General features: G+C 71.0%; 36 protein-coding genes, 3 tRNA genes and 3 pseudogenes (1 of these 42 cut by a window edge). 26 read left to right on the top strand and 16 right to left on the bottom strand.

What is annotated here, in order from left to right; translation table 11 throughout:
- The 4 genes from IPL40_12985 to IPL40_13000 form a co-directional block, all read left to right on the top strand.
- Positions 1–2,459, top strand: partial view of a cation-translocating P-type ATPase gene (locus IPL40_12985; protein MBK8482066.1) — the 3' portion only. 283 nt of this gene lie to the left of the window's left edge; only the last 2,459 of its 2,742 coding nucleotides appear in the window; its start codon lies beyond the left edge, outside the window; the stop codon is at positions 2,457–2,459.
- 258 nt (positions 2,460–2,717) lie between these two features.
- A tRNA-Arg gene (locus tag IPL40_12990) sits at positions 2,718–2,791 on the top strand.
- A gap of 203 nt (positions 2,792–2,994) precedes the next feature.
- On the top strand, positions 2,995–4,170 hold the full coding sequence (locus IPL40_12995; GenBank protein MBK8482067.1) for a GAF domain-containing protein: 1,176 nt from the start codon (positions 2,995–2,997) through the stop codon (positions 4,168–4,170).
- A 113-nt stretch (positions 4,171–4,283) separates the two neighbouring features.
- Positions 4,284–9,224 carry a hypothetical protein gene (locus tag IPL40_13000; GenBank protein ID MBK8482068.1) on the top strand — a complete coding sequence of 1,647 codons (4,941 nt, stop codon included), beginning with the start codon at positions 4,284–4,286 and terminating at the stop codon, positions 9,222–9,224.
- A 50-nt stretch (positions 9,225–9,274) separates the two neighbouring features.
- Here IPL40_13000 and IPL40_13005 read toward each other — a convergent pair.
- Both IPL40_13005 and IPL40_13010 read right to left on the bottom strand, forming a co-directional pair.
- Positions 9,275–9,364: transfer RNA gene (locus IPL40_13005), tRNA-Ser, on the bottom strand.
- Between the two features lie 47 nt (positions 9,365–9,411).
- Positions 9,412–9,837, bottom strand: coding sequence for a hypothetical protein (locus IPL40_13010; protein ID MBK8482069.1), 426 nt, complete (start codon positions 9,835–9,837; stop codon positions 9,412–9,414).
- 376 nt (positions 9,838–10,213) lie between these two features.
- Between IPL40_13010 and moeB the strand changes: the two genes are divergently transcribed.
- A complete protein-coding gene (gene moeB, locus IPL40_13015) occupies positions 10,214–11,422 on the top strand; it encodes a molybdopterin-synthase adenylyltransferase MoeB (GenBank protein ID MBK8482070.1) in 1,209 nt (402 codons plus the stop codon).
- A gap of 148 nt (positions 11,423–11,570) precedes the next feature.
- On the opposite strand, the gene IPL40_13020 is transcribed toward moeB, so the two are convergent.
- Positions 11,571–11,644: transfer RNA gene (locus IPL40_13020), tRNA-Asp, on the bottom strand.
- A gap of 263 nt (positions 11,645–11,907) precedes the next feature.
- Here IPL40_13020 and IPL40_13025 point away from each other — a divergent pair.
- The 4 genes from IPL40_13025 to IPL40_13040 all read left to right on the top strand — a co-directional run bounded on the left by IPL40_13025 (position 11,908) and on the right by IPL40_13040 (position 18,560).
- Complete coding sequence (locus IPL40_13025; GenBank protein MBK8482071.1) at positions 11,908–12,894, top strand: phosphatase PAP2 family protein; 987 nt, start codon at positions 11,908–11,910, stop codon at positions 12,892–12,894.
- A gap of 22 nt (positions 12,895–12,916) precedes the next feature.
- Positions 12,917–15,169 carry a hypothetical protein gene (locus IPL40_13030; protein ID MBK8482072.1) on the top strand — a complete coding sequence of 751 codons (2,253 nt, stop codon included), beginning with the start codon at positions 12,917–12,919 and terminating at the stop codon, positions 15,167–15,169.
- A 134-nt stretch (positions 15,170–15,303) separates the two neighbouring features.
- On the top strand, positions 15,304–17,484 hold the full coding sequence (gene glgX, locus IPL40_13035; GenBank protein MBK8482073.1) for a glycogen debranching protein GlgX: 2,181 nt from the start codon (positions 15,304–15,306) through the stop codon (positions 17,482–17,484).
- A 44-nt stretch (positions 17,485–17,528) separates the two neighbouring features.
- Entirely contained in the window at positions 17,529–18,560 is a 1,032-nt protein-coding gene (locus tag IPL40_13040; protein ID MBK8482074.1) for an LptF/LptG family permease, read from the top strand.
- Here IPL40_13040 and glnE read toward each other — a convergent pair.
- Positions 18,521–21,604: a bifunctional [glutamate--ammonia ligase]-adenylyl-L-tyrosine phosphorylase/[glutamate--ammonia-ligase] adenylyltransferase gene (gene glnE, locus IPL40_13045; protein MBK8482075.1), complete on the bottom strand. Its 3,084-nt coding sequence runs from the start codon at positions 21,602–21,604 to the stop codon at positions 18,521–18,523. The two genes, IPL40_13040 and glnE, sit on opposite strands and share 40 nt — an antisense overlap.
- Positions 21,605–21,644: 40 nt before the next feature.
- A complete protein-coding gene (locus IPL40_13050) occupies positions 21,645–22,433 on the bottom strand; it encodes a hypothetical protein (GenBank protein MBK8482076.1) in 789 nt (262 codons plus the stop codon).
- A 244-nt stretch (positions 22,434–22,677) separates the two neighbouring features.
- On the opposite strand from IPL40_13050, the gene IPL40_13055 reads away from it, so the two are divergent.
- From IPL40_13055 to IPL40_13075, 5 genes and pseudogenes are all read left to right on the top strand, one after another.
- Positions 22,678–23,013 (top strand): SCP2 sterol-binding domain-containing protein, encoded by a 336-nt coding sequence (locus tag IPL40_13055; protein ID MBK8482077.1) that lies wholly within the window; start codon positions 22,678–22,680, stop codon positions 23,011–23,013.
- Positions 23,014–24,034: 1,021 nt separating this feature from the next.
- Positions 24,035–24,766 (top strand): annotated as a pseudogene (locus tag IPL40_13060) (hypothetical protein).
- A 246-nt stretch (positions 24,767–25,012) separates the two neighbouring features.
- A pseudogene (locus IPL40_13065) lies at positions 25,013–25,321 on the top strand (hypothetical protein).
- A 345-nt stretch (positions 25,322–25,666) separates the two neighbouring features.
- Positions 25,667–26,254, top strand: a pseudogene (locus tag IPL40_13070) (RCC1 repeat-containing protein).
- Positions 26,255–26,513: 259 nt separating this feature from the next.
- The gene (locus IPL40_13075) at positions 26,514–29,489 is read left to right on the top strand and encodes a PQQ-binding-like beta-propeller repeat protein (GenBank protein MBK8482078.1); all 2,976 of its coding nucleotides are present in this window, start codon (positions 26,514–26,516) and stop codon (positions 29,487–29,489) included.
- A gap of 107 nt (positions 29,490–29,596) precedes the next feature.
- Here IPL40_13075 and IPL40_13080 read toward each other — a convergent pair whose 3' ends face one another.
- The 3 genes from IPL40_13080 to IPL40_13090 all read right to left on the bottom strand — a co-directional run bounded on the left by IPL40_13080 (position 29,597) and on the right by IPL40_13090 (position 33,505).
- Complete coding sequence (locus IPL40_13080; GenBank protein ID MBK8482079.1) at positions 29,597–31,345, bottom strand: chitobiase/beta-hexosaminidase C-terminal domain-containing protein; 1,749 nt, start codon at positions 31,343–31,345, stop codon at positions 29,597–29,599.
- Positions 31,346–31,441: 96 nt separating this feature from the next.
- Positions 31,442–32,323 (bottom strand): outer membrane beta-barrel protein, encoded by an 882-nt coding sequence (locus tag IPL40_13085; protein MBK8482080.1) that lies wholly within the window; start codon positions 32,321–32,323, stop codon positions 31,442–31,444.
- A 36-nt stretch (positions 32,324–32,359) separates the two neighbouring features.
- Positions 32,360–33,505, bottom strand: coding sequence for a hypothetical protein (locus IPL40_13090; protein ID MBK8482081.1), 1,146 nt, complete (start codon positions 33,503–33,505; stop codon positions 32,360–32,362).
- Positions 33,506–33,675: 170 nt separating this feature from the next.
- On the opposite strand from IPL40_13090, the gene IPL40_13095 reads away from it, so the two are divergent.
- The 3 genes from IPL40_13095 to IPL40_13105 all read left to right on the top strand — a co-directional run bounded on the left by IPL40_13095 (position 33,676) and on the right by IPL40_13105 (position 36,913).
- Positions 33,676–34,038 (top strand): hypothetical protein, encoded by a 363-nt coding sequence (locus IPL40_13095; GenBank protein ID MBK8482082.1) that lies wholly within the window; start codon positions 33,676–33,678, stop codon positions 34,036–34,038.
- A gap of 80 nt (positions 34,039–34,118) precedes the next feature.
- A complete protein-coding gene (locus IPL40_13100; protein ID MBK8482083.1) occupies positions 34,119–35,549 on the top strand; it encodes a UTP--glucose-1-phosphate uridylyltransferase in 1,431 nt (476 codons plus the stop codon).
- Positions 35,546–36,913, top strand: coding sequence for an RsmB/NOP family class I SAM-dependent RNA methyltransferase (locus tag IPL40_13105; protein MBK8482084.1), 1,368 nt, complete (start codon positions 35,546–35,548; stop codon positions 36,911–36,913). The genes IPL40_13100 and IPL40_13105 overlap by 4 nt, the downstream gene beginning before the upstream one ends.
- Positions 36,914–37,159: 246 nt before the next feature.
- On the opposite strand, the gene rpsU is transcribed toward IPL40_13105, so the two are convergent.
- The 3 genes from rpsU to rplM are packed head-to-tail and all read right to left on the bottom strand — an operon-like array spanning position 37,160 to position 38,353.
- Positions 37,160–37,483, bottom strand: coding sequence for a 30S ribosomal protein S21 (gene rpsU / locus IPL40_13110; protein ID MBK8482085.1), 324 nt, complete (start codon positions 37,481–37,483; stop codon positions 37,160–37,162).
- Between the two features lie 37 nt (positions 37,484–37,520).
- Positions 37,521–37,916, bottom strand: a complete 396-nt coding sequence (gene rpsI, locus IPL40_13115) for a 30S ribosomal protein S9 (protein ID MBK8482086.1) — start codon at positions 37,914–37,916, stop codon at positions 37,521–37,523.
- Positions 37,916–38,353, bottom strand: a complete 438-nt coding sequence (gene rplM / locus IPL40_13120) for a 50S ribosomal protein L13 (protein ID MBK8482087.1) — start codon at positions 38,351–38,353, stop codon at positions 37,916–37,918. Before rplM ends, rpsI begins: the two co-directional genes overlap by 1 nt.
- A gap of 518 nt (positions 38,354–38,871) precedes the next feature.
- Between rplM and IPL40_13125 the strand changes: the two genes are divergently transcribed.
- Entirely contained in the window at positions 38,872–41,166 is a 2,295-nt protein-coding gene (locus IPL40_13125) for a PEGA domain-containing protein (GenBank protein MBK8482088.1), read from the top strand.
- Between the two features lie 22 nt (positions 41,167–41,188).
- Here IPL40_13125 and IPL40_13130 read toward each other — a convergent pair whose 3' ends face one another.
- Complete coding sequence (locus IPL40_13130; GenBank protein MBK8482089.1) at positions 41,189–41,992, bottom strand: heme exporter protein CcmB; 804 nt, start codon at positions 41,990–41,992, stop codon at positions 41,189–41,191.
- Positions 41,976–42,812, bottom strand: coding sequence for an ABC transporter ATP-binding protein (locus IPL40_13135; protein MBK8482090.1), 837 nt, complete (start codon positions 42,810–42,812; stop codon positions 41,976–41,978). Before IPL40_13135 ends, IPL40_13130 begins: the two co-directional genes overlap by 17 nt.
- 193 nt (positions 42,813–43,005) lie before the next feature.
- Between IPL40_13135 and IPL40_13140 the strand changes: the two genes are divergently transcribed.
- The 6 genes from IPL40_13140 (at position 43,006) to IPL40_13165 (ending at position 53,813) form a co-directional block, all read left to right on the top strand.
- Entirely contained in the window at positions 43,006–43,326 is a 321-nt protein-coding gene (locus tag IPL40_13140) for a hypothetical protein (protein MBK8482091.1), read from the top strand.
- A gap of 142 nt (positions 43,327–43,468) precedes the next feature.
- Complete coding sequence (locus IPL40_13145; protein ID MBK8482092.1) at positions 43,469–44,605, top strand: mannose-1-phosphate guanylyltransferase; 1,137 nt, start codon at positions 43,469–43,471, stop codon at positions 44,603–44,605.
- A gap of 88 nt (positions 44,606–44,693) precedes the next feature.
- Positions 44,694–46,115: a phosphomannomutase gene (locus tag IPL40_13150; GenBank protein ID MBK8482093.1), complete on the top strand. Its 1,422-nt coding sequence runs from the start codon at positions 44,694–44,696 to the stop codon at positions 46,113–46,115.
- The gene (locus IPL40_13155) at positions 46,112–47,341 is read left to right on the top strand and encodes a thioredoxin domain-containing protein (GenBank protein MBK8482094.1); all 1,230 of its coding nucleotides are present in this window, start codon (positions 46,112–46,114) and stop codon (positions 47,339–47,341) included. Before IPL40_13150 ends, IPL40_13155 begins: the two co-directional genes overlap by 4 nt.
- Positions 47,342–47,372: 31 nt before the next feature.
- Positions 47,373–51,950: a hypothetical protein gene (locus tag IPL40_13160; GenBank protein MBK8482095.1), complete on the top strand. Its 4,578-nt coding sequence runs from the start codon at positions 47,373–47,375 to the stop codon at positions 51,948–51,950.
- 30 nt (positions 51,951–51,980) lie between these two features.
- Positions 51,981–53,813, top strand: coding sequence for an aminopeptidase P family protein (locus IPL40_13165; GenBank protein ID MBK8482096.1), 1,833 nt, complete (start codon positions 51,981–51,983; stop codon positions 53,811–53,813).
- Between the two features lie 22 nt (positions 53,814–53,835).
- On the opposite strand, the gene IPL40_13170 is transcribed toward IPL40_13165, so the two are convergent.
- From IPL40_13170 to IPL40_13180, 3 genes are read right to left on the bottom strand one after another with little or no spacing between them, the layout of a single operon-like run.
- Entirely contained in the window at positions 53,836–54,123 is a 288-nt protein-coding gene (locus IPL40_13170; GenBank protein ID MBK8482097.1) for a YqjK-like family protein, read from the bottom strand.
- Positions 54,120–54,518 carry a phage holin family protein gene (locus tag IPL40_13175; protein MBK8482098.1) on the bottom strand — a complete coding sequence of 133 codons (399 nt, stop codon included), beginning with the start codon at positions 54,516–54,518 and terminating at the stop codon, positions 54,120–54,122. The genes IPL40_13170 and IPL40_13175 overlap by 4 nt, the downstream gene beginning before the upstream one ends.
- A complete protein-coding gene (locus IPL40_13180; protein ID MBK8482099.1) occupies positions 54,518–54,838 on the bottom strand; it encodes a DUF883 domain-containing protein in 321 nt (106 codons plus the stop codon). Before IPL40_13180 ends, IPL40_13175 begins: the two co-directional genes overlap by 1 nt.
- Positions 54,839–54,982: 144 nt before the next feature.
- On the opposite strand from IPL40_13180, the gene IPL40_13185 reads away from it, so the two are divergent.
- Together IPL40_13185 and IPL40_13190 are read left to right on the top strand one after the other, a co-directional pair.
- On the top strand, positions 54,983–55,669 hold the full coding sequence (locus IPL40_13185) for a hypothetical protein (GenBank protein MBK8482100.1): 687 nt from the start codon (positions 54,983–54,985) through the stop codon (positions 55,667–55,669).
- 81 nt (positions 55,670–55,750) lie between these two features.
- The coding region (locus IPL40_13190) for a glycosyltransferase (protein MBK8482101.1) at positions 55,751–56,639 on the top strand (889 nt) is incomplete at its 3' end.

Consider the following 56,639-nt stretch of genomic DNA (forward strand, 5'->3'; position numbering starts at 1 on the left):
TGGTCGGCCTGCTCCAAGAAAAACGCGCGGAGCGCGCCCTTGCCGCGCTGCGCGACCTCACGAGTCCGCAGGCCAGGGTGCGGCGCGACGGCGTCCTGCGCTGCGTCGACGCGACCGAGCTCGTCCCGGGCGACATCCTGGTGCTCAGCGAAGGTGACCGCGTCGCTGCCGACGCACGCCTGCTCGAAGGCCACGCGCTCGAGGTCCGCGAGGCGATGCTGACCGGCGAGGCGCTGCCGGTCGGCAAATGCCATCGAGGCGCGCTCGATGCCGCCACCGCACTAGCCGAACGCAGCAACATGCTCTGGATGGGCACCGAGGTCGTGCAGGGCCGCGGCAGCGCCTTGATCGTCGCCACCGGCATGGACACCGAGCTGGGCAAGATCGCCGGCATGCTCGGCGCGATCAGCAGCGAGCCGACGCCGCTGCAGAGCTACCTGGCGCGCTTCGGCCGCTGGGTCGTCTGGGCCTGCGTCGCCGTGTCGGCGGTGGTCTTTGCGGTCGGGCTGGCGGCCGGGCGACAGACCTTCGCCGAGCTGCTGCTGACGGCGGTCAGCCTCGCGGTCGCCGCCATCCCCGAGGGCCTGCCGGCGATCACCACGATCGTCCTGGCGCTGGGCACCCAGCGCATGGCTCGACGTCAGGCGCTGGTGCGGCACCTGCCCGCCGTCGAAGGCCTCGGCGCGGCGCAGATCATCTGCACCGACAAGACCGGTACCCTGACGCAGAACCTGATGACGGTGCGCCGGATCGCGACCGCCGGACTCACCTACCAGGTGAGCGCGGAGACGGCCGACGAGATCAGCGCGTTCCACCTGATCAGCGAGCACAACACCAGGGTCCGCGTCATCCCACGCGATCACCCCGCCCTCTGGCAGCTCGTCGAACACGCGGCTCATGTGCGCGATGTAACGCTGGCGCGCGAGGCCGGCGAGATCGTCGTGCGCGGCGGCAACCCCACCGAGGTCGCGCTCGCGCGCCTCGCCCTGGAAGCCGGCATGACGGGGCTCGGACCGCGCGCGGTGCTGCATGACCTCACCTTCACCTCGACGCGCAAGCTAGCCACCCTGGTCGTGGCCGACGGCGACCGGCCGCGCGCGCTGGTGCGCGGGGCGCCCGAGGTGATCCTGGCGCGGGCCCAGCGCACGCTGCGGGCCGATGGCAGCTCGACGGCGCTGACGGCCGCGGAGCGCGAGCGCCTGCTGGCGCAGACGACGGCCTGGGGGGCTGAGGCCATGCGCGTGGTCGCGCTCGCTGCGCGGGAGCACGCACCCGAGGTGCTCGAGGACTGGGAATGCGAGCTGACCCTGCTCGGCCTCGTCGCGCTCGACGACCCGCCGCGGCCCGAGGCCCGCGCGGCGATCGCGCGCGCGCATCAGGCCGGCATCATCACCATGATGATCACCGGCGACCTTCCGGCAACCGCGCGCTCGGTCGCGCGGGAGCTCGAGCTCACGGCACCGCAGTCGGCCGATGCGGAGGGCACGCTGCTCAGCGGCGCCGAGCTCGATGCGCTCGACGACGAGGCGTTGGCGGCGCGCCTCGACACCCTGCGCATCGTCGCCCGCGCCACCCCCGCCCATAAGCTGCGCGTGCTCGAGGCGTTGCAGGCCCGCGGCAAGGTCTGTGCGATGACGGGCGACGGCGTCAACGACGCACCCGCGGTCAAGGCCGCCGGCATCGGCGTCGCGATGGGCCGCACCGGCACCGAGGTGACCAAGGCCGCGGCCGATCTCGTGCTCGCCGACGATAACTTCGCGACGATCGTCGCCGCGGTCGAAGAGGGCCGGGCGATCTTCAGCAACATCAAGAAGTTCATCTTCTTCCTGCTCTCCTCCAACGCGGGCATCGTGCTCACCGTCTTTGCGGCCGGGCTCTTCGGTTGGGCGCCACCCCTATCGCCGACCCAGATTCTGTGGATCAACCTGATCACCAATGGGCTGCCCGCGCTGGCGCTCGGCTTGGAGCCGACAGAGCCGGGGCTGATGGCCGCTCCGCCTCGCGACCCGCAGGCCCCGGCGCTCGACGCCAGGGCCTACTGGCGGATGCTGGTCATCGGCATCCTGATGGCAGGCGCGGCGCTGACGACCTTCGCTCTGCTCGCCGGCCAGCCGCACACCCTGCATGCCCCGACGCATCGCCTGGCGCAGACGGGCTGCTTCGCGACCCTCAGCCTGACGGCGCTCTTCCACGCGTTCAATTGCCGCTCGACGACGGCCTCGAACTTCGAGTTGGGCTGGTTCTCCAATCGCCCGCTCTGGGCGGCAATCCTCTTCAGCCTCGCCCTGCTCGGCCTCGCGATCTACGTGCGACCGCTGCAGCCGATCTTTCACACCCGCGCCCTGCCCTGGGATGACCTCGGAGCGCTGGCGGCGATCAGCAGCCTGCCGCTCGTGCTGGTGGAGTCAATCAAGCTCGCCGCCTGGGCGCGGCGCCGGTGCTTGACCACGGCGAAGTGATGATGCTACGAGTTTTCCCGGCGGTGGCTGACGACTGCCGTCGCAGCCCGGCACGCGCCCTCGCACTGCGACGGCAGCCGAGAAGGGGCCGGCGCTCAGGTCATCGGCCCGCGTGAGCGTGTCCCCGTTGTGCGGTGCTGTGGCTCGCGCGCTGCATCGTGAGGATCGGCGACGGCATCGCAGAGTGACAGGGCAGGAGGCGTCGCGGCTAGGCGCGGTCGACACACAAGTCGCAGCACACAAGTCGCAACACGATAGGCACCCGTAGCTCAGTTGGATAGAGCATCGGTCTACGGAACCGAGGGTCGGGCGTTCGAATCGCTCCGGGTGCACCCAGCCAGCATAATTCGGCACGGATGGTCATTAGACACGACGCCTCGCCAGGCAGCGCCGCCAAGCAGCCCTGAGGGGCGCGGGGTAGCGAGGTAGCGGTGTAGCGGCCGTAGCGGCCGACTGGGTGGCGCCGCTGGCACCACCGAAGCTCGCCCGACCCGCGGGCGACACCCTTGGTTCTTGAGCCCGAGGAGCTGCTAACGTGTCGCGCCCCAAGCTCGGCGAGCTGCTGCTGCAAAATGGGCTGATCACGGCCGAGCAGCTCAGCACGGCGCTGCACAGCCAGGTGGTCAACGCTGGGCGCCTGGGCTCGAACGTGGTCGAGCTCGGCTTCACCTCGGTCGACGCGCTCTCCGACGTGCTGGCCTTCCAGCTTGGGGTGCCCGCGGTCGGGCCCAGCGATCTCACCGCACCCGATCCGCGGGTCCTGAGCGCGATCCCGGCGACCGTTTGCGGCAAGTACAAGCTGCTCCCTTTTCGGCTGCTCGGCCAAACCCTGCAGGTGGCGCTGCTCGATCCGCTGCGCGAGGACGTGCTCGACTACCTTCGCGCCGGGCTGCGCGTGCAAATCCAGCCCTTTGTCGCCCCTCAGCTCCGGCTGCTCTATGCCCTCGAGCGCCACTACGGCATCCCGCGTCCCAAGCGCTTTCTGCGGCAACCAGGCTCGCCCGAACCGCGCGACGAGCGCCGCACCTATCTTCAACCGACAGTTGCCGCCCCGGAGACCACGCCGGTCGTCGCCGCAGCGCCACCCACGCCCCGGCCGCGCGCCCCGGGTGGCTCCGTCAGCGGCAGCTTCGAGCTCGTCTACCTCGACGAGGTGCCGCGAGCCTGCGCAGACGATGCCTTCGACGTCGAGGTCGAGCTGCCGACGAAACCCGCCGCAGCCAGCAGCGCCGGCGACCCGCTGCTCGCTCGCATCGACCAGGCCACCGCTCGCGACGAGCTGATCAAGGCCATGGTCGAGCCCGTCAACGCGAGCGTGACGCTGAGTCTCCTCTTGCTCGTGCGCAATGAGATGGCCGTCGGGCTGGCGGCGTGGGGCGGGGCCTCGTCGCAGAAGCAGGTGCGCAGCCTCGTCGTGCCGATCAACACGGCCTCACTGCTACAGCGCGCCACCGCCGAGCACACCCCGCTCCGCGCGATGGCCGGCGAGGACGGCATGCAGGCCATGATCGCGACCTATCTGCAGGCGCCCACGCCGCAGGCCTGCTGCGTGGTGCCCGTGATGCTGCTGGAGCGCGTGATCAACCTGATCTGTGTCCAGAGCAAGACGCCGCTGAGTGACGGCAACGTCGAGCTCCTGCAGCGCGTCGCAGAGCGGGCCGCGCTGGCCTACGAACGCCTCGTCCGGGGCAACCAACGCACCGGCGACTGACGGCGAGCCAGCGACCAGCGTCGCGCGGCCTGCCGCTCAGGGAGCAACTGGAGCCGCCGAGCAGCGTCCGATCGAGCTTGCTGGCTCGCGGGCATTCGCTTAGCGTGGAACGCATGGCGCCATTGCCTTCCGGCGAGGATTCGCCACCAGCGGCAACTTCGGCGCCCGCGCCGCCGGCCTCGGCCAGCGCACAGCTGCTCCCGGGCTGGTGGCATGAGCGGCGCGAGATCTTCCGCCACGAGGCCGCTTACCTGACGCCTCGCCAACCCGAGCGCGCCGCCCTGATGTGGCTCGAAGCGGTGGGCGCCGCGCCGGCAGGGCTCGATGCTACGGCAGCCGTGGTGACCGACCTCGAGCAGGCGTTGACCCTGGGCGCGACCAACAGCGGCTTGCTCGGCCGCGCGCGCCGGTTGCTGATGCAGCAGGGCGACTACCGGCGTGCGCTGGCTGTCGGCCAACGTGAGCTCAGCGGTGGCGGCGAGAGCGAGGTCCGCGCCGCGCTGCTCTTCGAGCTGGCAGCCCTCGAGCGCTACGCCTTGGGTCGACCCCAGCGCGCGCTGGCGCTGCTGCGTCAGGCGCTGCGCCTCCAGCCCACCCATGTGCCTGCGCTGCTCCGCGTCGTCGCGCTGGGCCGCGAGCTCGCGCTCGACGAAGACACCGTCGGGGCGCTCAAGCAGCTCGCCAACTGCCTCAACGAACCGGGCGCGCGGGCCCAGCTACTCTACGCAGCGGGGACCTTGCTCGAGACGCGCCTGCAGCAGTCAGAGGCGGCCGGCAGCGCCTACCGCCGCGCGGTCGACGTGGATCCGCGTCACGCACCGACGCTGCTCGCGCTGGCTCAACTCCATGAGCGCAATGGCGAATGGGCAGGCCTCGCCCGCGCTCTCGAGCGACTGGCCGATGTCGTGCGCGATAGCAGCCTGCGCGCGCGCCTGTGGCAACAGGGCGGTGCGCTGCATCTCGACCTGACGGGTGACAGCGACGCGGCGCGGCGCCTTCTGGCCCGCGCGGCGCGCCTGATGCCCGACGATGCCGCGCTGCTGCAGCGGCTCTCCGAGGCCTACGAGCTCAAGGGCCAGGGACGTGAGCTGCTCGAGACCTTGCGGCTGCTGCTCGTTCACACCCCCGATCGACAGGGCCGCGCGGCATTGCTGACGCGCATCGGCGATTTTCTGCACGAGCAGCAGCGCGATGCCGAAGGGGCGATCGTGGCCTACCGCCAGGCCCTCAGCGAGGTGCCGGGTTACCTGCCTGCCCTGCAGTCCCTCGCGACCCTGCATCGACAACGCGGCGACTTCGAGCCGCTGGTCGCCATCGCCAATCCCGAGACGGAAGGGACGCTCCCTGCCGAGGCGCGCGCCGTGCGCTACGTCGAGCTGGCCGAGGTGCTCGATCAAGAGCTCGGTCGCAGCGACGAGGCGATCGCGGCCTACCGCCGCGCGCTCGAGCTGCTGCCGGGCCTGCACGTCGCTTTCGTCGGGCTGGCGGCGCTGCTGCGACGCGTCGAGCGCCATGACGCCCTGATCGAGCTGCTGGGGCAGCAGGCGGCCGCGAGCCACGATCCCGCGACACGCACTCACCTCCTGCTGCAACAGGCGCGGCTGCAGACCGACGCGCAGCGCAACCCGGGGGCCGCGATCGGCACGCTCGCCGCGATACCGGAAGACGACGGCGGCCGCCTCGTCGCGCTGGAACGGATCGAGATTTACGCCCGAGCCGGGCGCGACCACGAGCTGCTGCCGCTGCTGCTCGAGCAGGCCGAGGCGACGCGCGACGCCGCCGAAGGCGAGGGTTGGCGCTTGCTGGCCGCCCGCCGACTCGAGCGGCTCGACGAGAGCGAGCAGGCGCTGGCGCTCTACCGCGAGGTGCTCACCCGCAACCCGGGAAGCCTCGCCGCCGTGCATGGGATTGGCCGCCTCCTCCACCGCCGCGGAAGCTGGCAGGAGCTGGTGGCGCTGCACCACCATGAGTTGAACCAGCAACCCACGCGCCCCGACGCCCCGCTCCTGCTCTGCCGCATCGGTCGCCTGCTCGCCGAGCGGCTCGGCGAGCACGCAGCCGCCATCGACGCCTACGCGCGCGCGCTGGCCCACGATCCGACCTACACCCCGGCGCTCGTGGCGCTCGAGCGGCTGGCGCGCAGTGAGCAGCGCTGGGGCGAGCTCGTCACCGTGCTCGAGCAGTATGCGGCCGCGCGGCACGACGCCGCGAGCGCGGCGGCGGCGCTCTGCCGTGCGGCCGAGGTCGCGGGCTGGCAGCTCGGCGACAGCGCGCGTGCGGCGCAGCTCTTCGCGGCCGCGCTGCAGCGCCACCCCGACGCCCCCTCGAGCGCCTACTGGGGTCTGTTGCGGCTCCAGCTTCGCCACGGCTGGTGGAGCGAAGCCGCCGAGCTGCTGCTCTCGCTGCTCGAGCGCGCCGGCAGCGAAGAGGAACGCGGGCTGTGGGCGTTGCAGCTCGCGCGGCTCCGGGAGCTGCAACTGGAGCAGCCGCCCGATGCCGCCCTCTACGCCCAGGCCGCGGTGGCCTTCCCGGGTGCGCTGCACGAGGAGCAGGCACGGGTTCAGGCGCGCCTCGGCGCGGCCGCGTTGGCCGAATGGCTCGCCACCGAGGTCGCGGGCATTGCGGATCCGTACCTTGCTGCCGCCTACCTGCTCGAGGCTGCGCACCATGACGAGCTGCAGGCCGAGAGCGGCGCCGGCGCCGCCGCAGCGCTCGTGCTCGTGCGCCAAGCCCACGAACGGCGGCCGACCGACCCGGCCGTGATCTGGTGTCTCGAGCGCAACCTGGTGCGGCTCGAGCGCTGGGCCGAGGTCGCCAAGCTGCGCGAGCACGAGGCGCAACTCGAGCTCGACCGCGCCGGCAGGGTGCAGGGGCTCGCCCACGCCGCCAGCGCGCACGTGCTCGCCGCTGCGCCCGCCGATGCGGAGCGCCTGGCGCGCGAATGCCTCAACCTCGATGCTCGCTGGTTGCCCGCGCTGCTGCTGCTGGCGGCGCTGGCGGAGCAGCGCGATGACGGCGCCGCCCTCGCCGAGCTGCTCGACCGCGCGGCGGAGGCCTGCGTCGACCCGGCCAACCGGCGCAGCTTCAGCCTCCACGCCGCGTGGCTATGGGAAGAGCGGCTTGGCGATTCGGCGCGCGCCCTGAACAGCCTGGCCGCCAGCCTGGCCGACGACCCTGGCGACGTCCAGGTCTTCGCCGAGGCTGAGCGCCTCCTGACCCAGCGCGGCGACGACGACGAACTATCGCGACGCTACCAACGCGCGATCCGCGCCTGCGGCGACGGCGAGCGCAAGGCCGAGCTGCTAGCGCGGCATGCGCGCCTGTTATCGGCTCATCCTGCTGCGGACAGCGCCAACCGGCAGCGTCTCGACCGGGCGCTCACCGAGCTCGGTTCGCTGCTCGAGCTGCGCCCGGACGATACCGAGACGCTGAGCGCGTTGGCGGCGATTCAGAGTCGCCAGCATTATTGGTCGGATGCTGCCGCCACGCTCGCGCAGCTCGCCGCCTGCAGCAGCGACCCAACCTTGCGCCGGCGCGCGTGGATCGAGCAGGCGCGCCTGTGGCTGAAGGAGCTGCACGAGCCAGAGCGAGCGCGTGCGGTGCTGGAGGAGGCCGAGCACGTGTTCCCGGACGACCTGGAGCTGGTGCAGCTCAGGCTCGAGCTCGCCAGCACGCTGGGCGAATGGGACGCGGCGCGGGCGTTGCTCGAGCAGCTCGTCGAGCGCGGCAGCGACGAGACCCGGCGCTGGGCCAAGCTCCGGCTGGCTCAGATCGTGCGCATCGGCCTGCAGGACCAGGCGCTCGGCGAACGCGGCGAGCAGGACTCGGTGCGCGAAGCGGCCCACCACGAGGACGCGCTCCAGGCGCTGCGCGCGCTCTATCCGGCGACCGAGGAGCGCCGTCGCCTCCTGACCCTCGCCGAGCGGCTGGTCGACGAAAGCGAGCCGCACGAGGCCTGGCTGCTCCGCCGCCTGATCGCGCGCATAGCGCTCGAGGACCTGAACGAACCCGGGCGGGCGCTGCCTCAGCTCCAAGCGGCGCTGCAGCCGCTCGAGGGCGGCGCCCAGAATTTCACGGCCGCCGAGGGCGCAGAGCTCCACCTCTTGATGGCGCAGGCGTTGGAGCAGCAAGGCGAACGCGAGGCAGCCGCGCAGCAGTACCGCCATGTGCTCGACGGTGACCCGACGCAGGGCGCCGCCCTGCATGGTCTGGTGCGCAACGCCGCCTCGGAGATCGCGGCCGCGGCCGCGGCCCTGCTCGTGCTGCTGGAAGCGGCCACGATCGAAGAGCAGGCGCTGCTCGCCAGCTTCAGCGCCGCCGAGGCGCGCCCGCGCATCGTGGCCGCCGAGCCGCCCCAGCCCGAGCGGCGAATGGACGCGCTCCAAGAGCTGCTCAAGACGCTGGTGCCGGCGCTGGAGGAGGTCTTCGGCGCGGCCGGCGCCGCGCCAGAGCTCGCTCCGAACCACCCGGTCACCCTGGCGGTGCTTCAGCTTGCCACCTCGCTCGGCATCGGACCCGTACGTGTCGCCCTCGTCGCGGAGGCGGGGGCCAACCCGGGGATCGGTCATCCGCTGCCGCTGCGCTTGGATCGCGCGCTGAGCGCGCAGCTGGAGAGCCCGGCCTTTCGCTTCTGGGTCGGGCGTGCGCTCGTGCGCGGCGCGGGCGGTGGCGCGGTGGCGTTGCAGCTCGACGACGACCGCATCGCGGAGATCTTCGCCGCGCTGCAGGGCAGCCGGGGACTGTCGCCGCGGGCCGCGCAGCTGCGGCAGGTCATTGGCCACCTGCTGCCACGCAAGACACGCCGTCACTTGGCCCAGCTCGCCACCGAGGCCGCCGACCCGCAGATGTGGTCACGCTATCGCCGCCGACTGGAACGCTGGGCCGACCGCGTCGCGCTGGTGCTCAGCCGCGATCCCGGCGCAGCGCTCGGGGCCCTCGCGGCGTCCCAGGGCCTGCTTCCGGCGGCGCTGAACGGGCAGACCGAGCTCGCCGCCTTGATGCGCTTCGCGGTCTCGGAGGATTACGCGCGGCTCTTCCGGTCGATGTGGACCTGAGCTGCGGTCGATGTGGACCTGAAGCGCGCTCGAGGTGGCCTGAGCTGCGGCGGAGAGAGAGGGATTCGAACCCTCGGTGGGGGTTTACCCCCCACGCCGGTTTAGCAAACCGGTACCTTCGGCCACTCGGTCATCTCTCCACGCCCGCCGAGCGCAAGCACAGCCCTGCAGGCCGCCCGTTGGTAGCTCATGGCGTTCCAAAAGACAACCCCGGAGCCGGCGCCGGAGGCAGGCGCGTCGGGTGGCGCACGCTGAGCAGCGAGAGCCAGCCCTCGCCCTCTTCCCCGGCGGCGCTGCGACCACGCCGGGCGCCCTGCTCGGCCGCCCTTCCGCAGTCCAGCGGGCCGACCGGCCAGTAGCTGCCGAGGCATACCCCAGCGGGCCGGGCTCGCTCCTCGGTGGCACCCGAAGCGTTGGACGCCCTGACCGGCGTCGAGGGTGACGACGCCAACTCGGCGCGGGCGGCTACCGGTGCGGTCTCCAGCCAGACGCGGGCGTGGGCCGGGGCGCTGGCGAAGATCAGATGGGTGAGGGCAAGGGCGAGCGCGCCCAGGAGCGCGGCGGAGCCTCGGTGCGAAAAGGGCACCGATCGGCGGGCGGCCGGGTAACACATGCTTGAATCCCTCCCAGTGTTCAAGGAGCCGTGGGGAAGCGCCTGCGGCCACCGCAAGCTCGCGCGGCGACCGGAGCGTGGGCCGCGGTAAAGCAGCACCCGTGCCAGCGCAGCAAGGCCTGCCCGATCGTGGCCACGGAATCGTCTTCTTTGGCTTTTTCTCGAAAGCCGCGCTCGGATCCGTCGGGCCGTTGCCACCCTTGCGTAGGAAACGCTGGGATAAGCAACCGAGCCGTCGGGGGCGGGCCCTGGTCGCGAGCGGCGCAGGCCCGGTGCGCCGTCGGAGCTAGCGCGGAGCCAGCGCGGAGCCGGCGCGGAGCTTTGCAACCCGCAGGAATGTCCCCTAGGGTAGGCGCCGCGCGCGAGGCCGGCGGCCATGGCCCTGCCGGCGCGCGACGCATCGAGGGTCAGGACGATGGACGCAGGGGCAGCGGAACTCACGCGCGACGAGCTGCTGCGCTACGGCCGGCAGCTGATCCTTCCCGAGGTCACTGCCGCCGGACAGCGGCGCCTCAAGCAGGCGCGCGTGCTCTGCGTCGGCGCGGGCGGGCTGGGCTCACCGCTCGCGCTCTACCTCGGCGCAGCGGGCGTCGGCACGCTTGGCCTCGTCGATGGCGACGTGGTCGAGTTGACCAACCTCCAGCGGCAGATCCTCTACGACAGCAGCGACCTCGGCCGACCCAAGCTCGACGCCGCCTGCGCACGCCTGCGGGCGCTCAACCCGGCGATCACCGTCGTGCCGCACGCGCTGCGCCTGGTCCGCACCAACGCGCTTGGCTTGCTGCGCGACTACGACGTGATTGCCGACGGCTCGGACAACTTCGCCACGCGCTACCTAGTCAACGACGCTGCCGTCCTCCTCGGCAAACCCAACGTCTCGGGGAGCGTCTATCGCTTCGCCGGGCAGCTCAGCGTCTTCCACCCGGGTCGCGGGCCCTGCTATCGCTGTCTCTTCCCCGAGCCACCACCGCCCGGGCTCGTGCCCTCCTGCGCCGAGAGCGGCGTCCTCGGCGTGTTGCCGGGCATCATCGGCGCGATGCAGGCGCTCGAGGTGCTGAAGCTGCTGCTCGCAGAGGGCGAGCCGCTGATCGGTCGGCTGCTCTTGCTGGACGGACTGGGCGCGCGCTGCCGTGAGCTCGCCATCGCGCGCAATCCCGCGTGTGCGCTTTGCGGGGACGCGCCGACGATCACCGCGCTCGACGACAACTACGAGGCGCTCTGCGGCCAGGCCAGCGGCAGCTGCGCGGCGGCGGCGTCGTCGCCGCCGATTGCCTACTGCGAGGTCGAGGCGCTGTGCAAGGCGCGCGCGACGGGTGAGACGCCTGCGCTGCTCGATGTGCGCGAAGCGCATGAACACGCGCTCGTGCGGCTTCCAGAGGCCACGCTGATCCCCCTGGGCCAGCTCCCCGCGCGGCTGCACGAGCTCGCTCTCGAGCGCAGCTACGTCATCTATTGCCACCACGGGACGCGGGCCGAGCGGGCCTTCCACCTGCTGCGCCAGGCGGGCTTCACGGGCCTTCGCGTCCTCGCCGGCGGCATCGACGCCTGGGCCGCGCGCATCGATCCGACACTGCCGCGCTATTGAGGGGCCGCGCTATTGAGGCGATTCGACGCTGCCGCGCGAAGCGATCGCCGCCATCGAGTCGCCCTGCCGGCGCCGAGATGAGATGAGATTGAACGTCGTTGAGCTGAAAAAAATATCCCCCGCGGTTTGAAACCGGCGGGGGATAAAGCGGGGCGGACGGGACTCGAACCCGCGGCCTCCGGCGTGACAGGCCGGCGTTATAACCGACTTAACTACCGCCCCAATGAACCGTAGCCTTTCGCCGCGATTGGCGTCCTAATAGCCCTTCGCGGCCCTCTCCGTAGCAAGCGCCCGGAACCGTGTCAAGCAGCAAGCCCAGCACCCAGCCCAGCGGCGACTCCAGCGGCGACTCCAGCGGCAACCCCCGCAGCGACCCCGACAGCAAGACCGGCCACGCGCGCCACCCGGGGGAGGGGGCGGGCCGCTGCCTGGCGGCGGGGCCTTCAGGCGGAGGCCGGGCAGGTCCGGGCCCAGCGCGTGGCGCTGTGCGGTCGCGTCGGCGCGGCGTCGCAGCCGCGCTGCTCGTCGTCGTCGCCGTTGGCGGCGACCCGCGATCCTTCGCCAACGGGCCAGGCGCGGCAGCCGCGGGGGTCCCGGCCAAGCGCCAGCAGGTCGCCGAGCCCCAGGCCCCAGGCCCGCCGACCAAGCCCACGCCGCTGCATTGGGACGAGCGGTGGCCGCGCATGCGCGCCTGGGAGTACCTGGCGACGGCGACGAGCCTGGCGCTGCTGGCCTACGTGCAGTTCGGAACCTATCGCAGCAGCCGCCCGCGCTGGCGCGGAGGCATCCTCTTCGACGACGCCGTGCAGGACGTGCTGCGCCTGCATAGTCGCCCGGCCCGCGCGCGAGCGGACCTCGCCAGCGACGTCTTCTGGGGGCTGACCCACCTCGTCCCAGCGGTCGATGCGCTCGTCGTCGCGCTCGCGCTGCGGCGCAGCGTCGACGTGGCCTGGCAGCTCGTCGCCCTCGACGCCGAGGCGTTGAGCCTAATGGCCTTCGCCTCGCGCGCGATGCACAAGACCGCCCGCCGCGCGCGGCCGGCCTACGAGCGCTGCCTCGACGACCGCAGCTACGACCCTCGTTGCGGCGCCAGCTCGGCGGTGGCCGGCTTCTGGAGCGGGCACTTCGCGATGACCGCCGCCGCTGCGGGGCTGACCTGTGCTCACCACGCCCAGCTACCGCTCTATGGCGGCGGCTGGGCCGATCGCCTGGCCTGCGCGGCGACCATCGGCACGGCCACGGTCACGGGCCTGCTGCGGGTGATGGCCGATCGCCACTACCTCAGCGACTCGCTGATCGGCGGCGCGGTCGGATTTCTCGTCGGCTGGGGCCTCCCCACCTGGCTACACTACCGTTGGAAGGGCGACGCGTCGCGCGCTCGCCCGCGCGACCGACGCTCGACCTCACGCCCCCTGCTGATCCCGACGGCGGAACGTGGTGCCGCCGGCCTGGCGTTGGTCGGCGCGTTTTGAAGGCCGGAGGGACTTGACCCCGATGCGCTGCGGCAACCCCGAATGGCGCCAGCGCGCGGCCCTCGAGCGCCGCTGCGGCCGGCCCACGACGCCCATCGGCTCGCGGGCGCGCCTGGGGACGCGCGCGAAGCTGCGCGGTGCCCGAGCGCCTGTGGCGCTGCTCGCACCCCTGGTGCTTTGGGCGACGGCTTGCGTCCGTGCGGGCTTCGCGCCCGCCGACGACGCGAGCTCGGGCGGTCCCGTCGATGCCGTCGTGACCCTGCGCGATCGCTCGATCGACGGCGCGCGAGACGTGAGCCCCGGCGCGACGGAGGGCGGCAGCGCTGGCTGTCCGAGCGCCGCGGAGACGCTCTCGCTCGAGCTCGACGGGGATAACGCCGGGGCGCTCGGACAGCTCACCGTGGAACTCGGTCAGCCCGTCAGCCTGGCCTCCTACGCTCGGCAGGGCACGCGCGCGCGCCGCATCGCGGCGACCTGGACGGCGACAGGACCGCCGCCCGTGCCGCGACTGCGCCCGGACACCCCTGGCGAGCGAGCGGAGCTCACGGTCTTCGCGCTTGGGGCCGTGACCGTGACGCTCACCTGCGGCGCCCGAGAGGGCAGCTGGCAGGTGCAGGGCGTTCGTGCGGGCGACGCCGCGGCGACCCCCTATGCCGGCCTCAGTTTGCCCGATCCGCTGACTGCGGCGGATCTCAAGCTCGCCGGCTTAGCGCCCGAAACCAGGCGCGAGCTCCCCCTCGTCGCGCGGGTGCTGACGGTCGAGGGCACCGTCGCCGCCAATCCCGCGACCGGTCCCGCGATCTTTCTCCTGGCCGCGGAGCTGCGCCTGACCAGCCGCGCGAGGCTCGTCGCCAACGGAGAGGACTACGTCGATGACAGCACCGCAGGCGCCGGGGGCAGCGGCGGCGGCGCGCCGACCGGTTGCGGCGGCACGGCGGGCGCGGGCGGCAGCGCCGGGGGCGATGGCCTTCCGGCCGTCGGCGGGACCTGCATGGGAAGCGCTGGCAGGGGTTGGGGACAGGTCTACGCAACGACCTTCGCCGACTACGGCCTTGGCGGCCAGGGCGGCGCCGGCACCAACGCGCCGGGGGGCGCCGGCGGGACGGGCGCCGGCGGCGGCGGCGGCGGCACCTTCAACCTCTGGGGCGGAGGCGCCGGCGGTGGCGGTCTGATCGTGATCGTGGCCGACGCCATCACCGGACACGGACTCGTTCGTGCCGAGGGCGGGCGGGGGCGGGCGCGGATTACCGGCAACGCGGCACCAGGCGCCGGCGGCGGCGGCGTGATCTTTGTGGCAACCCGCAGCTACCAGGGCAACCTCCAGGCCTCCGTGCAGGGTGGGAAATCCAACGTCGGTCTCCAGTACAGCGGAGAACCGGGCACGGCGCGCATCTTTCAGATCTTGCCGAGCGGGCTGCTGATCCGGCGGCAGTTCACCGATCGCTGGACCGCCGACGGCAACGCCGACCTCTCGCCCACGGCCCTGCCCTTCGCCCCGGCACTGCCTGCCCCCAGCTCGCTGCCCGATCAGGTGATCGCCACGGCCACGCAGCTCGACGGCTACCTCTACTCACGCGGCAACCCGCTCGCCGCGCGCGCGCTCACCGTCGCCGCTGATCTGACCTACGCCGCCGGCGGCCCCAGCGCCGTCTTTCTGCGCGCACAGACGCTGCGTCTGCAGGACGCTCCGACGATCTCGGCGACGGCCACAGCCGGCGCGATCGGGCCCGGAGGTGCGGGCGGAAACGGTGGCGCGGGCGCCGCGGGCTGCGGACAAACGGGGCAACCCACGCCCGCCACCGGTGGCGTCGACGGTTACCGTGGCGCGGGTACCTGCTCGGCCGCCGGGGGCAACGGCTGGGGTGCCTTCTATGCCGATGGCTACAGCTACGGTCTCGGAGGCACGGGCGGCAGCTCGAATCTGACTCCCGGTGGCCTGGGCTCGAACGGCGGCGGCGGCGGCGGCGGCGGCAGCGACAACCTCTGGGGCGGTGGCGGCGGCGGTGGCGGGCTGCTGGTGATCGTCGCGGAGCGCCTCGAGGGCTCGGGGCGCCTCGAGGCTCGGGGCGGCGATCGCGGGGGCACCGTCAGCGTCGCCGGCGGTGGCGGCGGTGGCGTGATCTGGGTGGCGGCCGGCAGCTATGACGGTCGGCTCACGGCCGACGTCGCGGGCGGCGCGGGCAACGGCACCCCCGCCACTGCAGGTACGGCTCGCATCTTCCGCCTCCACGCGGATGGCAGCCTCGAGGCCCGCAGCTTCGACGAGCGCTGGTAGCGCGCGCCCCCCTGTTGCGCACGCGGACCGGGTTGCGCACGCGGACCGGGTTGCGCACGCGGACCGGGTTGCGCACGCGACCCCCTTTGCCCGACAATCGCGGCTGCACGACAGCCCAGCGGAGCACGCAAACGATGCAGTTCAGAACGCATGTCGGTCGACCCTACCCGCTCGGCGCCACCGTGATGGCCGACGGGATCAACTTCGCGATCTTTTCGCGCCATGGCACCGCGGTCTATCTTGAGCTCTTCGACTCCGTCGACGCCCACGCCCCCAGTGCGACGATTCGTCTCGACCCGCGCTTCAACCGCACCGGCGACGTCTGGCATGTCTTCGCCACGAATTTGCGCGGTGGGCAGCTCTACGGCTATCGGGTGGACGGGCCCTATGCGCCGGTCGAGGCGGGCCACCGCTTCAACGTCCACAAGCTGCTCACGGATCCCTACGCCCGCGCCCTGGTCGGCGAGTACGGCGTCGAGCACGATGCCCTCTACGGCTACGACCGCAGCTCGCCGCAGCGCGACCTGAGCTTCAACGCCCAGGACAGCACGCGCCATACGGTCAAGTCGATTGCCATCGCCAACCAGCCCTACGACTGGGAGTCCGACCAACCGCCGCGCGTGCCGCTCGACGACAGCGTCTTCTATGAGACGCACGTGCGCGGCTTCACCTTGCACCCCTCATCGGGCGTGGAGCATCGCGGCACCTACCTCGGCCTGATCGAGAAGATCCCTCACCTCAAGCGCCTCGGCGTGACTGCGGTCGAGCTGCTGCCCGTGCATGAATTCAACATGCGCGAGCCGGCCGGCACCGATCCCGTCACGCAGCGGACCATCACCAACTACTGGGGATATTCGACGCTCGGCTTCTTCTCGCCGGAGCAGGACTATGCCTCGAGCCGCGGGACGAACGCCGTGGGTGAGGTCGTCGAGTTCAAGGAGATGGTCAAGCACCTGCACCGAGCGGGGATCGAGGTCATTCTCGACGTGGTGTTCAACCACACCGGCGAAGGCAATCAGCTCGGTCCGACGCTGAGCTTCCGCGGCCTCGACAACGCCGTCTATTACATGCTGCACAAGGGACGCCACTACAAGAACTACTCGGGCTGCGGCAACACCGTGAACTGCAACCATCCGGTGGTGAAGCAGTTCATCCTCGACTGCCTACGCTACTGGGTGGTCGAGATGCACGTCGACGGCTTCCGCTTCGACCTCGCGACGATCCTCGGCCGCGGGCGCCAGGGTCAATGGATCGGCGAGCTGAGCCTGCTCTACGATATCGGCGGCGATCCGATCCTACGCGGTTCCAAGCTGATCGCCGAGGCTTGGGACGCCGAGGGCATGTACAAGGTCGGCGGCTTCCCCGAGGGCTGGGCCGAGTGGAATGGTCGCTATCGCGACGATGTACGCCGCTTCCTCCGCGGCGACGAGGGCGTCGTCGCCGATCTGGCGCGCCGCCTGGGCGGCAGCCAGGACCTCTTCGGCACCAAGAGCAGTCCGTCACACAGCATCAACTTCATCACCTGCCACGACGGCTTCACTCTGCGCGATCTCGTCTCCTACGAGCAGAAGCACAACGAGCGCAACGGCGAGGGCAACCGCGACGGGACGGATCACAATCTCAGCCGCAACTGGGGCGCCGAGGGCGAGACGAGTGATCCGGGCGTGCGCGCCGTCCGGCTGCGGCAGGCCAAGAACGCGATGGCGTTGCTCTTGTTCTCACGGGGCACCCCGATGCTCCTCGGCGGCGATGAACTCTGGCGCACGCAGCAGGGCAACAACAACACCTATTGCCAGGACAACGAGCTGAGCTGGCTCGACTGGAGCAACAAGAGCGAGGCGCAGGAGTTCGAACGCTTCGTGCGGCTAGTGGTCGCGCTGCGACAGCGGCATCCCGCCCTGCGTCGACCATGCTTCGTCGACCCCTTCGGCCCACCCCGGCACCAGGGCGGGGGCTTCGCCGCCCACGACATCATTTGGCACGGCGTGCATCTGGGCCAGCCCGACTGGTCGCAGCACTCCCACGCGCTGGCGTTGCAGGTACGCGGACAGCCGCCGACCAGCGCTCCCCACAGCCGCGATGACGAGCTCTACATCGCCTTCAACCAGTGGACCGAGCCGCTCGACTTCGAGCTGCCGCCGCTGCGTCAGGCGCCCTGGCGGCGCGTGCTCGACACCGGTCGGCCGAGTCCCGAGGATATCGTCGAGGAGGCCCACGCGCCGCAGGTCACGGGCGATCGCTATCGCCTCGCGGCGCGGGCCGTGCTGCTCTTGATTGCCGCCCTGCCCATGACCGAGCCACCCGCCGCGCCCTGATGCGCTGGGCCAGTCGCTACCTGCTGTCGTGCGCAGCAGGCACGGTGAGCTGGGCGCTGCTCGCGCTGACGCTGACGGTGGCCGCGTTGCAGCTCATGCGGATCGGCCACCATCTGCTCGCCGGCCGCAGCGCTCTGGCCGACGTCGCCCTGCTCTCGGGGCTCGCGCTGCCGACGCTGATCATCGCGCTGGCGCCGGCCGCGGTGCTCGGAGGCCTGCTGCTGACCGCACAGCGGCTGCGCGTCGAAGGTGTCTGGGAGACGTTGGAGGCGGCGGGCGCGCGACCCTGGCAACGCGCCTGGCCCTTGCTCGCGGTCGCGCTCAGCGTGGCCCTGCTGGTCGCGGCGCTCGGTCGCTGGGCGGAGCCGCGCGCGCTCGCGGCCAGCGAAGTGCGGCTCTGGCGCCAGGGTGCGCGCGCCTGGCTCCATCAGCTCTCCTCCGGTCGCTGGCATGAGCTCGGCGGACAGGCGCTCGCGCGGCGCGCGGCGGGCAGCGGGCAGACGGGCGCGCCCGCGCTTGCGCTGCGCGCGGTGGCGGTCAGCGAGCGTTGCGCCGACGCGCTGACGCTGCACGGACTGATCCTCGCCGGGGGCGAACCGCCCGCCGTGATTGTCGCGCGGCGGGCGTTGCTCGAGATCGAAGACACGGGCGCCCTGCGGCTGACCCTGCGCGATGGGGAAGTCGCGCGCGGCGCGAGCGCCGGGCTGACGGCCTGGCGCTGGGGCTTCGTCACGGCCCGCCAGCGGCTGGACCTGCGCGGCGGCCTGGCGCGGCACCTGGGTTGGCTGCAGCGCGATCGCGCTGACGGGGCAGCGGCCGCGCAGCGCGCCGGTCTCTGCCTGTTGCTCGGACTCGGCGCGACCCTGGTCGGCCTGCGCGCCCAGCGACCTGCGCCGGCCGCCGCGATCGCCCTGATCATGCTGGCCGGCGCCGAGCTGGGCGGGTTCGCTGTCGGACTGGCGCTCGTCGCCGCGAATGAGGCGCTGTGGCATGCGGGACGCTGGCGCAGGCGGCGGCGAGCCGGGCGGAGGTCGCCTCAGCGCCCGCGCCCGTCGCTGCCCAGCACCTGCTCGTAGACCGCGCGGATCGCCAGCGTCTGCTGCAGATAGGCCTCGAGCAGCTGGGCGCCAGCGCTGACCTCAGCTTGACGCCGGTAGCCCAGCCGCCGCGCCACCAGGTCGACCTCGGCGGCGCGCAAGGGAAGCTTCTCCGCGGAGCGTCCGTGCACGATACGCAGGCGCCCTTCGACGCGGCGCAAGAAGCGATAGCCCGCAATCAACTGCCCCACGACCGCCGGCGGCAAGAGGCGCTGCTGCTCGATCACCTGCAGCGCCTCGAGCGTCGAGGGCGTGCGCAGCGCCGCGAAGCGCGCGCCATGGCAGAGCTGCAGGTACTGGGCGACGAACTCGACGTCGAGTAGGCCGCCGCGGCCGAGCTTGAGGTTGTAGGCGGTCTCGTCCTCCTCCGCCAGCTCGTGCTCGATGCGAGCGCGCAGGCGCGCGATCTCGCCGCGCAGCAACGCCGGCGCGAGATCGCCCCGATACACGTAGTCCGCGATCCACCGCTCGACGGTTTCGCCCAGCGCTGCGTCGCCGGCCACCGCGCGCGCCTTGATCAGCACCTGGCGCTCCCAGAGCTGCGCTCGGCAGTGGTAGCTCTCGAACCCCGCCAACGAGGTCACCAGCGTGCCCTTGCTGCCCGAGGGGCGTAGCCGCGTATCCACCCGATAGAGGCTGCCGCGCACGAAGGCCGTCGTCAGCGCACGAATCAGGCGCTGCGCCACCCGGGCGAAGACCTCGGCGTTGTCGAGCGGCTTCAGCCCATCCGTCTGGCCCCCGCCCGAGTGAATGAAGATCAGGTCGAGGTCCGAGCCATAGCTCATCTCGCGGCCGCCGAGCTTGCCCAGCCCGATCACCACCAGCTCCCCGCGCAGCCCCGCAGCGTCGCGCGGCCAGCCATGCCTGCGCACCAGATCGGCGAGGACGAGTGGATAGAGTCGGCGCAGCACCAGCTCCGCGAGCTCACTCAGCTGAGACCAGACCTCCTCGGCGCTCAGATCGCCGGCGATGTCATGCAGGCCGATGCGCAGGAGCTCCTCGTCGCGCAGCCGCTCGAGCACGCCGAACTGCTCCTCGCCCTCGGCCGCGCCGGCGAGTCGTTGGTCGAGGTCGGCCTGCAGCGCCGACGGAGCGCGCGCGGCCTGGGCGCGGTCGGCCAGCAGGAGCTCGTCGAGGCGCTCGGGCTGACTAACGAACATCGCGGCCAGCAGATCGGAGGTGCCGAAGAGGTTGCAGAGCAAGCGCCGCACCTCGTTGCTCTCGGCCAGCATCAGCCACGGGCCCTGCAGCGGGCCAACCCTCACGGCGAAGTCGATCAGGTGGCCCAGCGCGGCGTCGGGATCGGGGGCCGCCGCCAGCTCGAGCAGCAAGGCCGCCGCAAGTTGCCGTAGCCGGGGCGGGGCGAGCTGGCCAAAGGGGCCCCACGGCTTCTGCTTGAGCAAATCGAGCTGCTCGGCGGCCCAGCGCCAGCGGCGAAAGCCCCGCCGCTGCAGCGCCTCGCCCACAGCCTCGCGCGGGCAACCGGGCTCGACGAGCGCCAACAGCTCATCGTCAGGAGCGCTGACCGTGCCGAGCGTGGCGTAAATCTCCGCCACGCGCGCGCGCCGGCGTTCGAGCTCCTCGGCGAAGCGCTGCGGCTCGTAGCCCAGATGGTGAATCATGTGCTCGCGCAGCGCGCCCTCCGCGGGGAGCAGGTGCGTCTGGCGGCCACCGTGGAGCTGCAGCCGGTGCTCGATGCGGCGATAGAGCGCATAGGCCTCGGCCAGCGCCGCCCGCTCGCCTTCGCTGATCAGCCCGACGAAGAGCAGCTTGTCGAGCGCTCGCAGGGTCGCGCGCTCGCGCAGCGCCGGTAGGCTACCTGCGTGGACCAGTTGCAGCGCCTGGACGAAGAACTCGACGTCGCGTATGCCGCCGCTGCCGACCTTGACGTTCCAGCCGCTGACGAGACCCTGGCCCGCCAGCTCGGCGCGAATGCGCCGCCTGAGCTGCTGGAGCTGCTCGATCACGTCGCTGCTCAGACTGCGCGGAAAGACGAAGGGCCGCATCAGCGCCAGCATCGCCTCGCCGAGCGCGGCGTCGCCCGCGGCGCAGCGCGCCTTGAGCCAGGCCAGGCGGTCGTAGGGCCCGCCCCAGGTCTCGTAGTAGCGCTCAGCGCTGCTCAGCGAGTTGCAGATCGGACCGCGGCTACCCTCCGGGCGCAGCCTCAGATCGACGCGAAAGGCCGGCCCTTCGTCGCCAGGATGCGAGAGCAGCGCGACGACCTCGCGGCATACCGCACTGAAGAACTCGTGCAACGCCGTCTCGCCCGCGAGGCCGTCGTCGCTGCCGTAGACGAAGATCAGGTCGATGTCGGAACAGAAATTGAGCTCCTGCGCCCCGTACTTGCCCATCGCCACGGCGGCGATTGGGCACGGCCGCGAGCCCTCGCCCTCGTGCAAGAGCGGCGGGCCGTGGCGCTGGCTCTGCACGGCGATCGCTGCCGCCAGCGCGGCCTCGACGCAGACGTCCGCGATGTTGGCCAGCTCGGTCCCGACCTGCTCGAGCGAGGCCAAGCCGAACTCGCAGGCGGCCAGCCGGACGTAGTGGTCGTTGCGGAAGGCGGCGATCGCGGCGGCCACGCGCTCAGGCTCATGCACGCCGGCGCCACTTTCGGCCTGAGAGGCCCACCCAACCACGCGCCGCAGCAGATCCTCGCGTAAACGCGCCAGCGGCCAGGGCTGGTAGAGGTCTTCCGCCAGCAAGAGCTCGAGGCGCTCGGGACGGCGCACCAAGAGGGCAGGAAGCTCGGGACCACTGCTGAGAATCGCCGCGAGCGCCTGCAACGCGGCTCCCGTGCTCGGCCAGGCAGCCCCCGCTGCCCCCACCTCGGCCAGCCGCCTGAGCTGCAGGAGCGACGCGCGCGCGGCCGGACCCCTGGCCAGTCGCGTGACGAGTGCTGTCAACGCGTTGGGAAGGTCGGCGAGCGAGAGAGGAAGCTGGCGCTCGAGCTGCGCAAGGACGCCGTCAAGCGCCGCGAGCGCAGCTTTGGTCTGCGCGTCGAGCTGACCTTCGGCGGTGTCCAAGGGCGTGATTGCAGCGCGCCGGCGAGGCCCCGTGGCCCCTTCAGCTCGCGCTGCTGGCCGAGCCGCCAGCGTCACCTGGTTTCGACCCCGGCCGCGCGGTCACCGCTGCGGCAGCCCGGCGCTTGGCGCCAGCCTTGCCCTTGCCTTTGACCTTAGGCTTAGCCTTCGCGGCAGGCTTGCCCTTGGGCGCGGGGCCCTTCGCGGGGGCCTTAGCCCCGCCCGCCGCCTTGCGCTTTCCCTTGGCGCTTCCCTTCGCGCCACCCGCGACGGCGGCAGCCGCCGCGCCGCGCCGCTTCAGCCTGTAGACCATGCTCGAGCGCGCGCCGCTGCCCGCCAACTCGCCGGCCTGCCGCAGCTCGCCCATCACGCGGTTATAGAGCCCGTCCGTGGGGATCGCGACCGCGCTGAGGATGCCGCTGCGATTGGCACCCGGATGGGCGCCGACATACTCGAGGATCGCCCGCTTCAAGACGGCGGCGTCAGCGGTGCTGAGCCGCTGCCGACGCCGCCTTTTTCCCGCCGGCGCGCTTTTCCCCGCCGGCGAAGCGCTGGCGGCCGCCGCTCGACGCGCGGGCTTCGTTGCCGCGACCCGCACCCGCTTGGCCAGCGGCAGCCGCTGGAGCTGCTCGAGCGTCCGCGCTGGATCCTGCGCCAGGCGCCTGGTCAGCAGCTCGATGGCCGCCGCGTCATCGAGCAGAAAACCCTGCATCGCCACGGGTTCGACCCGGGCGACGAACTGCTGAGCAAGCGTCCGCGCCAGCTTCGGGTCGCGCTGGGCCAGCCCCAGCACCTGCTGCGCCAAGTCCCCCGTAATCAGGAACTCAAGCATTCATCCCTCCCTCGACGGCTCCATGCGGGAACCACGCTGCGTTGGCAACATAACCGCCACGACCGCGAAAGCTCACGTTGGTGACGTTTGGCCGCTGAAATGTGCGGCATGCTACCAATCTGACTCGGAGACGGCAAGCGCGTTTGCGCCCGGACCGGCTTCTTGTCTACGCTCAAGCGAGACCATCCACCTGGAGCGAAGCCATGACAACTGGAGCAAGGCCATGACGACTGGAGCAAATGCCATGACGATGATCAACGCGTTCTTCGAGCAGAGCCTGCCGCAGGCGATGCAGCGCGACCCGCAGCGCGCGCGGGAGCTGAACGGGGTGTTCGTGATTCAGCTCAGTGGTGAGGGCGGGGGAAGCTGGACCATCGACGCCAAGGCCGATCCGCCGACCGTCGCCGCCGGCGTCAGCGCCACGGCGGACTGCAAGGTCGAGCTGACCGCTACCGACTTCCTCGCCATGCTGAAGGACCCGCAGCTTGGCATGCAGCTCTTCCTCGAGGGGCGTTTGGTCGTCCAGGGCGATCCGATGCTCGCCACGCGGCTGCAGGATCTGCTCTCCCTCGCCGGCTAAAGACACCCGAGGAGCTTGTAGGCCTAGTCACATTTGTTATTGATCATGCACCTCGTCGGCTATATCATAAGGCAATCGAGGTGTACGGATGATTACGTCTTCAAGAGCCATAGTTGCGTGCGCGATCAACGGGCTCCTCGTTGCGGCGCTGACCCTGGGGTCGGGCTGCAGCGCCGGCGACGAAGCTGTGCCAGCCAGCCAGCTCGGGGTGGCGGCGCGGGCGGCGACCAACGCGGCCAACAGCATGAACTCGATGAACGCGATGAACGCGATGAACGCGCTCAACGCGACAAATTCGATGAACTCGATGAATTCGATGAACGCGCTCAACGGGCTCAACTCGATGAACTCGATGAACGCGCTCAATTCGATGAACGCGCTCAATTCGATGAACGCGATGAACTCGATGAACTCGATCAACAGCGTGCTGACCGGGGCCGCGCTGGATGCGGGCGAGCTGCGGATTCCCTCGACCACGCTGACGGACTTCGGGCGCTACACGCTCGCGCAGACCGAGCTGCTCTGCCCGGCGACGCGGCTGCCGCACGTCTTCGACCAGGGGACGCCCGGGGACGCATCGGATGACCTCGCGGCGCACGTGACCGTGCCGCGCTGGTTGGTGCTGAAGGAAGCGGTCGAGCTGGTGCGCGAGGCCTGCGCCAATCCGGTGCCGGCGAGCTGCGGCAACGGCGTGGTTGACGGCGGCGAGGACTGCGACACAGGCATCGCGCTCGGCCAGCCGGGGGCGTGTCCGGCGGTGACGGTGGCGATCGACGAGGATCTCGACGGCGACGGCAGCTTCAACCCCGGCGGCGGCGTCGATCAGAGCGTGACCTACGAGGTGCTCTCCGCCATCGGCCTGGCCTGCGCCGACCGCGCCTATCGGCCCTTTCTCCTGCACCCCATCACCGGCCCCGAGGCCACCGCCAACCCCGAGACCTTCAGCACCTACTTTCGCTACCTGTGTCTGCAGAGCTGGGACGAGGCGCAAGGCAAGGCCGTCTACCGCTGCGGCAAGGGGATGCTCGCCGCTGGCCTCTCCGGCTACGCCGTGCGCGACGGCACGCTCTCGGCCCGCCCGATCTATCTCTCCGAGCTGAGCTGGGGCGGCAACGTCTGGAAGCGTCACTGGCAGTTCCGCGAGCATCACATCGGCTCGATCCCCGAGCCGATCGCCGCCGGTCAGCAGATCGGCTACGCGCTGGATGCCGCCTGGGGGCTCAATCCGCGCGAGACGCATGCGGGCGGCGCGAGCAAGGAGCCCGACTACCTGGCGGCGCTCGCGCTGAAGACGGCGACCAACCGCACGGGTGTGACCGTCAGCCCCTACAACCGCGCCAACGTCACTGGCGGACTGAGCTTCGAGAGTAGCGAGCTCAACCAATGCGAGCCCGGCTACCACACCTACCCCGACCTCGCCTCCACGGGCGCCGTCGAGCAGGGGATGCTGCTCAACCTGAGCGTCGCCGGCTGGTATCAGGACGGCTGCACCTGGGCGCGAGACTGGGGTCTGCCCACACTGCCCACCCAGCAGGCGGGGAGCTGCCAGGTCTTCGACATCGGGGCTGGTGCCCTGCAGACCCGCATGGGCCTCAACCTCGGCGACGCCAGCCCGCGCCGCTGCCCCAGCTTCGCCACCTGCGAGCCCGGGCAGAGCTGCTGCGTTGGCCGCTTCGCTATCGGCAGCGTCCATAGCTGTGCCGTCAAGTCCGATTCCACCGTCTGGTGTTGGGGCAATAACAGCTCCGGTCAACTGGGTCGTGCCCCGACGTCCGATGCTGCCGTGGTGGCGCAGCCAGTGCTCGAAGGGCCTGGGGGACCGCCGCTGGTCGGTGTGCTGGACGTCGAGGTGACGTGGGGTAGCACGTGCGCGCGACGCGCCGATGGTGACGTCTGGTGCTGGGGCGCTAGCTACGGGCAGACACTCCCCGACGGGAGCGTCCTGAACGGCGTGCCGGTCGCCATCGGGGCTGCTGGGAGCAGCGCCGCGGTCGAGGAGATGGGCTTGAGTTGGAGTAGCTCTCCATACCCAGACGCGAACTGCGCGCGCCGCACCGATGGGAGCCTATGGTGCTGGGAGAAGGGCAGCAATCCCGTCCCCGTCCTCGTCACTGCACTTGGCACGACAGTCGCCGAACTTGCGCGTGGAGGAACATCTACCTGCGTACGCCGCAAGGATGGCAGCGTTTGGTGTTGGGGGGCGAACGATGAGGGGCAGCTCGGTGATGGCACAACCATCGGGCGGCCCGACCCCGTCCCGGTGACCGCGCTGGGCACCGCGGCCACGAGAATTGCGGCCTCGGCCGATGGCACCTGGATATCTCGCTGCGCCAAGTTGGCGGATGCCACCCTTTGGTGCTGGGGGCGCAGTTTCCCGATTCACGACCATAAAGGACTCGCTACTTGGACTCACAGCCCAATTCAGATCACCGCGCTGGGTAACACGGTGGCCGACGTTGCCATGGGGAGCTCCCACCACTGTGCACTGAGGACCGATGGGAGCCTCTGGTGTTGGGGGAATGACGATGTCGGCCAGATGGGCGATGGTACGACTGGTAGCTCGACCGCCTGGGACGACCACGAGAACCCCGTTCAAGTCACCGCACTTGGAACAACGGTCGCGGAGGTCGTCGCCGGAGTCGACTCCACCTGCGTGAGGCGGATAGACGGGACGCTCTGGTGCTGGGGAGACAACGCCTCCGGTCACCTCGGCGACGGTACTGCCGTCAATTCGCCCATTCCGGTGCGGGTGGTGGGCCTGAGCTGCGATTGCGGCGACGGTGTGTGCAGTCGCGCCGAAACGGCAGAGAGTTGCGCCGTCGATTGCCGGCAGGCGAGCTGCGGCGATGGTCGGTGTGGCCCGACCGAGGACGAGGCGAGCTGCCCGAGCGATTGTCATCGCGCACGCTTCACCCAGGTCAGCGCGGCCACCACGCATAACTGCGCGCTGCGTGCGGACGGAGTCCTTCTTTGCTGGGGCGATAATGCCTATGGGCAGCTCGGTGATGGCACGACGGCGACGCGACTGATCCCCAGGGTGGTGACAGCGCTGGGCACCGCCGTGGTCGAGGTCGCCGCAGGGGATGGCCATACCTGCGCACGCAAGACCAACGGCAGCCTGTGGTGCTGGGGTAATGGCGCTTACGGGCAGCTCGGCGATGGCAGCACGCGTTCGACGCTCTTCCCGGCGGCCGTGGCGGCTCTTGGGACTGCGGTCGCGGACATAGCCGTGGGCTCCTACTGGAGCCAGTACGGCACCGGACACGATTGCGCGCGCCTGACTGACGGCACTCTTCGGTGTTGGGGGTGGAACACCCTCGGTCAGCTCGGTGACGGCACGACGCGATCGCGGCGAGGCCCCGTAGCGGTCGCGGCTCTTGGCACCACGGTTACTGAGGTGTCCGTCGGCTCCGATCACACCTGCGCTCGGCGTATCGACGGGAAGCGTATGGTGTTGGGGGGGGAATGGCGCCGGCACCATTGGCGACGGCACCACGCTGATGCGCCCCGCTCCGGTGCTCGTCTCCGCGCTCGGCACCTCGGTCGAAGGTCTGGCGCTCGGAAGTTCGCATTCTTGCGCCCGGCGCGTCGACGGCACCGTGTGGTGCTGGGGCTTGAATTTCTATGGTGAGCTTGGCGACGGCACGACAATGTTCAGCCCCACACCAATCCGGGCCACCGCGGTCGGGACCGACACTGCGGAGTTCGTGGCTGGGAGCTCCTCACACTCGTGTGCGCGGCGTACGGATGGAAGCCTCTGGTGTTGGGGCGCGCCCATTCCCATGGTGTGGACGGGCTGGTTCTGGGATCCGGCGTACTCCTGGACAGAGCCGCGGAGGATTGCGGGACTCGGCACGCAGGTCGCTGAGGTCGCGCTTGCCTCGAAGCACGCCTGTGGACGTTTTGACGATGGCCGGCTGTGGTGCTGGGGGGGGAACGATTCCTTTCAGCTCGGTCATACCCGCGGCAGCGACCTGACCGGCGACATGGCGCTGGATATCTGCGGCGACGGGAGTTGCTCGCCCCTGGAGCGCCGAGATGGCGGTTGCCCGGGCGACTGCGCGACGACCTGCGGCAACTGCGTCTGTGATGGCGTGCTCGAAGATGCAGCCAGCTGTCCTGCGGACTGCGCGCCCGGGGGCCTGTGCACGCCGAGCCAATGCGGCAATGCGCGCTGCGAGGCGGATGAGACCTGCGCGCTCTGTCCGGGGGACTGCGGCGCTTGCTACACGACCTGCGGCAAGCACGGCTGCGAGCCGGGCGAGACGTGTACGAGCTGCCCTGACGACTGCGGCGCGTGTGCGGCGCCGGCCTGCGGCAATGCGAGCTGCGATGCGGGCGAGAGCTGCGGCTCGTGTCCGAGCGACTGCGGGGCGTGCGGGGGCACGGCCTGGGGCGCACCCTCCGCCGCGCTGAGCGCGAGCTTGCAGGCGGTGACCTTCCCGGGGGACACGACGGTGGGCTACGCGGCGGGCACGAACGGCACGCTGCTCAAGAGCAGCGACGGCGGAGCGGGCTGGACGGCGCTGAGCGCGGGGACGGCGGCGACGCTGCGGGCGCTGGCTTTCGTCGATGCCCAGACGGGCCTCGCCGCGGGTGACGGCGGCGTGCTGCTCAAGACGACCAACGGCGGCCTGGCGTGGACGGCGCAGAGCTCGGGCACAACGGCGACGCTGCGGGCCCTCGCCCTGCTCGATGCGCAGACGGGCTTCGCGGCCGGCGATGGCGGCGTGCTGCTCAAGACCACCAACGGTGGCACGAGCTGGAGCGCGCTGACCTCGGGCACGGCGGCGGCGCTGCACGCGCTGCGCTTCGTCGACGCGCAGACGGGCTTCGCGGCCGGGGACGGCGGCGTGCTGCTCAAGACCACCAACGCTGGCACGAGCTGGAGCCCGCTCAGTTCGGGCACACCGGCGACGCTGCGGGCGCTGGCCTTCATCGGCCCGCAGACGGGCTTCGCCGCCGGTGACAACGGCACCATCGTCAAGACGATCAACGGCGGCAGCAGCTGGAGCACGCTGACCACCGCGGTCTACGGGACGCTGTACGCGCTGAGCTTCCCCCTCGGTGCGCTGCAGGGCACGGCGGTGGGCGAGGGGGGCCTGGTGCTGCGCACGACGGATGGCGGCACGACATGGACGCAGGAGAGCTCAGGCAGCAGCGAGACGCTGCTGGCCGTGACCCTGCCGGCGGACTGGACGATGGGCGTGGCGGTGGGCGCCAACGGCGCCGTCGTACGGCGCATCCCGCCCTGGGAGCCGTCGATCCTCTACGACACGGAGGTCGCGAGCCTGGCGCCGCCGACGGTGTTGCCGAGCACCGACCTCAGTAAGCGCGTGGCCTTCGCCGGCAATAACAGCGGCTGGCTCTATGCGCTCAGCCCGACGGCGCGCGTGCCGCGCTACAGCCCGGCACGGCTGGCCGATGCGGTGCAAGGCCGCAGCCCGGTGGGTAAGCTACCGGGCGACAGCTTCAACACGCTCTATGCCGCGACGGCCTCAGGCCTGGGCTATGCGATCAACGCCGACACGGGCGCGCTGCGCTTCACGACCGATGCCGACAGCGGCCTCGCCGGCGACCAGCCGCTGGGCGCGGCGCTCGTCGCAGCGCCCGTGGTCTCGCCCACGCGCAACCTGGCGTTCTTCGCGACGCGCAACCTCAGCGGCGCGCAGAATCGCATCTTCGCCTTCGACGCCAAGACGGGCGTGTGTCGCTGGGTGCTCAACGGGAGCTGCGCCGGCGCCACCGGCGCCCTCAATGTGGGCCAGATCAGCGGCAGCCCGATTCACGACGCGACGGCCCGCAAGCTCTTTGCGACGAGCACGAGCCTCAGCGGCGGCAGCACGCTCTGGGCCGTCGATGCGGGGGATGCGACGCCGGGCAACGTGAGCTGGAGCCGTAATCTCGGCGACAGCGACGCCTCGCCGAGCTTCGCCGAGACCACGCGCACCAGCCTCTACGTCGGCACCAACGCCGGTCGCCTGCACCGCGTCCGCACGGCAGACGGCGTGAGCTGCTGGAGCACGCAGGGTAACGGTTGCACCAGCTTCAAGGGAAACGAGCGGGCCTTCTGCACCGCCACCGACGCGCTCGGCACGAGTTGCGCGGCCGGCAGCGCCATCGCCTCGGGCGTGGTCGTGCTCTGGAGCGGGAGCCACCTCGGTCGCCTGCTCTTCGCCACGGCGGATGGCCACCTGCGCCTGCTCAACGCCGACGGCTCGCTGGTCTGGAAGACCGCCAGCCCGATCCCCGGGGCGAGCCTGCCGCTGGCCATCCCCGAGCGCGACAGCCTCTTCGTCGGCGCGAGCGACGGCAAGCTCCGCGAGCTCAGCCTCACCACCGGCGCCCTGCTCAACACCCAGACCGTCGGCAGCGGCAGCGCCGCCGTCGGCAGCCCCACCTACGATACCCGCGCCCTGATGCTCTACGTCGGCACCAGCACCGGCACCCTCTTTAGGTACAACCTCGCGCCCTAGCGGCGACCGACGAAGCGTCAGCGCGCATTAGCCATGGTGTCGGCGGCGACCTGACGCGGCGCCCGCGCGTGGTCTGCGCAGAGAGCTTAACCGGAGGTCCTTGACGATCAGAAAGCGGCGTCGCAGAAGCCCACGGACTCCGATCCGCTGCCAAACTGCGCGTTGTTCTCGAAGTGGAAGTACCAGCGGTTGCGCCCCGGCGAAACCGTGAAGCTGCACAGATCACCGAGGTCGGTGAAGGCCGCGATGGTCTGCGTCTGGCCGTCGCTGATCCGGGTGCGCACGATGCTCTGCGTGGCGTCGTCGCGATAGGCAATCCACCATTGCCCAGCGATCTGCTCGGCGACGCCGTGGGCAATACCGTCTTCGCAGGTCCGGGCCCGGCGCGAAGGCGCCGCGCCGAGGTCTTCGACAAAACCGCTCGCTGCAGCGATCCGGAAGACCCGCCCGTTGGCTACGATCAGCGCGCCGCCACGAGCGGCATGCACCGAGCTGGGGGGGGTGCCGCCGGGGATGGGCGTGCTGAGCGCCGTTCGGCCCACAATCCCCCCCGAGGCGTCGAGCTCCACCAAGGCGTTGAAGGGCCCGTATTGGTAGGGCACTACGCCGGCGCCAGAATCCAGCACATAGACCCTGCCGCTCTCGAGGTCGCCGAAGATCGTATCGAAGTTCGCGCTCAGCCCCACCGGCGTCTGCACGAGCTCGAGATCAAGGACGGCGGTCTGCCCGTCGCCGCCGACGAAGAGGCGCGAGCCCGACACGGCGATGCCGCCACGATCGTCGCCGGTGATGCTGTTGTGGTCCACGATCGTGCAGTTGGCGCTCGAGAGGCTCGTGATGGCGAAGGCCTTGGGCTGCTCGCGGGCCTCCAGCGCAAATGGGGCGGCACCGGTACACCCATCGCCGTCCCGCACGCAGACGGCGAGGCGATTACGCCCCTCGCTCAGGCTGGCGGCGGCAAGTTGCAGCGAGGTCGTACCGCCAAAGTGAGTCGTTCCCTGCGCGATCACGCTGCCAGTGGCGCACGACCCGGTCCCCAGGCGAACGCTGAAGTAGAGGCCCTGCTCCGCCTCGAAGCTGAGCGTGGTCTTCGCCGGTGCGCCGCCCGCGCCGTCGACGCTGACGATAGGGTCGCTGAGCAAGACGTTGGAGATCACAGGCGCGCGGGAAACCCCGATCTTGAGCGTGGTACGCCCCACGGCGCTGACGTTGCCCGCCCGGTCGATGGCCGCGTAGGAGACCTCGGTGTTCTCGGTCAGCACGACGGGCGCCGCGTCGTCATAGCGCGTGCCCTGGAGTACGGCGCCATCGCCATCGATGGTCACGGCGTCGCCCGTGGCGTAGGCGATCGTCGTGCATTCGTCACAGTGGAAGCGCAAGACATGCGCCCCGCAGTAGGCACCCGTGCGGAGGGTCGGCGTGACCGTTGGGGCTTGGTTGTCGACGCGGAGCGCCACCGCGGTGCGTGCCGCCGCGCCGCCACTGGTCCGTAGACAAACCTGGACGGTGTAGATCCGCTCGGCAGCGAGCGCACCCTCGGCCCGCAGCGGCACCTCGACCTCGGTGTTGGCCTTCACCGCGAGGCTCTCCACCAGCGTGATACCGGTGGCGCAGTTATCCCCCAGCGCCACCCGCACGTCGCCCTCGGCGTTCGAGGTGATGAACAAGGTCTCCTGGCGATAGCTCCCGCTGGCTGAAACGACACCGCGCGCGGCGCGCGCGACAATCAGGGGCCCGAGCTTGACCACCGGGGCCGGGGAGCGCGGGGTCGAATCCCGCACGTCGACACCGCACGCCAACGTGGTCAGCAGGGCCAGCGCCACTGCCGAATACCTGCCATCAAGCCGGCGAATCATCTCTTGCCTCCGACGAAGAAGAAGAGCGGCAAGGCGATGATCGCGTGGCCGCCGCGAGACCACCCTGCGGCACCGACGAAACCGAGTCTCGTCCGCTCAGAAGAGCACGATCAGCCCAAGGGACGCGCCCTGGGCCAGCGTGTTGCCCCAGGTCAGCCAGCTCGTCCGCGCCGAGTTGCTGGCGGTGCGGGTCACGGTTCGCACGCCGCCCTCACTGTTTTCTACGGTGGTGCTCGAGGAGGAGCTGGTCCAAGTCAGGAACGAGACCGAGAGCTCATACTCAGCGAAGAGCGCGAAGTTCGGATGAAGCCGCCACTCCGCGCCACCCATGCCGCGTGCGCCGAGGGCGATGATCGTGTCCCGTGAGCGAAAGCGGGTGATCTGGTCGACGACCGAGACCTCATCGTCGCGCGTCTGGCGCGAGTGCGTGGAGTCGAGAAAGAGCCCCGCACCGAGATAGGGCGCGACCGCCTTCGGGCTGAGCCGCCAGAGCAGGTCGCCGCGCCCATTGAAGCCCAGGCCGCTAGCACCGTTACCAACGGTGTAGGTCGCCAGCTTCTCTCCGGCCGTTTCCCGCGTCTGCTCTTGGATGAAGAGCGGGCTGCTGTTGCGCCAGAGCGTGACGCCGAGGCGCAGCATCAGGTCGGGCTTGAAGGCGTAGTAGCCGGCCGCGCCCATGCCCCCATAGGTGGTGAGAAAGCTACCGTTCTGGAAAATGTTGTTGAGACTGAGCAGGAAGCCCCAGTTGGAGTTCCAACCCTGATCCAGCGGCAAGGGCGGGACCCGCGGCGCTGGCGGGGCCGCCACGGCTCCGCTTGCGGCTACCGGCGGGGTCGAGGCTGGCAGCTCGCTCGAGCGGTCGGTGCTCGCCGACGGTGCGACTGCGGCAGGTCGCTCGGCGGGCTGCGCGGCGGCTGGCGGCGCTGCCATGAGCGCCGAGGTGGCGACCAGCAGCGCGAGATTGACTACGTTACGCATGATTCATGCTCTCCACGTGCTCGCGTTGCCAGTCCGCTAGTTGACCTTGCGCGCGACGATCGTCGTGTCGACGGTAGCGGCGCCGCGGATTCTGATCGCCCCGAGACCTGTGCAGGTGGAGGCCCCGACCACGCGGATCTCGATGCCCGCGAACTGCACCGAAAGATTGTCACCCGGATCGTCGGCGCTCGGCGCCGCTGGATCGATCTCGTAGCCCACAGTGAGCACCGTGTCGCTCTCCGAGAGCGCGACGGTGACAGGGGTCTGCGGGTGGGGCGCAGCAGAGGTCCCGTCGTTGTCAGTGTCGACGGGTGGCGGGGTGACATTGCGCCAGGCGTGACCTTCAGGCTCGCTGCAGACCTCCACCGGATAGGGGAAGGTGACAATGAGCTTCTGCTGGGTGCCGCCGTCCTCGTTGCTCGCCCTGAGCGCTGCCGGTGTCTCGGCCGGGGGGCCCATGAATATTACTGCCGTCGGGAAATCGTCGCCGGCGCGCACATCCTGGATGGTCGCGGGTTCGAGATACTCGCCCGCCGCGTTGCGCGCCGCGATCACCGAGATATCGTAGACGGCGCCGAAGACGAGCTGGTCCTTGGGAAGCACGGCGAGACCGTTGGCGATGGTCGCGACGATCGTGCGCGGCAGGAACCCGAGCGCACCGGGCAGCGGCGAGGTTCCGGGCCGGACGATGGCGTTGATCGCCTGGTTGACGTCGATCTGCGCCACGACCTGTCCTGCGGCCACAGGGTCGCCATCGACGCCCTCGTAGGCCCGCACCGTGATGTCGTGATCGACGCTGCGCACCGGGAAGAGCACCGCGGTGAAGGTCTGGTAGGAAAGGGAGGGCGTGGAGCTCGTAAGCATGCTGCCCCCCGAGAAGTACTGCGTCGCGACGAAAGGCAGGTATCCCGGTGATTGGATGAAGACCGGGAAGGTACCCTGCGGGATCTGCGGCAAGACATAGACGTTGTCGGTCCGCGTCGCTGTCAGCACCGTGGGCCCGACCTGCAAGGTGACGGTGGCGTCGACCACGCCAGCGCCCGTCTGGCCGTCGAAGACCAGCAGCGTCAGGTTATTCGAGCCATTCCAAAATTGCGGTCGAGCGCCGAGGTCGACGTCGGTTTCGCAGCCCACCAGCGCGACCGCCATGACGAACGCCATGGCCTTGAACGAGCGGTTCATGTTGGACCGATCTCCTCTTCAGAGGCTGATTTCCAGAAACCCTGCTGACAATTGCGCCGTGGAGTTAACATGCGGCGCAGGCAGTGGTCAATTTCGGCGTTGCGTCTCAGCTCACGCCGCCTCGGCCCTGTTGAGCGCGCGATCGCCTGGATTCTGCGGAGGGCTTCGCCTTGACAGCACGGGGCCTCGTCGCCCACCATGCCGCCGTGGCCAGCGACGACCTCCAGGGCCTGCTCTTCGCCCTCGTCGAGCAGGCGCGTGCCGCGGCAATTCGCATGGCCGGCGATCCCGATCGTGAGACCAGCTGTCACTTCTGCGCGGGCGAGGTGCCGCTCTGGGAGAGCCTGCTGGTGATGCAGCTCGCGGGTGTGCCGGCTCACGTCGAATGCCCGCCCGAAACGCTGCGCGCCAAGTTGAGCCAGGTCGCGCCCCTGCCGCAGTTCGCCTACGCGGAATTCTCGAGCGCGGTGGACGGGCGCCTCAAGGGCGACCGACCGACGGCACGCGTCGGCGTGATCGAGCGCGCTCGCTAGGGCTTTGAGGGGGCGGCGTGGGCTCGGCGGCGAATCCTTCACTTAATTCACTCAAGGCGCCCTCCGCATCAGCGGTTGGCTTGGCTTCCGAGGGGGTTGGCTCGGCTTCCGAGGGGGTTGGCTCGGCTTCCGAGGGCCTCGAGCGCCGCTACGCCGAGGCCTGCCAACGCCTGACAAGGCACGGGCAGGCCCACGTTCTTGGCTTCTGGGCGGCGCTGACCACGGCGGGTCGCCTGCGTCTCCTCGCGGACCTCGACCTGGTCGATCTCGAGGCCCTGACGCAGGCATGGCCCGCGGCGGGGCCGCATCCCGGTCTCGGCGGGGGCGTTGAGCCGCTGCGGGAGGCCGTACCCCTGCCCGACCCCGGCGAGGCGCAGGCGCGGGCGGCGGGCGAGCAGGCGTTGCGCGACGGACGCGTGGCGGCACTGCTGGTCGCCGGGGGCCAAGGCACGCGTCTCGGCTACGACGGACCGAAGGGCGCCTTCGCGCTCGGGCCGGTCAGCGGCCGCAGCCTCTTCGCGATGCACGCCGAGCGGCTGGTCGCGCTCGGCCGGCGCTTCGGGCGGGTGCCCTTCCTCTACGTGATGGCCAGCCCGGAGAACGTGGCGGTGACCCGCGCGTTCTTCTTGGCGCACGAGTGCTTCGGCCTGCCGCCGGATCGGGTCCAGATCTTTCCGCAGGGCGTCCTGCCGGCGGTCGACGCCGACGGTCGCCTGCTGCTCGCCGCGCCAGATCGCCTCGTCCTTGCGCCTAACGGCAACGGTGGTCTCTTCGCCGCGATGGAGCAGCACGGCGTGTTCGCGCAGATGCGTGAACATGGGGTCGACGCGATCAGCTACTTCCACGTCGACAACGCGCTGGCCGCGAGCTGCGATGCGCGCTTCGTCGGCCACCACCTCCTTGCGGAGAGCGAGTTCTCCTGCAAGTCGGTGCGCCGCAGCGAGCCGCTCGAGGCAGTCGGCTGCTTCGCCCGCCGCGCGGATCGCCTCTGCATCGTCGAGTACACCGAGCTCCCGGCGCGTCTGGCGAGCGCGCGCGACGCCGCGGGTGAGTTGCTCTTCGGCCACGGCAATCCGGGCTTGTTCGTCTGGAGCCGCGGCTTCGCCGAGCGCCAGGCCGCGCGCCGCGACCTTCCCGTGCACCGAGCGCATAAGCGGATTGCACACCTCGACACCAGCGGCCGGCTGATCTCCCCGCCGACGCCCAATGCCTTCAAGCTGGAGACCTTCGCCCTCGACACGCTACCCGCGGCCGACCGCGCGATCGTGGTCGCTTGCACGCGCGACGAGGAGTTCGCGCCGGTCAAGCAGGCGAGCGGCGTCGATAGTCCCGAGAGCGCCCGCGCGCTGCTCGGCGCGCTGCACCGCGGCTGGATCGAGCGAGCGGGGGGCGTGGTCGCGCCCGGCGCCCGCGTCGAGATCAGCCCGCTCTACGCGCTCGATGCCGCCGAGCTAGCGTCCCGCTTGCCGCGAGCCTTTCTCGCGCAGACCGACACCTACCTCCACGAATGACGCGCACGCCGACCGCTCGTACCTCCGCAGCGGAGAGCGGCCGCTACCTCGCGCGGCAGGCGCAGCTCTGCCTCGATACCGTGCGCGAGCTGCTGGCGTTATGTCTCGGTCAGCGTCGACCGGCGGACCGCCTGCTGACAGCCTATTTCCGCGCCCATCACGAGCTGGGCGGCCGCGACCGCAGGCTGATCAGCGAGACCAGCTTCGCCGTGCTGCGCTGGTGGGGGTGGCTGCGCGAGCTGCAGCCGAGCCCCGACGCCCTGCCGCCAGCCCTGCTCGTTGCAGCGACCTTGCTCGAGGGGCTGCCCTTTCCGGCGGCCGGCGCGCACTGGCTGCCTGGCAGTGGCCTCAGCGCGGCCGACGTGGCCCGCGTTGCCGCACAACGCGAGGTCGAGACGCGCTGGCGCACCCTTGTGCCGCTCCTCGGCCTGCCGCGCGTCGAGCCGGTCCTGGCAGCGCTCTCGCCGGCCTGGTTCAACGCGGAAGTGGCCGCCTGCCCGCGCCCCCTTCCCGAGCTGCAAGGCTGGCTGCAGCGCCGCCCACCGATCTGGCTGCGCGCACAGTGCGAAAACGGGGCTGCGCTCGTGCGCGAGCTCGAGGCGGCTGAGCTCTCCGTGCATCGGCATGCGTGGCTGGCGCAGGCGCTTTCGCTGGGCCAGCCACGCCGCGATCTACGGCCCCTGCCAGCGTTCCGCGCGGGCCGCATCGAGGTCCAGGACCTCGCCTCGCAGGCGATCGGCCACGTCTGCGCGCCGCGGCCGGGACAACGTTGGTGGGATGCCTGCGCGGGTGGCGGGGGCAAGACGCTGCACTTGGCCGCGCTGATGGCTGGCAAGGGAAGTGTCTTGGCTACCGACGTGCGCGGCGCCAAGCTCGAGGAGCTGCGCCGGCGGGCGCGTCGCGCCGGGCTCAGCAATATTCGGACGGCGGCCTGGTCGGGGCAGGCGCCGGATCCACGCAAGGCGCTCTTCGATGGCGTGCTGGTCGATGCACCGTGCAGCGGCAGCGGCACCTGGCGGCGCAACCCCGATGCGCGCTGGCGCGTGCAGCCGGAGGACCTCTCTGAGCTCGTGGCCCTGCAAGCGCGTTTGCTCAGCGCAGCGGCATGCGGCGTCGGGCCTGCGGGGGTCTTGGTCTACGCCACCTGTTCGCTCTTCGCGCGCGAGAACGAGCGCCTGGTGGCCGACTTCCTCGCGCAGCACGACGAATTCGTGCTCGACGAGTTCGCGCATCCGCTGACGGGGGCGCCCGGCTGCAGCGGCATGCTCCAGCTTTGGCCGTGGGAGGGAGACTGCGACGCGATGTTCGTCGCTCGAATGCGCCGTCGAAAGACCCTCGCCGCGCCACCCGCGCTGGGGGCTTGAGCCGTCGCTGCGCGGCCCACTCAGGCAGCGCAGTGCAGTTGCAGTGCGGCGCAGTGTGTGTGCATCCAAGGGCAGCGCAAGCCGGCGCCGAGGCCAGGGCCTCCGGAGAAGGGCCCGCTGGCAATCCGACAAGCCACGCTAACGGTCCATTGAGTTATGGCCCTGCGCTTGAGACTGCCCAAGCGGGACTGCCCAAGCGGGACTGCCCAAGCGGGACTGCCCAAGCGCGGGGCCCAGGCGGGGGATCTACGTCGGGCCCGGTTTCCGCAGCAGCCGCCGATCGCGGCGACGGCGACGGCGCTCGGCCTCACGCGCCTTGCGGCGCTTGCGCACACTCGGCTTCTCGTAATGCCGCCGACGCTTGACCTCGCGGGTAATGCCCTCGGTGTCGATCTTTCGCTTGAGGCGTCGGATCGCGCGCTCGAGACCACGGTCGTCTACGACCACCTCGAGGGGACGCCCTTCGACAGTATGCGAGGCGCTCGTGGCGCGCGGCTCAGGGGCCGGCGCCGGCACTGGCGCTGACACGAGCGCCGGGGGCTGCTTTTCGATCGTCGGTTCTTCCTGCATGGACCCTTCCCACCGCACCCTCCGAAGAGGATCGAAATCAGCGCTTGCTGAACTGGTAGCGCTTGCGAGCGCCCGGCTGACCGTATTTCTTGCGCTCCTTGGCGCGAGCGTCTCGCGTCAGCAGGCCCGCCTTCTTCAGCTCGCCGCGCGTCTCGGCGTTGAACTCGAGCAGCGCGCGACTGATGCCGTGCCGCACGGCGCCCGCCTGCCCGTTCTCACCGCCGCCACAGACATTGACCGTGACATCGAACTTGCCTTCGGTCTCGGTCAGCTGCAGCGGCTGCAGCAGCGCTGCTCGGCCCGCGAAGCGCGGGAAATACTCCTCGACCGGGCGGCCGTTGACGACGATCTGACCGGCTCCGGGCCGCAACCACACGCGCGCGACCGCCGTCTTCCGCCGACCCGTGCCGTAGTACCGTTCCGTCTGTGACATCAATGGATCTCCACTGCCTTGGGCTGCTGCGCCGCATGCGGGTGGTTCGCGCCCGCGTAAATCTTGAGTTTCCGCAGAAGCTGCCGTCCGAGGGTGTTTTTCGGCAGCATGCCGCGCACCGCCAGGCGCAGGACCTCACCGGGCTTGCGCGCCAGCATCTCGGCGGCGCTCAAGCTGCTCATCCCGCCCGGATGCTGGCTGTGACGGTAGTAGCGCTTGCTGCTCAGCTTGTCCCCGGTCAGGTGGATCTTCTCGGCGTTGACGGCGACGACGAAGTCGCCTGTGTCGACATGCGGCGTGAACTGGGCCTTATGCTTGCCGCGCAGGATCCGGGCGATCTCCGAAGCCACACGGCCCAGGGTGCGTCCCTCAAGATCGACGAGCAGCCATTGCACCGGCACCTCGTTCGGGTGCGCGCTATAGGTCTTTCGAAGCATCGCGTTCATCGTGCATTTCTCGCAGTGAGATCCAACCCAGTGACCTCTAACTAAATCACCTAGCGCACCACCCGGCCGCACCACCCGGCCGCACCGTCCGGCCGCACCGTCCAGCCGCACCGTCCAGCCGCACCGTCCAGCCGCACCGTCCAGCCGCACCGTCCAGCCGCACCGTCCAGCCGCACCGTCTAGCCAGAACACCCCACCACACCAGCTCGCCGGACCGCCACAGGACAGGCCTGGCCGGCATCGCGCTGCGGCCTGGGGCAGCGTATCCCACGGGATCCGACGCCGACGCTAGCGCGCGGCGCAGGGCCCCACGCGGCGGCAGGACGTGTAGCCCGGTCACGCCTGAGTGTCAAGCAAGGCGGATCACGCGCTGGGGCGCTACCACGGGCCTGGCGCTTAATGCGCACCGGACCGGCGTTTTTTGCACGGCAGTCGAGGCCGCGCTAGCCTGCTTGCGGCGCGTGTCCGCTCTTGGGGGGCAGGCACCGGGCCGATCCATGATCCGATCCGTGCGCGAGGAGCGTGCCGTGCGCCTCTTGGGGAAGTACGAGCTGGTGCACGGTCCCGCGCTCGGGGCCTCGCCGGAGGCCTCTGCGCGCGTCGCGGATTCGTACGCCCCAGGCCCGGCAGGCACCTCGGCGCTGGCGGAGCGTCTGCTCGCGCGCGAAGGCAGTGGCCTGAGCAGCGCCGAACCCCTGCGAAGGTTGGAGCGGCTGCGGCCCGAGTTCACCCAGCTCGCCGGCGTCAGGGCAGCCTTCGTCGGCGCAGCCCGGCGCGGGGCGCGCCTGGAACATCCGCAGCTCCTCTCGGTGATCGAGGTTATTGAGAGCTCCGACGAGTGCATCGTCGCGCTCGAACACCTACCTGGCCACGACCTCGACGCCGTGCTGGCCGCCGCACAGGCCAGCGGTAGAGGGCCAACGGCGGGCCTCGCCGTCTATGTCGTGGCCTGCCTTTGTCGGGCCGTGCAGCAGTGGCAGAGCACCGTGTCAGGTGACGCGTCATCGCAGGCGCATGGTGGCGTGGAGCCGACAAACGTGCGGCTGGGTGCGGGTGGTGAGGTCAAGCTCAGCGGCGCCTGGCTTGCGGCGGCGGCAGCGACCGCGACCTTGGCCGGCGGGCTCAGCAGCGCTCCGGCCTATGCGTCACCGGAGCAAGCGCGGGGCGAGCCCCTCGACGGCCGCAGCGACGTCTTCTCCTTGGGCGTGCTGCTCTACGAGCTGCTTGCGGGGCGGCCGCTCTTCCTGCGCGCGACGGAGGCCGCCACCCGCGAGGCGCTGCTGAGCGAGCCGGTCGCGCCGCTCGGCGGGGACTCTGACGGGATCCCTCCGGTGCTGGGGACCGTCGCCATGAGGGCGCTGGAGCGGAGCGTCGAGCAACGCTACGGCAGCGCGCAAGAACTGGAGCACGCGCTCGACCAAGTGACGCGCGCGCAGCATTGGTCAGAGGGGGCGCCGGCGCTGGCGCGCTGGCTGGCAGAGGTGATCCCCTGCGCGGAGGGTGCGACGTCCGCCCCAGGGGCTGCGGCGGAGCCGCTCGGCCGGGGGAGCACGGCGCCGTGGGCGCTGCGGCCGCTCGACGTTGAGGCCGAGGCGGATCGCGCGCACGAGCCCTACGACGCGCACGAGCCCTACGACGCGCACGAGCCCTACGACGCGCACGAGCCCTACGACGCGGAGGCCGCGGAGTCCTTCCTCGACGAGGTTCCGACGGTCGAAGCCGCCCGCGAGGTGATGGCAGGCCTGGTGCGGGCCTCCGCGCAGGACGAGGCCCCGCAGGACGAGGCCCCGCGGCACGACCCCCCGCGGGATGGGGCCGTCGCGACCGCCCACCGGGCGGCGCGGTCCCTCGGCGCCGATGCGGCACCTGCGAGCGCCTCGGGTTCCACCGAACGCGACGAGTATGAGGACTTCCTCGAGGCCCTCTCCGACACGGCGCCGCGCGTGGTCGTGGCGCCGCGTCCGGCCACGCCGAGCGCCCTTCCGCCGCCGGCCAACGAGCGTGGCGCGCCCATGCCGGCCCCGCCCGCGGCGGTAAGCGAGGAGGCCCCCCTGCCGGCGCGCGCTCAGCGGCGGGGCGCCGCGCAGCGGACGACGACCACCGACCTGCTACCGCGTGCCCGCTCGGCCTGGGCGCCGCTGGCCTGGTCTGCCGGGGTGCTCCTCGTCGTCGCGCTCGCCGCCGTCGGCTGGCGTGCTTGGCGCAATGGTGCGCGCGATGGTGAGCGAAATAGTGGGCGCGATGGCCTCGCCACCGTGATCGAGCTGCGCACCGAGCCGGTGGCGGCGCGGGTCTATCGCGAGGGCCAACAGCCACTCGGCGAGACACCGCTGGTCCTCAGCGACGTCGCCGCCGGTGAAGACCACACGCTGGTCTTCACCGCCGAGGGCTATCGCGCCGCCACGCGCGTAGTGCGCTTGCGTCGCGGTGAGCGGCTACGCCTGCTCGTCACCCTCGATCCCCTACGCGTCGCGGAGCGCTTCTCGCTCGCGGTCGCGACGCGTCCAGCGGGTGCTGCCCTCTTCGTCAACGGAACACGCCGCGGAACGACGCCGCTGCGCCTGGACGACCTCCGGCGCGGGGAAGCGCACACGCTGCGCCTGCGCCACGACGGCTACCTCGACGCCCTGCGCACCATCGACGATCACGAGGCGGCGAGCCTCGCCGGCATGCTCGAGGTCGAGCTCCAGCCGCTGCCAGCGCCACCGGCGCGACCGCGAGGCCGTCGCGCTGCCCCGCGCCGCGCGCGTCCTGCGGTCGAGATCCCCCGCGGCCGCGTCGAGGGCGAGCTCCGGCGCCGCTGACCTTCGCGGTGGCTGCTCGCGCTCACTCGCTGCTCACCAAGGGCCCAAAGGCCCACAGTGAGAGCACGACGAAGATGGCGTCGAAGGCGAGCATCAGCTTGATCCAGAGCAGGGCCGCCGGCAGCTCGGCCGGGCTCACGATCAGGGCCGCGGTGCCCTTGGCCCCGGCGATGATCACGGGCAGGACGATCGGGAAGGTCAGCACGCTGAGCAGCACCTCTCGGCTGTTGGAGCGCATCAGCCCGGCGGCGAAGAGCGAGCCGACCGCGGCGAAGCCGACGGTTCCGAGCAGCAGCAGGGCGACGAGCAGGCCTGGCGCGGCGATCTCGATCTCGAAGAGCACGATCAGCAGCGGGAGGAGCGCGGCCTCGGTGATCAGCATGAAGACGGTGATGCCCAAGAGCTTGGCCAGGTAGATTGCCGCGCGGCTCGCGGGGCTCAGCAGCAGCGCCGTGATCGTCTCGGCCTCGCGCTCACGCTCGAAGTAGCGCCCGAGCGCCAGGGTGCCCGCGAACGCGACCGCGACCCACAAGATCCCAGCAGCGACGCCAGTCATCGGCTCACCCTGCTCGATGAAGGCGAAGGAGAAGATCATCACCAGCAGCGCGGCGAAGAGCGTCATCGTGTAGACGATCTCGCGCGATCGCCACTCCTGGCGCAGGTCCTTGAGCAGGATTTGCAGGGTGTGCCCGGCGAGCAAGCGCAGCTCACCCTGCGGCGGCGCAGGCTCGGCGCTGCCCTGCCCGGGCGCCTGCGCTGCCAGGCGTGGCGCCTCGGCCGCCCGTGAAGGGTGGCGGGCGTTGGGCTCGTTAGCCCTCAGACCCATGGGGCGTCCATTCCTTCCCCCTGTCGTCCGGCGCTCGCTGAATCGTCCCCCGAGGCCTCGGTCGCCGCGGGCAGTGGCCCGCCCCCGAGCGCCTCGCCCACCGCCTCGTGGTAGCAGTCGAGCAGCGCGCTCCCCGCGAGGTTGGTGCCGCTGCGTCGCGCCACGACGCGTCCCCGCTTGAGCACCCAGAGTTGGTCGCAGAGGCTCCCCACCGCCTCGGCGTCATGGGTCGCCAGCACCACCGTCCGCCCGCCGCGCGCAGCGCGCGGATCACCTCGCGCAGCAGCGCGACGCCGCCGCGGTCGAGCGCGGTGAAGGGTTCGTCCAGCAGCAGCAGCGCTGGCCGGTGCAGGAGGGCGCGGCCGAGGGCGACACGCTGCGCCATGCCCCGCGAGAGCTGGCGCACGGGGCGGTCGGCTGCCGCTAGCATCCCGGTCCGCGCGAGCCAGGCCTCGACGCGCGCCGGGAGCGCGGCCAGTCGATAGAGACGGCCGAAGAACATCAGGTTCTCGCGGGCCGAGAGGTCAGGGTAGAGCAGCGGCGCATGGCCGAGAAACCCGATCGTCTGGCGCAGACTGCGCTCGGCCTGCGCGTGCGACCATGACCCGAAGAACACCTCGCCGCCGGTGGGGCGGGCCAACGTGCTCAAGATCCCCAGCAGCGTCGACTTCCCGGCGCCGTTCGGACCCATCAGCACGCTGACCTGTCCCGCAGCCAACTCGCCGTCGACGCCGGCGAGGGCCGCGTGCCGTCGATAGACCTTGCGCAGGCCCACCAGGCGTACGGGGCTGATCGTCGCGCTGGAGATCCCTGCGTCCATGGTCGAGGTGGCCCGGTTAGCACAGAAGGGCGCCTTAGCGAAAGCAACATGGTCCAGCAACCTGGTCGAGCAGGGGGGGCCCGGGTCGCCTCCCCGCGACGCGGCCGGCGCCGCCGGGAACGAGACCCCGCGCGGCCGTTGACACCCGCTTTGCCCTCGTGGCAAGCATGCGCGGAACCTGGCGAGGGATACGATGCTGGACAAGCTGAGACAAGAGGCGCTGCGGCGCGGGATGCGGTTGCTCTCCAATCCCTCCGTGGCACGAATGATGGCCGATCCGCGCCTGCTCGGCGCGATTACCAAGGGCCTTGAGCTCAAGGGTCGCGTCGAGAGCGAGTTCGATCGCAAGGTGGGCGGGGTCGCCTCCGTGCTGCGCCTCGCCACCCGCGGGGATTTGACGGAGCTCGAGCAGAGCCTCGAGGGGACCCTCCGGCGCGTCGAGGCGCGCTGCGGCGCGATCGAGCGGCGGATCGAGAATGGTGGCGCAACCGCCGGGCGTGGACAACCGAGCTGAAGGCGGCGGGCGGTGGCGCGGCGCCGCCCAGCAAGGCTTCCGACCGCGAGGTTTCCCACTGCGAGGTTTCGAACCGCGAGGTTTCGGACCGGCTACGACCGGCTAGACCGTCGGAGCGCCGGTCGACGAGGCGCACGAGCCCATGGCGCAGCAGATCCCCGTGCCTTTGCCCGGGTCGGTGCCCAAGCCGACGAACGCGGAGACGCACGATCTCGTGGTCGTGATCATGGCCGGCGGTGCGGGCACGCGCTTCTGGCCCGTCAGCACCGAAGCCCGTCCCAAGCAGTTTCTGCGCCTGATCGGCACGCGAACGCTGCTGCAGCAGAGCTACGATCGCGTCGCCGAGCTGGTGCCGCGCGAGCGGATCCTGGTGCTCACGGCCGCATCCTTCGTCGATCTCGTGCGCGAGCAGCTACCGGAGCTCCCCGCCGACAACGTGATCGGTGAGCCGTGCCGGCGCGACACCGCCGCCGCCACTGCGCTGGCCGCGCTGCTCTGCCGGCGCCGCTTCGGCAATCCGGTGCTGGCAGTGCTCACCGCCGACCACTACATCTCGCCGCCCGCGGCCTTTCAGCGCGCGCTGCTCTCGGCGGCGGGCGGCGCTCGCAGGCATCCCCAGGCGCTTTACACCTTCGGCATTCGGCCAACCTATCCGGCCACGAGCTATGGCTACCTGCAACTCGGCGAGCGGCTCCCCAGCGCCGATCAGGTGGCGCACTTTCGCCTGCTGCAATTCCGCGAGAAGCCGAACGCGGAGACGGCCAGCGACTACCTGGAGGCCGGTGATTACTGCTGGAACAGCGGGATCTTCGTCTGGACGACGACGGCGATCCTCGAGGAGCTCGAGCAACGCTTGCCCGACCACCTTGCGGCGCTCGAGCGAGCGGTCGCCGCCGACGGCACGGTGGACTTCGCCGCGGAGCTGCGTCGCGCCTTCGAGCCGCTGCGCCCGATCTCCATCGACTACGCGGTGATGGAGCACGCGCGACAGGTTCATTGCGTCGAGGCGACCTTCGCCTGGAGCGACGTCGGTGGCTGGATCGCGCTCGCGGACTTCCTCGAACACGATCCCTTCGACAACGCAGCGCGTGGTCAGCTCCATGTGCTCGAGGCGGAGGGCAACCTGGCCTTCTGCGACGATCCCCGCGAGCATATTGCGCTGGTCGGGGTGCGCGACCTGATCGTCGTCCGCGCCGGCAACCGGACGCTGGTTACGACGCGCGCGCGCGCTGAGGGGATCAAGCAGCTCGTGCGTGGTTTGGCCGACGAGCTGAAGTAGGCTTCCGACTCGGGTCCGCGTCGCGCCGCGCACCGGCCGTGGCACGGGCGCAGGAGCATGATCGATGACTGCGAAGGCCAAGGGCGAGATGATCGGCGCACTCAACAGCGATGGACGGCTGGTGGCCTTCAAGGCCTACGATGTCCGCGGGCGGCTGCCCGACGAGCTCAACGAGGGGCTGGCGGAGCGCATCGGCCGCGCCTACGCGACGGTGATTCAGCCGGGCCGCGTCGTGGTTGGCTACGACGTGCGGCTCTCTGGACCCGCGCTGGTCGAGGCGCTGATCGAGGGCCTGACCGCCAGCGGCGTCGACGTTCAGCGCATCGGGATGTGTGGCACCGAGGAGGTCTATTTCGCCACGGCGCACCTCGGCGCCGACGGCGGCATCATGGTGACGGCCAGTCACAACCCGAAGGACTACAACGGCATGAAGATGGTGCGCGCTGGCTCGCGCCCGATCAGCGCCGACACCGGGCTGCAGCAAATCGAGGAGTGCGTGCGCAGGGGTCACTTCGCCGAGCGCGGCGGGCGCGGACGCGTCGAGGACGTCTCGGTCAATCAGGCTTACCTCGAACACCTGCTGGGCTATGTCCGCCGCGAGACCCTGCGACCGCTGAAGATCGTCACCAATCCGGGGCACGGCTGCGCCGGACCCGTGCTCGATGCGCTGGCCGCACACCTGCCCTTCGAGCTCGTCCGCCTGCAACACGAGCCCAATGGCGAGTTTCCCGCGGGCGTGCCCAATCCGCTGCTCGAGGAGAATCGCGGCGTCACCGCCGACGCTGTGCGCGCGAATGGGGCGGACCTCGGCGTGGCCTGGGACGGTGACTTCGACCGCTGCTTCTTGTTCGACGAGCACGGGGGCTTCATCGAGGGCTACTACATCGTCGGCCTACTGGCCCAGATGGCGCTGCGCGAGGCGCCCGGCGGCAAGATCATCTTCGATCCGCGCCTGACCTGGAACACGCTCGATCTCGTCGGCGCCGCAGGGGGCAGCGCCATCCTTAGCCGCAGCGGCCACGCGTTCATCAAGGAGAAGATGCGCGCGGTCGACGCGGTCTATGGCGGCGAGATGTCGGCGCACCACTACTTCCGCCGGTTCTTCTACTGCGACAGCGGCATGATCCCCTGGCTGCTGGTGGCGCAGGCGATCAGCGAGCAGGGACCGCTCTCGCAGCTGGTCGGCGAGCGGATGCGCAGGTTCCCGGCAAGCGGTGAGATCAATCGCCGCCTCGGCGCGCCCGAGCAGGCGCTGGCGGCGGTCGTGGCCCACTATCAGGGACAGCACCAGCAGGGACAGGGCGGGATCATCGAGCGCACCGACGGCATCAGCTTCGAGTTCCCGCAGTGGCGCTTCAACCTGCGCACGTCGAACACCGAGCCGCTCGTGCGGCTCAACGTCGAGTCGCGCGGCGACGCCGCACTGATGCAAGAGAAGACCGCCGAGGTGCTAGCGTTGCTCGAGCCCTTCGCTCTCAGTGCTGCAGCGAGCGCGGACGGCCACGGATGAGCGCACGGGCGAATACCGTGCCGGAACCTCAGCGCAGCGGACTCGCGCTGCTCGTCGTCGCGCTGCTCTTGGCCGCAGCGGCGCTCAGCGCCTACTTGCTCCGCTTGCACGTCGCGGTGGCGCAGGCCGGGCCAGAGAACGTCGACAGCTTCTGCAATCTCAGCGAGACGGCGAGCTGCACCACGGTCGCCGCGAGCCCCTACGCCAGCCTGCTGGGCGTGCCGATGGCCGCCTTCGGCCTGGAGTTCTACGCTCTGACCGCAATCGTCGTGCTGCTGGCCCTCGGGCGCGGCTGGCCGATTTCCCGCTGGGCCACGCTCGCCGTTTGGGCGATGCTGCTGGCCTTGCCCGTGAGCTTGACGATGGCCTATCTCGCGTTCTTTCGGTTGCGCGCCGTCTGCGTGCTCTGCTGCGCGCTCTACGCGATCAACGTGACCGTGCTGCTGCTGCTACTGCTGGTCCACCGCGGTCGGCTGCGCGCGCTGATCTGGGGTGGCCTGAGCGAGCTCGGCCAATGGGCAGCGCGGCCGCGCGCGATGGCCCTGGTCACCGCCCTGCTCGCGGGCGTCGTTTCGCAGCTGATCTGGTTGCCACCGCTGCTCGGCGCTCCGGCGGTGCAGCGCTCTGCCGACGGGCAGCTCGCGATCCCCCATTCGACGGCTGCAGGGCTGGTGCTCGGACCGGCCGACGCACCGATCCGCATCGTCGAGTTCTCCGACTTCGAGTGTGGCGTCTGCAAGCGCGCGCATGCGGTCCTGGTCGAGCTGCAGCGGCGTTACGCCGGACGCCTGCGCTTCGAGCATCACGACTTCCCGCTCGACGAGGCGTGCAATCGGAGCATCGACCAGCCCTTTCACTCGTCGGCCTGTGCCGCGGCGCTGCAGGCCCGCTGTGCCGCCAAGGAGCAGAAGTTCGGCCCCTTCGCGGCGCTGCTCTACCACCAGCGCGATCCCTTCAGCGCGGAGGACTTCGCCCGCCACGCCGAGCGGCTGGGTCTTCGCGCAGACAAGCTCGCGCGCTGTGCCCAGAGCCCGGAGATGCGCAGCCAGCTGCTGAAGGATATCGAGGAAGGGATCCGGCGCAAGCTCAAGGGCACGCCGACCTTCTTCCTCAACGGCGAGGAGATAATCGGGCTGCGCGACCTGGCGTGGTGGCAGCAGAAGATCGCCGGGTTGATCGGGCCCAAGGCGGGATCCCGCGCCTCGCCGCCATCCCCCCGCCCGTGAGGCGAGCACCCTCTGCGCCGCTGCCGCGCCGATGAGTCGGCGGCCCACCTCGGAGCGCTCCGCTCGAAGACCTGCGGCGCCGCCGAGCGCCCTCCCCCTGCTCGAGTCCCTCGCGCTCAGCGCCACGCTGGCCGGCGACCCGGCGCTGACGATCACCTTTCGCCGGCCCGAGGGGCCTGCTGACGGGCCGCTCGCCTTCGCTCCCCTGCGGGTGTCTCGGCGCGCCGAGCTGCACCTCAGCGGCGCGCTGGCGCCGCTCCAGCACGCTCAGGTCGAGCTCGTCTTCGAGCTGCGAGCGGGGGAGGTGACGCTGCCGCGCACCGCCCTGCCGCTCGTCGAGCTGCAGTGGGTCGAGGGAACGCGCGTCACCTGGCGGGGGGCAGTCGCTCACTCGCCACAGGGCGTCTTGGAGCTACGCACAGCCGCGCTGCGCTGCGAGCCACCGCTGCGCGTCTCGTCGGCGGTGGGAAGCGCGGGCCTCAGCCAACTGCAGGAGTCGATGCCGTGGCTGCGGGCGCTGCTCGCGACGGTCGAGCCGCGGCTGCCCCGGGCGGCACGCTGGCTCGCGGGGCGCGCACTGCGAGGCGTCGGGCACGCCCTGACGCTCGAGCTCCATGGGCTGGATTTGACGACCGAGGCGAAGTCCGCCGCGCTGCAGCTCCGCGGCGACGTGGCGCTGCGCCTCTTCGAGCAACGGGCCCTCCGCCTGCGCGATCTGCCCCTGCCGCTGGCCCTGCATCGGAGCTGGTCGCCGGAGCTGGCGCCCTTGATCACCCTGCTCTTCGCTTGGACTCGGCAGGCCGTCGGACCGGCGACGGCGCCGCGGATCACCGAGGCGGGCCTGCGCTGGCTGCGGCGCCTCGATAGCTGGATCAGCGGTCGGCTGCAGCCGCCGCCCGTCGTCGTGCGCGAGCAGGGGACGGACGGCGTACAAAGCGAGCTTCGTCTCGGAGACAGCGAGTCGCTGGCCTTCGAGCTCGGTCTGACCGCGAGCATCGAGGCCGAGGCGCTCCAGATCTCGGTCGAGAGGCTACGCCTCAACGGCCTGACACAGCGCACCGAGCTGCGGGGCAGCGCTGCGCTGGATTTCGGTCCCAGGGCGGTGGCCCCTGCCCACGGCAGGGCCCGGCCCCGCGGCCGGCCGCGCGGGAGCGTGCTGCTCGAGGTGCTGAGCCCCAGCGCGCTGCCCCCCTTCGTCCTGCAGGTGCTACGTCGCCATCCCTGGTGTCGCGGGGAGACGCGGTTGACCGCCGCTCTGGCCGTTCATGCGCTGCACGGCCGCCTGCGGCTCGACCTCGACGACGGCCGCCTTGGCGTCGCCGGCGAACCGGGTGCCACCCTCGCGGCGACGATCGCACCGGGCGCGCTGCTTTCGCTCGACCGCGGCGACCTGCGCCTCGAGGAGCGCTTCGAGGGCTCGCTGCGGATCGAGCATGCCCTGCCCGACGCCGCCGCGCCCGGCCTCCTGGCGCAGCTCGAGGGGCGCCTCACGCATCGCGTCGAAGGCAAGATGACACCGGTACCGGAGCTCGAGCTGCGCGACGGCACCCTTCGGGGTGCGGCCGACGGCACGCTGGCGCTGCGACTGCGGGCGCGGCCTCGGCGCGATCGCGCGCGCGGCAGCGACGTGCTTGGCTTTGACCTGAGCGGAACCCGTTGTGCGCTGGTCCTCGAGGCGGCGGGCTTGGCGCTCGATGGTCGCTCGCTGAGCGCACCCGCGGGTATGACCCTTGCTCTGAACCTGCTGGCCGGCGGTGTCGACGAGAGAGGCCTGCTTCCCTGCGACCTCGATCTGACCTGGGACCTCGGCGGCGCGCCCCTGCTGCTGCAGGCCGCGCGGCCCGGCGCGGCTGCGCAAGCATTACCCCTGGCGTCCTCCTCACGCGAGCGTCGGGCGGCGCTGGCGCTGCGCCTCGACCCGATCGGCCATTGGACCCTGCGTTCGCCGGCCGCGGACCTGAGTGACGTGCACTACGTCAACGCGCTGCTCAACCCCACCCGCGAGCTGCCCGAGTGGTATCGCCTGCTCTTCGCCGACGCCCGCTTCGCCCAGGTGATGCCGGTGCTCGACGCGCTTTCACCGCCGCTGGCAGCGCGCGTTGCGGATCTGCGCCTGCTCGCGCTGACGGCGCGTCAGATCCTGCGGCGCGAGGGTCTGCAGCAGCCCGCGGACCTGCTCGCGCCCGGCGCGCTGGCGCGCTTCCTCTCGCTGCTGCTGATCGGCACGGCGGCGATGGTCGACGAGCTCCAGCCGATCCTCGACGCGGCGGCGCAGGGCCGCGGCGTCCCACAGGCGCTGGCCAAGCCCTTGCTGATCCGGGAGCTCGGCGCGCTCGACATCGATTTCGAGCTCGGTGCGCTGCTCGGCTGGGTCGACTACCTCCTGCGCGCCGGAGAACCGCTCGGCGCCGGCACGGCCGAGCCAGAGCTCCCCTTGGTCGAGCAGTCGAGCCACACCGCGGCGCTGGCGCAGCTACCCAGCGCGGCCGAAATCTACCGGCGCGCTGAGGCGCCCGTGCCGGATCGCGGCCAGCTCGCCGAGATCGCGCGGCTGGCGCCCGATCTCTCGCTCGAGCAGCTCGAGTATCTGCTCGCGCGGGCGGACGCCCGGCGCTGGGGCGACGAGGTGGTGCGACGGCTGCGCTTCGTGGCGCAGCTCAAGCGCCGCATACGACAGCTCGGCGCGAGCGGCAGCGGCGTCGAGCACATCGTTCAGCCCTTCGTGCTTGCACCGCTGCTCGCGACCGCCGTGGGCCGGCTGCCGGGGCTGCACGAGGGCTTCAGCCTCCGTCGCGCCACGGGTCCGGCGGCGCGCGCGCTCGGCGCCGAGGAGCTCGCGACGCTCTGGCACGCGGGGCTGGCCACGCCGCGCCAAGGGCAGCGCATGCAGCTCAACAACCGCCTGCTGCTCGAGCTGCTGCGCCAGTCCGAACCCGAGCTGTTGCGGGCAGTGCTGGTCGAGCTCGGCCAGCAGAGCCCCCGCGTGCTCTCGGCCACGCTCTATGCCTTCCTCGAGCAGGATCAGGATCAGCTGCTCTTGCCCTTCGACATCGCCGCGTTGTTGAAGGAGAGGCTGCAGCTCGAGGTACCGCTGCAGAGGGACTTCTTGGCCGGCGGGCCGCGGGCGCGCGAGAGCTACTACGAACAGCTCTCGCTGCTCGCCGAGCGCATCCTCGCCGGGGGCGACGCCTATCTCGCCCGCAAGCAGCACCTGCAGCGCGTACGTCATCCGGTGCCCGGACCCCTCGCGCTCCCAGCGCCGCTCCTGTCGCTGCAGCAGTCGGCGCAGGAGGCCTTGTTACAGGCCGATGCACAGGGCCAGGCCTGGCTCGCCGCCGCTGCTCCCGCGGACGCTCGCCCCCTCGTCTGCCAGGGCTACGAGCGCGCGACCACGGCGTGCGCGGCGCTGCTGAACGCCGAGCGACGCGCCTTCGAGCTCCCCTGGCTCGCCCATTTCTGGGCACGCAACGAGGAGGCCCTGCGGGTGTTGTCGGTGCTGCGCGACCTGCGCCGTGGGGACGCGGGCGTGTCGCGCTGGCTACGGGCGCGCGCCGGCGCTTCGGCCGGCGAGCCCCACGCCTCCGACGTCCCGGCCGTCGTGCGCGCGCTCTACGCCCGCCCGGCCGATCAGCGCCAGCAGCTCGCCGATCCCCTCGTGCAGCTGCTGTGGGAGCCACCGCCCGGGCGCTACACGCTGACGATCATCAGCTGCATGGGCGTGGTGACCGGTGGCGCCGCGGGGGACGAGCTGGCGGAGGTCTTCGAGCGGCTCACGAGTGAGCGTGCGATCCAGGTGGTGCGAGCGGCCACGGGCACTGGCCGCTCGCTCGAACATAACGCCGAGCGGATCATCGAGGCCATCGCCGGCTCTGACACGCCCTTCGCGCTCCTCGGCTACAGCCAGGGCTGCGCCAACGCCTTGCTGGCGGAGCACCTGCTCTTCAGCGGCACGCCGGCGCAGCAGCGCCTGCTCGATCGGCTCGTCGCGCGCAATTTTCTTTTTTCCGCGGCCAACGGCTCCCCGCACGGCAGCGCAGCGATGGCGAAGCTGACGCGCGCGATGGTGCTCGGCGAGCGGCTGCTCAAGCCCTACCAGGCGACGCACTCCTGGCCGGCGATCCGCGCGGTGCTGCGCGGGCTGCGCGCGTTGCTCGACACGCCTGCGCTGATCGCGACGCTCAGCGGTACGCACTCGCTCTCGCTCGAGCGCGCGCGCTTGCTGCACCGCGATGGTCAATGGGCCCCGCAGGTCCCGACCTCGCATACGCGCGCGCTGACGACCACCGCCTGGTTGCCCGACGCGCTCGTCTACACCCATCATGTACTCAACGAGCTGAGCGGGGGCGCCGAGCAGGACAGCCAGGTGCTGACCGCGGACGCCGTGGCTGCCGCCACCCGCGTCAGCAACCAGGCTACGGTGGCCTTTGCGCGCAGCGATCGGGCCTCGCTGCCACAGGCGACGCACCACTGGACCCCGGTGGGCCCGCAGGTCGCGTACCTGACGACCGAACGCGACCGCGCCCGGGCGGTCTATGATCATCCGGTCGAGCAGCTCGTCTGGCCTTGGGTCGAGACCCTGGCGCGTTTCGGCCTCATTCAGCGGCGCTGAGCCCAGGCGCGCCGAGAAAGGGAAGCGATGATGGCCGATCCCGTCGTGCCGATGGCCACCGCGACGCGCGGCGGCCTGACCGATCAACGCCTCGCCGCCCTTCGCGCGCTGATGCGTGCGCGCGGGCTCGAGGCCTACCTGGTCCCGAGCGCCGATCCCCATCAATCGGAGTACGTGCCCGCGTGCTGGCAGCGGCGCCGCTGGTTGACCGGCTTCAGCGGCTCTGCCGGCGACGTGGTCGTGACCTTGAAGCAGGCTGGCCTTTGGACGGACGGCCGTTACCACGAGCAGGCTGAGCAGGAGCTCGGCGGGTCGTCCGTCGAGCTCTGGCGCCAGGGCCAGCCCGGGGTGCCGACGCTCCATCAGTGGCTGGCGAAGACGCTGCGCCCCGGCCAAACGCTCGGGGCAGATGCGCGCGTCCTCGCGAAGCGCGCCTCCGACGAGCTGGCGACCGCCCTCGGCAGCGCGGGAGCGCGCCTCGCCTTGCGCGCCGGGCACCTCGTCGACGCGCTCTGGCGCGACCAGCCGGCGCGACCGGCCTCGCCGGTGGTCCATCATCCGCTGCGCTTCACCGGCGAGCCGGTGCCGCAGAAGCTGCTGCGCCTGCGCGCTCGGCTGCGTGAGCGGCGCGCGACCGCGCACGTGCTGGGCGCCCTCGACGCGATCGCCTGGCTCTTCAATCTGCGGGCGACCGACGTCGCCCATACGCCGGTCGCCGTCGCCTGGGCGATCGTCGGCGAGCGTCAGGCCTGGCTCTTCTGCGACCCGGCGCGGCTCGCCGTCAGCGCCCAACGGGCGTTGTCCGGCGCGGTAGAGCTCGCCCCCTACGACGACTTCGCGCCCGCCCTCCGCGCCCTGGCGAGCCGCCGCGAGCGCGTCTGGATCGATCCGGCGCGCGCCAGCGTTTGGACGCTCAGCAAGCTGCGTGGCTGTGAGCTGGTCGCCGAACGCTCGCCCGTCGCGCTGCTCCAGGCGCGGAAGAACCCGACCGAGCTCGCCGGCGCGCGCCAGGCCCAGCTGCGCGACGGCTTGGCCTTGGTGCGCCTGCTGAGCTGGCTCGGGCGCGTCGTCGGCCACCGGGTCGTGACCGAGCTGGACGTCGCCGAGACGCTCGCGCGCCTGCGCGCCACCTCCGTCTATTACCGCGGTGAGAGCTTCGCGGCGATCGTCGCCTATGCAGCGCATGGCAGCATCGTGCACTACGGCGCGACGCCGGCGAGCAACGCGACCTTGGCGCCGCGGGGCCTGCTGCTGCTCGACAGCGGGGGCCAGTATCTCGACGGCACGACGGACGTGACGCGCACCGTGCTGCTCGGCGGCAGGGCGACGGCGCTCCAGCGCGAGCACTACACGCGCGTGCTCAAGGGCCATATCGCGCTGGCCTCTTGCGCCTTCCCGCGCGGCACGGCCGGGCGGCAGCTCGAGGCGCTCGCGCGCCAGGCGCTGTGGCAGGTCGGGCTCGACTACGCCCACGGGACCGGCCACGGGGTGGGCTCGTTCCTCAGCGTCCACGAGGGACCACAGTCACTCAGCGCCCGCTGCAGCGGCGTTGCCCTCGAGCCGGGCCAGCTGCTCAGCATCGAGCCCGGCTACTACAAGCCTGGCCACTACGGCATTCGCCTGGAGAACCTCGTCGAGGTGGTCGAGGACCCGGCGGGCCGGCCGGGCTTCTTGGCCTTCCAGCCGCTGACCCTCTGTCCCTTCGACCGGCGGCTGATCGCGCCCGCGCTGCTCGAGCGCGCCGAGCGCCGCTGGCTCGACGGCTACCATCGCGGCGTCCGGCGGGCGCTCGCGCCGCAGCTCGTGCCTACCGACCGCGCCTGGCTGCGCGCGGCGACGGCGCCGCTCGCCTCGGCCCGCTAATGGTGGATAGTTCCGCTGGCCCTCAGCCGCGTGCGCCGCGCGTCAGGCGCCGACTCGTGAAATAGAGCACGAGCGCGCGCTTGCCCCAGCGCAGCAGGCGTCGAGGCCCGACCCAGATCACGAGGGCAAGGCCGCCGGTGATCGCCAAGGGGTGGCGGAGCAGGCGCCTGACGAGGGCAATGCCGCGATCGACCCGCGCCAGTCTGCCGTCGATCTCTGCTGCGACCTGACCCAGCTGCCGCCGCTGAATCGCGCTCAGCGCCAAGAGGTGGCGGTGGCGCGCCGAAAGGTCGTCGCCGCCGCTGGTCACCGGCGCGTCCGTAGCTGCTCGTGGTCGTTCTCGAGCTCGGCCAGCGTGTCGTCGAGCATCGGTCGCTTGTCGCGCACCCTCTTGGCCAACACCAGCGCCGCGCTGAGTGAAACGCCGCCGAAGAGCGCGATCATCGCGAACGCTGCCAGCATGCGGTGGGTCTCCCAGAAAGCGAAGATCACCGCGAGCGCGCCGAGGAAGAGCGCGAGCATCGCGGCAAAGGCCGCGACGAAGGACCAGAGCAGCACGCCCGCCGCGTACCGCACCTCCTCCTGTAGCTCGGTGGTGAGGAGCTGCAGCCGCGTCTGCAGTATCGCGAGCAGCGTCGCGCCGAGCCTGCCGAGCGAGTGAAAGAGGCCGGAGGCGGCCCGATCGTGTTGCAGGGACCCGAGCATCAGCCGCAGGAGCGCCGTCCGAGGAGCAGTCCGAGGACAAGCCCCGTGCCGGCGGCGATCCCGACGGCCTGCCAGGGCTTCTCGTGCACGTACACGTTCGTGGCATCCGCGACGACCCGCGCGCGCCGGATCGCTTCCTCCTCGAGCGTGATCAGTCGCGCCTTGGCCTGACGCAGCGACTCCTCGGCCCGCGCCCGGATTTCCTGGATCTTCTCGCCGGTCTGGGCCGAGGTGGCCTTGATCAGCGCCTCCGCGTCATGCATCACCGTCTTGAGGTCCGCCACCAGCTGGTCGCTCGTCACTTCCCTGTTCGTGCTCATCAGCTCTCCTCTCCTTCAGGTAACTAGGCTCGCACCCTACCACTTGTTGGCCGCCCAGCTTAGCGAAACTCGCAGCGAAGCGGCCGGCGCTGGCGCCGCGCGCGTTACCGATCTACAAACGTGGCCGGCGGGAGGGGACCAAGCATGTCACTAGGCGCGCGTTCTTGCTGGCCCGGCGTCGGCATCGCCCTCGTCCTGACGCCGCTGCTGGCGCTCGGCGGGTCGGCGCGTGGCGAGCGTATACCCCTCTCGGTCGCGCTGCCCACCGCTGGGTTCGAGCAGATCCGCGAACAGGACGGGGTCCGTGTGTTCAAACACGGGGCCTCGAAGATCATTCGCCTGGGCGCCGAGGGGACCTTCGCCGCGCCGCCCGAACAGGTCCTCGCCTTGCTGCTCGACTACAAGCGCCAGGTCGGCGTGATCAAGCGGGTGTCAGAGAGCCGCGTGTTGCAGCGCGGGGGTGATTGGCTGCTGGTCTACCAGCATCTCAACCTGCCGGTGATCAGCGATCGCGATTTCGTCCTCCGCGTGCGCTGGGGACGCACGGGCGAGCTGCGCTGGATCGAATACAACGCGGCGCCCCGACTTGGGCCTTCCGCGCGCGACGGGATCGTGCGCGTCACGACGCATCATGGGAGCTGGCAACTCAAGCCGATCGAGGGCGGACGCGCCACCTTCGCGCGCATGCAGACGACCATCGATCTCGCCGGTCTGCTGCCAAAGTGGCTGGCCCGCTCGGGGTCGGGCAAGGAGGTGCCGCAGATTTTTCTCGCGCTGCGGAGTCTGCTGCCGCGCGCGGGCGCCACCTCGCCCGCGGCGACAGGACCGTAGCGGAAGGGGCGCGGAAGGGGCGCGGCCGGCGGCGGTCGGCGGCGCTCGGGCGGCGCTGAGGCTCAAGCACGAGGGTTGGACATGCTTTACTTGTCACAAGCCGATCTGGTTCTGCAGCTCTCACTCGGCCTGCTCGCCTGCGCCCTGCTGCTCGAGATCTGGATCTCGCACCGCTGGCTGCGCTCGGCGCTCGGCTTTGCACCGCCGCGCCAGCGCCTGCCCTCCTACCCCTCTGTGACGGTGATTCGGCCCATCCGCGGACTCGACACTGAGGCGGAACAAAACCTCGCGGCTGCCTTTGCCCACGGTTACCCAGGCGCCGTGCAGACCATCTTCGTCTTCGACGACGAGCGCGAGCCGGCGCTGCCGCTGGCCCGCGCGGCCATCGCCGCCGAGCAGCGCACGGGCCACCCCGATGCGGCGGTGGCCGAGATCGTTTTTTGCGGCCCGCCACCCTCCGGGCGCACGGGCAAGCTCAACGCGATGCTGGCAGGGCTGGCGCGCGCGCGCGGCGAGTTGATCGCCTTCGCCGACTCGGACATCCGTCCCGACGGCGAGACCCTCAGCGCCCTGGTGGAGACGCTGCTCAACGCACCGCGCGCGGGGGCAGCCTTCGCGCCGGTCGTCGTGACGCCGAGGCCGCAAACGATGGGTGACGCAGGCTACGCCCTGCTGCTCAACGCGCTCTACGGCGCGGCAGCAGCCGCCGCGGCGAAGAAGCACGAAGGCGAGCTGCCCTTCATCATGGGGCAATACATGGTCTTCCGGCGCGAGACGATCGCCGCGATCGGGGGTCTCGAAAGCGCGGAGGGGCAGCTCGTCGACGATATGTATCTCGGCGCGCGCGTGCGCGCCGTCGGTTACCGCAACATGATGGCGCCGCTGCGCGTCCCGGTGATTCAGCGCGGGCTTTCGCTGCCGCAGTTCGCCAGCCTCTACCGCCGCTGGATGATCTTCTCGCGCTCTGGTC

The organism is Pseudomonadota bacterium (genome assembly GCA_016711215.1).
Lineage (GTDB): Bacteria > Myxococcota_A > Polyangia.

Excerpts from the sequence above, each read along its gene's own strand:
- IPL40_13000 (MBK8482068.1), top strand. The coding sequence starts at position 4,284 with ATGGCGCCATTGCCTTCCGGCGAGGATTCGCCACCAGCGGCAACTTCG.
- IPL40_13010 (MBK8482069.1), bottom strand. The coding sequence starts at position 9,837 with ATGTGTTACCCGGCCGCCCGCCGATCGGTGCCCTTTTCGCACCGAGGC.
- moeB (MBK8482070.1), top strand. The coding sequence starts at position 10,214 with ATGGCCCTGCCGGCGCGCGACGCATCGAGGGTCAGGACGATGGACGCA.
- IPL40_13030 (MBK8482072.1), top strand. The coding sequence starts at position 12,917 with ATGCGCTGCGGCAACCCCGAATGGCGCCAGCGCGCGGCCCTCGAGCGC.
- glgX (MBK8482073.1), top strand. The coding sequence starts at position 15,304 with ATGCAGTTCAGAACGCATGTCGGTCGACCCTACCCGCTCGGCGCCACC.
- IPL40_13050 (MBK8482076.1), bottom strand. The coding sequence starts at position 22,433 with ATGCTTGAGTTCCTGATTACGGGGGACTTGGCGCAGCAGGTGCTGGGG.
- IPL40_13055 (MBK8482077.1), top strand. The coding sequence starts at position 22,678 with ATGACGATGATCAACGCGTTCTTCGAGCAGAGCCTGCCGCAGGCGATG.
- IPL40_13075 (MBK8482078.1), top strand. The coding sequence starts at position 26,514 with ATGCGCCCCGCTCCGGTGCTCGTCTCCGCGCTCGGCACCTCGGTCGAA.
- IPL40_13080 (MBK8482079.1), bottom strand. The coding sequence starts at position 31,345 with ATGATTCGCCGGCTTGATGGCAGGTATTCGGCAGTGGCGCTGGCCCTG.
- IPL40_13085 (MBK8482080.1), bottom strand. The coding sequence starts at position 32,323 with ATGCGTAACGTAGTCAATCTCGCGCTGCTGGTCGCCACCTCGGCGCTC.
- IPL40_13090 (MBK8482081.1), bottom strand. The coding sequence starts at position 33,505 with ATGAACCGCTCGTTCAAGGCCATGGCGTTCGTCATGGCGGTCGCGCTG.
- IPL40_13105 (MBK8482084.1), top strand. The coding sequence starts at position 35,546 with ATGACGCGCACGCCGACCGCTCGTACCTCCGCAGCGGAGAGCGGCCGC.
- rpsU (MBK8482085.1), bottom strand. The coding sequence starts at position 37,483 with ATGCAGGAAGAACCGACGATCGAAAAGCAGCCCCCGGCGCTCGTGTCA.
- rpsI (MBK8482086.1), bottom strand. The coding sequence starts at position 37,916 with ATGTCACAGACGGAACGGTACTACGGCACGGGTCGGCGGAAGACGGCG.
- rplM (MBK8482087.1), bottom strand. The coding sequence starts at position 38,353 with ATGCTTCGAAAGACCTATAGCGCGCACCCGAACGAGGTGCCGGTGCAA.
- IPL40_13130 (MBK8482089.1), bottom strand. The coding sequence starts at position 41,992 with ATGGGTCTGAGGGCTAACGAGCCCAACGCCCGCCACCCTTCACGGGCG.
- IPL40_13135 (MBK8482090.1), bottom strand. The coding sequence starts at position 42,812 with ATGGACGCAGGGATCTCCAGCGCGACGATCAGCCCCGTACGCCTGGTG.
- IPL40_13140 (MBK8482091.1), top strand. The coding sequence starts at position 43,006 with ATGCTGGACAAGCTGAGACAAGAGGCGCTGCGGCGCGGGATGCGGTTG.
- IPL40_13145 (MBK8482092.1), top strand. The coding sequence starts at position 43,469 with ATGGCGCAGCAGATCCCCGTGCCTTTGCCCGGGTCGGTGCCCAAGCCG.
- IPL40_13150 (MBK8482093.1), top strand. The coding sequence starts at position 44,694 with ATGATCGGCGCACTCAACAGCGATGGACGGCTGGTGGCCTTCAAGGCC.
- IPL40_13155 (MBK8482094.1), top strand. The coding sequence starts at position 46,112 with ATGAGCGCACGGGCGAATACCGTGCCGGAACCTCAGCGCAGCGGACTC.
- IPL40_13160 (MBK8482095.1), top strand. The coding sequence starts at position 47,373 with ATGAGTCGGCGGCCCACCTCGGAGCGCTCCGCTCGAAGACCTGCGGCG.
- IPL40_13165 (MBK8482096.1), top strand. The coding sequence starts at position 51,981 with ATGGCCGATCCCGTCGTGCCGATGGCCACCGCGACGCGCGGCGGCCTG.
- IPL40_13175 (MBK8482098.1), bottom strand. The coding sequence starts at position 54,518 with ATGCTCGGGTCCCTGCAACACGATCGGGCCGCCTCCGGCCTCTTTCAC.
- IPL40_13180 (MBK8482099.1), bottom strand. The coding sequence starts at position 54,838 with ATGAGCACGAACAGGGAAGTGACGAGCGACCAGCTGGTGGCGGACCTC.
- IPL40_13185 (MBK8482100.1), top strand. The coding sequence starts at position 54,983 with ATGTCACTAGGCGCGCGTTCTTGCTGGCCCGGCGTCGGCATCGCCCTC.